At 65.4% G+C, this 55,890-nt stretch carries 56 protein-coding genes (1 of these 56 only partly in view); 24 read left to right on the forward strand and 32 right to left on the reverse strand.

The features are described 5' to 3' along the window. The 3 genes from IP86_RS11800 to IP86_RS11810 all read left to right on the forward strand — a co-directional run. The coding region (locus IP86_RS11800) for a TonB-dependent siderophore receptor (RefSeq protein ID WP_054162723.1) at nt 1-2,178 on the forward strand (2,178 nt) is incomplete at its 5' end. Continuing rightward, complete coding sequence (locus IP86_RS11805; RefSeq protein WP_054162724.1) at nt 2,175-3,320, forward strand: PepSY-associated TM helix domain-containing protein; 1,146 nt, start codon at nt 2,175-2,177, stop codon at nt 3,318-3,320. The genes IP86_RS11800 and IP86_RS11805, both read left to right, overlap by 4 nt. Continuing rightward, nucleotides 3,317-3,523, forward strand: coding sequence for a hypothetical protein (locus IP86_RS11810; RefSeq protein ID WP_054162725.1), 207 nt, complete (start codon nt 3,317-3,319; stop codon nt 3,521-3,523). Before IP86_RS11805 ends, IP86_RS11810 begins: the two co-directional genes overlap by 4 nt. Before the next feature lie 146 nt (nt 3,524-3,669). On the opposite strand, the gene IP86_RS11815 is transcribed toward IP86_RS11810, so the two are convergent. The 3 genes from IP86_RS11815 to IP86_RS11825 all read right to left on the reverse strand — a co-directional run bounded on the left by IP86_RS11815 (nt 3,670) and on the right by IP86_RS11825 (nt 6,702). Next, the gene (locus IP86_RS11815; RefSeq protein WP_054162726.1) at nt 3,670-4,884 is read right to left on the reverse strand and encodes an ABC transporter substrate-binding protein; all 1,215 of its coding nucleotides are present in this window, start codon (nt 4,882-4,884) and stop codon (nt 3,670-3,672) included. Nucleotides 4,885-4,962: 78 nt separating this feature from the next. Beyond that, complete coding sequence (locus IP86_RS11820; RefSeq protein WP_054162727.1) at nt 4,963-5,283, reverse strand: 2Fe-2S iron-sulfur cluster-binding protein; 321 nt, start codon at nt 5,281-5,283, stop codon at nt 4,963-4,965. Between the two features lie 183 nt (nt 5,284-5,466). Continuing rightward, entirely contained in the window at nt 5,467-6,702 is a 1,236-nt protein-coding gene (locus tag IP86_RS11825) for a cytochrome P450 (protein ID WP_054162728.1), read from the reverse strand. 98 nt (nt 6,703-6,800) lie between these two features. On the opposite strand from IP86_RS11825, the gene IP86_RS11830 reads away from it, so the two are divergent. Further along, a complete protein-coding gene (locus IP86_RS11830) occupies nt 6,801-7,301 on the forward strand; it encodes a MarR family winged helix-turn-helix transcriptional regulator (RefSeq protein WP_054162729.1) in 501 nt (166 codons plus the stop codon). 364 nt (nt 7,302-7,665) lie between these two features. Here the strand turns inward: IP86_RS11830 and IP86_RS11835 are convergent, their stop codons facing one another. From IP86_RS11835 to IP86_RS11860, 7 genes are all read right to left on the reverse strand, one after another. Then, nucleotides 7,666-9,189 carry an amidase gene (locus tag IP86_RS11835; protein ID WP_054162730.1) on the reverse strand — a complete coding sequence of 508 codons (1,524 nt, stop codon included), beginning with the start codon at nt 9,187-9,189 and terminating at the stop codon, nt 7,666-7,668. Nucleotides 9,190-9,279: 90 nt separating this feature from the next. Continuing rightward, nucleotides 9,280-10,266: a CobW family GTP-binding protein gene (locus IP86_RS11840; protein ID WP_054162731.1), complete on the reverse strand. Its 987-nt coding sequence runs from the start codon at nt 10,264-10,266 to the stop codon at nt 9,280-9,282. 11 nt (nt 10,267-10,277) lie between these two features. Beyond that, on the reverse strand, nt 10,278-10,634 hold the full coding sequence (locus IP86_RS11845; RefSeq protein WP_054162732.1) for a nitrile hydratase accessory protein: 357 nt from the start codon (nt 10,632-10,634) through the stop codon (nt 10,278-10,280). Beyond that, nucleotides 10,634-10,981, reverse strand: a complete 348-nt coding sequence (locus IP86_RS29600; protein ID WP_210168171.1) for an SH3-like domain-containing protein — start codon at nt 10,979-10,981, stop codon at nt 10,634-10,636. Before IP86_RS29600 ends, IP86_RS11845 begins: the two co-directional genes overlap by 1 nt. Next, nucleotides 10,981-11,295, reverse strand: coding sequence for an SH3-like domain-containing protein (locus tag IP86_RS29605; RefSeq protein WP_197279771.1), 315 nt, complete (start codon nt 11,293-11,295; stop codon nt 10,981-10,983). Before IP86_RS29605 ends, IP86_RS29600 begins: the two co-directional genes overlap by 1 nt. A 15-nt stretch (nt 11,296-11,310) precedes the next feature. After that, complete coding sequence (gene nthA / locus IP86_RS11855; protein ID WP_156332474.1) at nt 11,311-11,916, reverse strand: nitrile hydratase subunit alpha; 606 nt, start codon at nt 11,914-11,916, stop codon at nt 11,311-11,313. Between the two features lie 255 nt (nt 11,917-12,171). Then, nucleotides 12,172-13,221, reverse strand: a complete 1,050-nt coding sequence (locus tag IP86_RS11860; protein ID WP_054162799.1) for a HoxN/HupN/NixA family nickel/cobalt transporter — start codon at nt 13,219-13,221, stop codon at nt 12,172-12,174. Nucleotides 13,222-13,474: 253 nt separating this feature from the next. Between IP86_RS11860 and IP86_RS11865 the strand changes: the two genes are divergently transcribed. Then, on the forward strand, nt 13,475-13,900 hold the full coding sequence (locus tag IP86_RS11865) for a MarR family winged helix-turn-helix transcriptional regulator (RefSeq protein WP_245290598.1): 426 nt from the start codon (nt 13,475-13,477) through the stop codon (nt 13,898-13,900). A 287-nt stretch (nt 13,901-14,187) separates the two neighbouring features. On the opposite strand, the gene IP86_RS11870 is transcribed toward IP86_RS11865, so the two are convergent. The 3 genes from IP86_RS11870 to IP86_RS11880 all read right to left on the reverse strand — a co-directional run bounded on the left by IP86_RS11870 (nt 14,188) and on the right by IP86_RS11880 (nt 16,796). Continuing rightward, nucleotides 14,188-15,246, reverse strand: a complete 1,059-nt coding sequence (locus IP86_RS11870; protein WP_283804778.1) for a substrate-binding domain-containing protein — start codon at nt 15,244-15,246, stop codon at nt 14,188-14,190. Between the two features lie 245 nt (nt 15,247-15,491). Next, nucleotides 15,492-16,235 (reverse strand): sulfite exporter TauE/SafE family protein, encoded by a 744-nt coding sequence (locus IP86_RS11875; RefSeq protein WP_054162735.1) that lies wholly within the window; start codon nt 16,233-16,235, stop codon nt 15,492-15,494. A 48-nt stretch (nt 16,236-16,283) separates the two neighbouring features. Next, entirely contained in the window at nt 16,284-16,796 is a 513-nt protein-coding gene (locus tag IP86_RS11880; RefSeq protein WP_054162736.1) for a YcgN family cysteine cluster protein, read from the reverse strand. 273 nt (nt 16,797-17,069) lie between these two features. Here IP86_RS11880 and IP86_RS11885 point away from each other — a divergent pair, with 273 nt between their 5' ends. From IP86_RS11885 to IP86_RS11895, 3 genes are read left to right on the forward strand one after another with little or no spacing between them, the layout of a single operon-like run. After that, on the forward strand, nt 17,070-19,319 hold the full coding sequence (locus IP86_RS11885; protein ID WP_054162737.1) for a transglycosylase domain-containing protein: 2,250 nt from the start codon (nt 17,070-17,072) through the stop codon (nt 19,317-19,319). A 30-nt stretch (nt 19,320-19,349) separates the two neighbouring features. Beyond that, nucleotides 19,350-19,928 carry a DUF1214 domain-containing protein gene (locus IP86_RS11890; protein WP_054162738.1) on the forward strand — a complete coding sequence of 193 codons (579 nt, stop codon included), beginning with the start codon at nt 19,350-19,352 and terminating at the stop codon, nt 19,926-19,928. Further along, nucleotides 19,925-20,488, forward strand: a complete 564-nt coding sequence (locus IP86_RS11895; RefSeq protein ID WP_054162739.1) for a DUF1254 domain-containing protein — start codon at nt 19,925-19,927, stop codon at nt 20,486-20,488. Before IP86_RS11890 ends, IP86_RS11895 begins: the two co-directional genes overlap by 4 nt. Before the next feature lie 111 nt (nt 20,489-20,599). Here IP86_RS11895 and IP86_RS11900 read toward each other — a convergent pair whose 3' ends face one another. Together IP86_RS11900 and IP86_RS11905 are read right to left on the reverse strand one after the other, a co-directional pair. Next, the gene (locus tag IP86_RS11900) at nt 20,600-21,229 is read right to left on the reverse strand and encodes an autotransporter outer membrane beta-barrel domain-containing protein (RefSeq protein WP_245290606.1); all 630 of its coding nucleotides are present in this window, start codon (nt 21,227-21,229) and stop codon (nt 20,600-20,602) included. Beyond that, nucleotides 21,166-23,580, reverse strand: coding sequence for an autotransporter outer membrane beta-barrel domain-containing protein (locus IP86_RS11905; RefSeq protein ID WP_054162741.1), 2,415 nt, complete (start codon nt 23,578-23,580; stop codon nt 21,166-21,168). Before IP86_RS11905 ends, IP86_RS11900 begins: the two co-directional genes overlap by 64 nt. Before the next feature lie 312 nt (nt 23,581-23,892). Here IP86_RS11905 and IP86_RS11910 point away from each other — a divergent pair, with 312 nt between their 5' ends. Continuing rightward, on the forward strand, nt 23,893-24,891 hold the full coding sequence (locus tag IP86_RS11910) for a helix-turn-helix domain-containing protein (RefSeq protein WP_054162742.1): 999 nt from the start codon (nt 23,893-23,895) through the stop codon (nt 24,889-24,891). 84 nt (nt 24,892-24,975) lie between these two features. On the opposite strand, the gene IP86_RS11915 is transcribed toward IP86_RS11910, so the two are convergent. Further along, a complete protein-coding gene (locus IP86_RS11915) occupies nt 24,976-25,755 on the reverse strand; it encodes a hypothetical protein (RefSeq protein ID WP_054162743.1) in 780 nt (259 codons plus the stop codon). A 14-nt stretch (nt 25,756-25,769) separates the two neighbouring features. After that, a complete protein-coding gene (locus IP86_RS11920; protein ID WP_054162744.1) occupies nt 25,770-25,970 on the reverse strand; it encodes a hypothetical protein in 201 nt (66 codons plus the stop codon). Nucleotides 25,971-26,142: 172 nt separating this feature from the next. On the opposite strand from IP86_RS11920, the gene IP86_RS11925 reads away from it, so the two are divergent. The 3 genes from IP86_RS11925 to IP86_RS11935 all read left to right on the forward strand — a co-directional run bounded on the left by IP86_RS11925 (nt 26,143) and on the right by IP86_RS11935 (nt 28,885). Further along, nucleotides 26,143-26,655 (forward strand): hypothetical protein, encoded by a 513-nt coding sequence (locus IP86_RS11925; RefSeq protein ID WP_054162745.1) that lies wholly within the window; start codon nt 26,143-26,145, stop codon nt 26,653-26,655. A gap of 80 nt (nt 26,656-26,735) precedes the next feature. Continuing rightward, the gene (locus IP86_RS11930; protein WP_054162746.1) at nt 26,736-27,776 is read left to right on the forward strand and encodes a polysaccharide deacetylase family protein; all 1,041 of its coding nucleotides are present in this window, start codon (nt 26,736-26,738) and stop codon (nt 27,774-27,776) included. Between the two features lie 140 nt (nt 27,777-27,916). Further along, nucleotides 27,917-28,885, forward strand: coding sequence for a DUF2336 domain-containing protein (locus IP86_RS11935; protein WP_054162747.1), 969 nt, complete (start codon nt 27,917-27,919; stop codon nt 28,883-28,885). 48 nt (nt 28,886-28,933) lie between these two features. On the opposite strand, the gene IP86_RS11940 is transcribed toward IP86_RS11935, so the two are convergent. The 3 genes from IP86_RS11940 to IP86_RS11950 form a co-directional block, all read right to left on the reverse strand. Continuing rightward, on the reverse strand, nt 28,934-29,281 hold the full coding sequence (locus tag IP86_RS11940; RefSeq protein WP_054162748.1) for a DUF1491 family protein: 348 nt from the start codon (nt 29,279-29,281) through the stop codon (nt 28,934-28,936). Between the two features lie 64 nt (nt 29,282-29,345). Beyond that, entirely contained in the window at nt 29,346-30,059 is a 714-nt protein-coding gene (locus IP86_RS11945; protein ID WP_082363967.1) for a peptidoglycan-binding domain-containing protein, read from the reverse strand. A gap of 82 nt (nt 30,060-30,141) precedes the next feature. Then, nucleotides 30,142-31,959 (reverse strand): sensor histidine kinase, encoded by a 1,818-nt coding sequence (locus tag IP86_RS11950; protein ID WP_054162750.1) that lies wholly within the window; start codon nt 31,957-31,959, stop codon nt 30,142-30,144. A 400-nt stretch (nt 31,960-32,359) separates the two neighbouring features. Between IP86_RS11950 and IP86_RS11955 the strand changes: the two genes are divergently transcribed. Together IP86_RS11955 and IP86_RS11960 are read left to right on the forward strand one after the other, a co-directional pair. Beyond that, complete coding sequence (locus tag IP86_RS11955; protein ID WP_054162751.1) at nt 32,360-32,764, forward strand: DUF5330 domain-containing protein; 405 nt, start codon at nt 32,360-32,362, stop codon at nt 32,762-32,764. Between the two features lie 116 nt (nt 32,765-32,880). After that, nucleotides 32,881-33,309 (forward strand): SufE family protein, encoded by a 429-nt coding sequence (locus IP86_RS11960; protein WP_054162801.1) that lies wholly within the window; start codon nt 32,881-32,883, stop codon nt 33,307-33,309. 4 nt (nt 33,310-33,313) lie between these two features. On the opposite strand, the gene IP86_RS11965 is transcribed toward IP86_RS11960, so the two are convergent. After that, the gene (locus tag IP86_RS11965) at nt 33,314-33,916 is read right to left on the reverse strand and encodes a DUF6456 domain-containing protein (RefSeq protein WP_054162752.1); all 603 of its coding nucleotides are present in this window, start codon (nt 33,914-33,916) and stop codon (nt 33,314-33,316) included. 163 nt (nt 33,917-34,079) lie between these two features. Next, on the reverse strand, nt 34,080-34,811 hold the full coding sequence (locus tag IP86_RS11970) for a TetR/AcrR family transcriptional regulator (protein ID WP_082363969.1): 732 nt from the start codon (nt 34,809-34,811) through the stop codon (nt 34,080-34,082). Between the two features lie 82 nt (nt 34,812-34,893). On the opposite strand from IP86_RS11970, the gene IP86_RS11975 reads away from it, so the two are divergent. After that, complete coding sequence (locus IP86_RS11975; protein ID WP_054162802.1) at nt 34,894-35,634, forward strand: SDR family NAD(P)-dependent oxidoreductase; 741 nt, start codon at nt 34,894-34,896, stop codon at nt 35,632-35,634. A gap of 24 nt (nt 35,635-35,658) precedes the next feature. On the opposite strand, the gene IP86_RS11980 is transcribed toward IP86_RS11975, so the two are convergent. Continuing rightward, on the reverse strand, nt 35,659-36,078 hold the full coding sequence (locus IP86_RS11980; RefSeq protein WP_054162753.1) for a Ros/MucR family transcriptional regulator: 420 nt from the start codon (nt 36,076-36,078) through the stop codon (nt 35,659-35,661). A gap of 163 nt (nt 36,079-36,241) precedes the next feature. Beyond that, nucleotides 36,242-37,126: a hypothetical protein gene (locus IP86_RS11985; protein WP_054162803.1), complete on the reverse strand. Its 885-nt coding sequence runs from the start codon at nt 37,124-37,126 to the stop codon at nt 36,242-36,244. A gap of 267 nt (nt 37,127-37,393) precedes the next feature. On the opposite strand from IP86_RS11985, the gene IP86_RS11990 reads away from it, so the two are divergent. Together IP86_RS11990 and IP86_RS11995 are read left to right on the forward strand one after the other, a co-directional pair. Further along, nucleotides 37,394-38,173: a class II aldolase/adducin family protein gene (locus IP86_RS11990; RefSeq protein WP_054162754.1), complete on the forward strand. Its 780-nt coding sequence runs from the start codon at nt 37,394-37,396 to the stop codon at nt 38,171-38,173. 479 nt (nt 38,174-38,652) lie between these two features. Then, on the forward strand, nt 38,653-40,650 hold the full coding sequence (locus tag IP86_RS11995; RefSeq protein WP_054162804.1) for a methyl-accepting chemotaxis protein: 1,998 nt from the start codon (nt 38,653-38,655) through the stop codon (nt 40,648-40,650). Nucleotides 40,651-40,743: 93 nt separating this feature from the next. On the opposite strand, the gene IP86_RS12000 is transcribed toward IP86_RS11995, so the two are convergent. From IP86_RS12000 to IP86_RS12030, 7 genes are all read right to left on the reverse strand, one after another. Then, nucleotides 40,744-41,037, reverse strand: coding sequence for a DUF3325 family protein (locus IP86_RS12000; RefSeq protein WP_054162755.1), 294 nt, complete (start codon nt 41,035-41,037; stop codon nt 40,744-40,746). Further along, nucleotides 41,034-42,656: a PepSY-associated TM helix domain-containing protein gene (locus IP86_RS12005; protein ID WP_054162756.1), complete on the reverse strand. Its 1,623-nt coding sequence runs from the start codon at nt 42,654-42,656 to the stop codon at nt 41,034-41,036. The genes IP86_RS12000 and IP86_RS12005 overlap by 4 nt, the downstream gene beginning before the upstream one ends. Nucleotides 42,657-42,669: 13 nt before the next feature. Next, the gene (locus IP86_RS12010; protein WP_054162805.1) at nt 42,670-42,930 is read right to left on the reverse strand and encodes a DUF3649 domain-containing protein; all 261 of its coding nucleotides are present in this window, start codon (nt 42,928-42,930) and stop codon (nt 42,670-42,672) included. 17 nt (nt 42,931-42,947) lie between these two features. Beyond that, nucleotides 42,948-43,670, reverse strand: coding sequence for a DUF4198 domain-containing protein (locus IP86_RS12015; RefSeq protein WP_054162757.1), 723 nt, complete (start codon nt 43,668-43,670; stop codon nt 42,948-42,950). Nucleotides 43,671-43,693: 23 nt separating this feature from the next. Further along, the gene (locus IP86_RS12020) at nt 43,694-45,991 is read right to left on the reverse strand and encodes a TonB-dependent receptor (RefSeq protein ID WP_054162806.1); all 2,298 of its coding nucleotides are present in this window, start codon (nt 45,989-45,991) and stop codon (nt 43,694-43,696) included. A 341-nt stretch (nt 45,992-46,332) separates the two neighbouring features. Further along, nucleotides 46,333-47,739 (reverse strand): M20/M25/M40 family metallo-hydrolase, encoded by a 1,407-nt coding sequence (locus IP86_RS12025; protein WP_054162758.1) that lies wholly within the window; start codon nt 47,737-47,739, stop codon nt 46,333-46,335. Between the two features lie 217 nt (nt 47,740-47,956). Further along, the gene (locus IP86_RS12030) at nt 47,957-49,561 is read right to left on the reverse strand and encodes a helicase HerA-like domain-containing protein (protein WP_054162759.1); all 1,605 of its coding nucleotides are present in this window, start codon (nt 49,559-49,561) and stop codon (nt 47,957-47,959) included. A gap of 314 nt (nt 49,562-49,875) precedes the next feature. Between IP86_RS12030 and IP86_RS12035 the strand changes: the two genes are divergently transcribed. Together IP86_RS12035 and IP86_RS12040 are read left to right on the forward strand one after the other, a co-directional pair. Beyond that, a complete protein-coding gene (locus IP86_RS12035; RefSeq protein ID WP_054162760.1) occupies nt 49,876-50,244 on the forward strand; it encodes a hypothetical protein in 369 nt (122 codons plus the stop codon). Nucleotides 50,245-50,264: 20 nt separating this feature from the next. Next, complete coding sequence (locus tag IP86_RS12040; protein WP_054162761.1) at nt 50,265-50,672, forward strand: DUF4332 domain-containing protein; 408 nt, start codon at nt 50,265-50,267, stop codon at nt 50,670-50,672. A gap of 151 nt (nt 50,673-50,823) precedes the next feature. Here the strand turns inward: IP86_RS12040 and IP86_RS12045 are convergent, their stop codons facing one another. After that, nucleotides 50,824-51,249, reverse strand: a complete 426-nt coding sequence (locus tag IP86_RS12045) for an OB-fold protein (protein ID WP_054162762.1) — start codon at nt 51,247-51,249, stop codon at nt 50,824-50,826. A 768-nt stretch (nt 51,250-52,017) separates the two neighbouring features. Here IP86_RS12045 and folP point away from each other — a divergent pair. The 5 genes from folP to IP86_RS12075 form a co-directional block, all read left to right on the forward strand. Beyond that, on the forward strand, nt 52,018-52,884 hold the full coding sequence (gene folP / locus IP86_RS12055) for a dihydropteroate synthase (protein ID WP_054162764.1): 867 nt from the start codon (nt 52,018-52,020) through the stop codon (nt 52,882-52,884). Beyond that, nucleotides 52,881-53,258 (forward strand): dihydroneopterin aldolase, encoded by a 378-nt coding sequence (gene folB / locus IP86_RS12060; protein WP_054162765.1) that lies wholly within the window; start codon nt 52,881-52,883, stop codon nt 53,256-53,258. Before folP ends, folB begins: the two co-directional genes overlap by 4 nt. Beyond that, on the forward strand, nt 53,251-53,754 hold the full coding sequence (gene folK, locus IP86_RS12065; RefSeq protein ID WP_054162766.1) for a 2-amino-4-hydroxy-6-hydroxymethyldihydropteridine diphosphokinase: 504 nt from the start codon (nt 53,251-53,253) through the stop codon (nt 53,752-53,754). Before folB ends, folK begins: the two co-directional genes overlap by 8 nt. A 108-nt stretch (nt 53,755-53,862) precedes the next feature. Then, nucleotides 53,863-55,734 carry a methylmalonyl-CoA mutase subunit beta gene (locus IP86_RS12070; RefSeq protein WP_054162767.1) on the forward strand — a complete coding sequence of 624 codons (1,872 nt, stop codon included), beginning with the start codon at nt 53,863-53,865 and terminating at the stop codon, nt 55,732-55,734. Next, a protein-coding gene (locus IP86_RS12075) for a GFA family protein (RefSeq protein ID WP_054162768.1) crosses the window boundary here: on the forward strand, nt 55,731-55,890 show its 5' portion. 305 nt of this gene lie beyond the right edge of the window; only the first 160 of its 465 coding nucleotides appear in the window; its start codon is at nt 55,731-55,733; the stop codon falls past the right edge of the window. Before IP86_RS12070 ends, IP86_RS12075 begins: the two co-directional genes overlap by 4 nt.

Here is a 55,890-nt window from a genome sequence, read left to right on the forward strand (position 1 = left end):
GAACTTCCCGCCGTCGAGATCACCGCGCCGCAGCCGAGCCGGCGCCAGGCCCAGGCCCCGCGTGCCGCCAATCGCGCTGCCACGGGGCCCTCGCGCCGCTCCACGCAACGCGCCGCACGGGCGCCGCAGCCGGCGCAGCCGACGCAGCGCGCGGTGTTCGAGCGCGGCACCGATCCGGTGCCCGGCTTCGTGCCGAGCGTCAGCGCCAGCGGCACCAAGACCGACACCAAGCTGATCGAGACGCCGCAGTCGATCTCCGTCGTCAGCCGCGACAATCTCGATGCGCGCGGCGTCGACACCGTCGCGCAGGCGCTGCAATACACCGCGGGAGTCGCGGTGCAGACCGGCGGCGCCGATCCGCGCTACGATCAGGCCAAGATCCGCGGCTTCGAGACCAACGGCTTCTCGAATTTCCGCGACGGCCTACGCGACACCGCGAACGGCTCGGCGTATTTCTCGGTGTTTCGCAACGAGCCCTACGGCGTGCAGCGGATCGACGTCGTCAAAGGCCCGAGCTCCGTCATGTACGGCCAGAGCCCGCCCGGCGGCCTGATCGACCTGATCAGCAAGCGCCCGACCGAGCAGGCGTTCGGCGAAGTGGTCGGCCTCGTCGGCACCGCCGACCGGCTGCAGGGCGCGTTCGACGTCGGCGGTCCGCTCGACAAGGACAAGACCCTGCTCTATCGGCTGACCGGCGTGCTGCGCGATTCCGACGCGCAGGTCGCCAAGTTCTCCGACAAGGTCAAGGACAACCGGGCCTATATCGCGCCGGCCGTGACCTGGCGCCCCAACAACGATACCTCGCTGACGATCCTCAGCGACTATCAGCACGACGTGTTCGGCAACGCCTTTCCAGTATCGGTCGGCACGGTGCGCGGCGGCAAGATCGTCGACGTCAAGCCGCTGCCGCTGTTTCTCGGCGAGCCGAGCTACAACACCTTCGACCAGAAACAATATCGGATCGGCTATCAGTTCGAGCATCGCTTCAGCGACGATCTGATCGTGCGCTCGCGCGCGCGTTACGGCCATGTCGACCTGGAATATCGCTACGTCACCTTCGCCGGCACGCCGCTCGACACCCAGACGGTGTTTCCCCGGATCTCGCGCCGCGTGCTCGAGAGCACCGACACCTTCAACATCGACAACCACGTCATCGCCAAGACCTGGACCGGGCCGTTGCAGCACACCGTGCTGGTCGGCACCGACTATCAGGCGTTCCAACTCGGCGGCCAGCAGTTCGGCGGCACCGCGCCGTCGCTGAGCCGGATCAACCCGGTCTATGGCGTGCCGATCGCGATGCCCACGACGCTGCTGCAGAGCTACAAGCAGAATCTGAACCAGGCCGGCATCTATCTGCAGGATCAGATCAAGCTGCAGAACTGGATTCTGACCCTCGGGGGCCGCTACGACGCGGCTCAGCAAACCACGCTCGACCGCATCAGCGGCGTGCCGCAGACCAACGACGACACTGCTTTCACCAAGCGGGTCGGCCTGACCTATCTGTTCGACAGCGGAGTGGCGCCCTACGTCAGCTATTCCGAATCGTTCCTGCCGACCGCCGGCGTCGATTTCAGCTCCAAGGCTTTCAAGCCGACCACCGGCAAGCAATATGAAGGCGGCGTCAAGTTCCAGCCCAACCGGGATTTTCTGTTCACCGCCGCGGTGTTCGACCTGACCCAGAACAACGTGCTGACCGCCGATCCGAACCATCTCAACTACAATATCCAGACCGGCCAGGTGAATTCGCAAGGCCTCGAGCTGGAGATGCTGGCCAAGCCGATGCCGGGGCTGAACCTGCTGGCGACCTACACGCTGCAGAACCTCAAGAACACCCAGAGCAACAACGGCGACGTCGGCAAGGTGCCGGTGCTGACGCCGCGCAACATGGCGTCGGCCTTCGCCGACTATACGCTGCAGAGCGGCCCGCTGGCCGGCTGGGGCTTCGGCGCCGGCGTCCGCTATGTCGGCGAATCCTACATGGACATCCTCAACACCCTCACCAACCAGGCCTATACGGTGTTCGACGCCGGGCTGCATTATCGCCAGCCGAAGGGCATCAACCTGGCGCTCAACGTCAAGAACATCGGCAACAACGACCGAGCGCTCTGCACCGTGACCGGCGGCTGCCAGTACATCACCCCGCGGGTGATCACCGCGACCGCGAGCTACCGCTGGTGACCGGGACGCGCGGCCTCAGGATCTGGAGCAAGGTCCACACCTGGACCTCGCTGATCTCTATGCTGTTCCTGCTGATGCTGTGCATCACCGGCCTGCCGCTGATCTTCCATGAGGAGATCGAGGACCTGACCGAGCAGCAATTCGCCGCGCCGCAATTGCCGAGCGGCACGCCTGCCGCACCGGTGGACGACGTCCTCCGCGCCGCGCAGCAGGCCCGGCCCGGCGATCACGTGCTGTTCGTCACCTGGCGCGACGAGCAGCCGTCGGTCGTCGTGATCACCATGTCGCCGACGCCGAAGCCGATGCGCGGCCAGTTCTATCGGCTGGTGATGGACGCCCGCACCAAGGCGGTGCTCGGCGAGGAGCGGCCGCAGCGCGGCGTGATGGACATCATCCTGCTGCTGCACAAGAACATGCTGCTGGAACTGCCCGGCGAATTGTTCCTCGGCGCGATGGGCCTGCTGCTGGTGGTGTCGATCGTCTCCGGCGTCGTGGTCTATGCGCCGTTCATGCGCCGGCTCGCCTTCGGCACCGTGCGCCAGCGCTCGCGGCGGCTGAAATGGCTCGACCTGCATAATCTGTTCGGCATCGTCACCACGGTCTGGCTGTTCGTCGTCGGTGGCACGGGGGTGATCAACACGCTGGCGATGCCGATGTACGACTACTGGCGCGGCCAGGTGCTGCCGCCGCTGCTGGCGCCGTATCGCGGCGCCCCGGTGGCGCAGCCGTCGTCGCTGGATCAGGCGATCGCCCGGGTGCGTACCGCGCTGCCCGAGGGCCGCCTGACCTCGATCACGATGCCGACCGCCGAGAACTTCGGCAGCCCGCGGCATCTCGTGGTCTGGATGAAGGGCAACTCCGCCCTGACGGCGCTGCTGGCGACGCCGACACTGGTCGATGTCGACCAGAGCGTGCCGGTGCTGGTGCCGCAGATGCCGTGGTACTTGACCCTGCTGCAGATGTCGCGGCCGCTGCATTTCGGCGACTATGGCGGCCTGCCGCTCAAGATCGTCTGGGCGCTGCTCGACCTCGTCTGCATCGTCGTGCTGATCACCGGCCTGTATCTGTGGATCGCGAAGCAGCGCTTCGGCGGCAGCGCCCGCAGCCGGACCGCGGTGCGATCCGATGCGAGGCCGGCATGACCGCGCCCCGCAGAGCCTCGCACACCACCGCGCAGATCTTCGCCGCCCCGCTCGCGATCGGCGTCATCACCGCCCTCGGCCTGACCACCGCCCTGCTGGGTGACGGCCTGTGGGATTGGATGTCCTGGATCGCGCTGTCGCTGCCGGTCGCGGTGGCAGTGGGTTATTGGCACTTAGGTGGCAAGCGGGCCGCCTCCCGATAAGGTGCACGCCGCTAACTCCATCGTCATTGCGAGCGAAGCGAAGCAATCCAGCGCCACATACGCGGCGTGGATTGCTTCGTCGCTTCGCTCCTCGCAATGACGGCGGTGCGGGACATCGGCTTCCCGTGCGTCCGGCCAAAGCCCCGCTACTTCACCAGCTCGCACCCGCCCTCCGCCATCGGCCGGAACGCCTTGTCGGCCGGGATGGTCGAGACCAGGCGATAGTAGTCGTAGGGATATTTCGACTCCTCCGGCTTCTTCACCTCGAACAGATACATCGGGTGCACGACGCGGCCGTCCTGGCGGATGGTGACATCGCCGAACAGTTTGTCCTTGCCGCTGAAGGTTTTCATCTGCGGCACGACCTGCTTGGCGTCGTCGCTGCCGGTGGCGGCGACGGCGTTGAGATAGGCCAGAGTCGAGGCATAGACGCCGGCCTGGTTGCCGCTCGGCATCTTGCCGTTCATGCCGGGGCGCTGCGCGAAGCGCTTGGCGAACGACCGCGTGTCCTCGTTCATGTCCCAGTAAAACGCCTCCATCAGCTGCAGGCCCTGCGCGACCTTGATGCCCATGCCGTGGATATCGTTGATGAACAGCAGGAACGCGACCAGCTTCTGGCCGCTTTGCTGGATGCCGAATTCGGCCGCCTGCTTGACGGTGTTGATGGTGTCGCCGCCGGCATTGGCGAGGCCGATCACGCCGGCCTTCGAGGTCTGCGCCTGAAGCAGGAACGAGGCGAAGTCGGACGTTCCGAGCGGATGCTTGCTCGAGCCGATCACCTTGCCGCCGTGCGCCTCGATGTATTTGCTGGCTTCTGCCTCGATCCCTTTGCCGAGTGCGTAGTCCACCGTGATGAAGTACCAGTCCTTACCGCCGCGCTCCATCATCGCCGCCGCGGTGGTGTTGCCGGTCGCCCAGGTGTCGTTGACCCACTGGATGGTGTTGGGGGAGCAAGCCTTGCCGGTGAGATCGGAGCTCGCGGTCGACGACGCCAGGAACGTCATCTTGGTGCCGCGCAGCAGTGTGTTGATCGAGAGTCCCACCGATGAATTCGGCACATCGACGATGGCGTCGACGCCCTCGTTGTCCAGCCAGCGGCGCGCGATGGCATTGCCGACGTCGGCCTTGTTCTGGTGGTCGGCATAGACGATCTCGACCTTGATATCCTTGCCACCGCCGGCGAAGTCCTCGGCCGCCATCCGGGCGGCCTCGACCGAGCCCATGCCGTTGGTGTCCTGGAAGATGCCGGAAATGTCGTTGAGCACGCCGACCCGCACGACGTTGCCGGAAATCTCGGCGCTGGCCGTGGTCGTCAGCAGACAGGCGGTCGCAAGGCCTAACAGGCCCTCGGTGATTGTCATGGTTCTCTCCCTGAGGTGATCTTGTTGGTTGGTGACGCCGCCGGTCGTTGCCGGCGGCGGATCGTTCAAACTGAAGGCCTAGAATTGCCGCTCCGGAATCCGCACCACCAGCCCGTCGAGATCGTCTGTGAGCTTGATCTGGCAGGACAGCCGGCTCGACGGCAGTCGCTCCGCGGCCGTGCCGTCGAGCAGATCGTCTTCATTGCCGTCGACCGGCGGCAGCTTGCTGAGGCCCTCTTCGACATAGACGTGGCAAGTGGCGCAGACGGCGTTGCCGCCGCATTCGGCGACAATGCCGTCGAGCCCCAGGCTCAGCGCCGCATACATCGCGGTGTCGCCGACGGCCGCATCGGCGACTTCGCTGCGGCCATCGGGCAGAATGAAAGTAATCGTCGGCATTGCTTCTCCTCGGAGCCTGAACGGAAACTCAGCAACTCAAATCACGCCTCTCCACGTCATTGCGAGCAAAGCGAAGCAATCCAGCGGCTCCGAGCGCGGAGCTCCTGGATTGCTTCGTCGCTTCGCTCCTCGCAATGACGAAGGGAGGATCGGTTTTGAAAGGCGCATCGTCGGTCAGGCTCCTCAGGCCGGCTTCAGCTGCAGCGGCAGACTCTCAAGCCCGCGCAGCGTGTTGTTGAAGCGGCGCTTGACCGGCCCGGCGATCTCGATCGCGTTCACCTTGCGGGCCAGCGCAGCGAGCACGACCTCGCCTTCCAACCGCGCCACCAACTGGCCGACGCACATGTGGATGCCCGAGCCGAAGCCGACATGGCCGGAGGTCTTGCGGGTGATGTCGTAGCGGTCCGGCTCGTCCCAGCGTCGCGGATCGCGATTGGCGGAGCCGAGGAACATCAGCACCTTCTCGCCCTCGCCGATCGTTGCGCCACCGAGTTCGACCTCGCGCGTCGTGGTGCGGAAGAAGGTTTGCACCGGGCTTTCGAACCGCACCGCTTCCTCGAAGGCGTTGCGCGCCAGCGCCGGATCGGCGCGCAGCCGCGCCAGTTCCTCGGGAAACCGCGCCAGGCAATACATCGCAGCGCCGATGCCGTTCACAGTGGTGTCCAGCCCGGCGGACAAAAGCGAGCGGACTAACAACGGCGCTTCGTCCGGGGTGATTTCGCCGGTGTCGCTGAAGGCGTGGATGCAGGCGCCGAAGCCGCCCGGCGCGAGGCTCGGCCGCTGGCACTGCTCGTTGACATAGGCCTGATGCGGCGCCGAGCGCTCGATCGCCGATTGGCGCAATTCGTTCGGCGGTCCGAACGCGTTGAACACCAGGCCGGCATAAGGCAGCAGGTTCTCGCGGCCCTCCTGCTTCAGCCCCATCGCGTCGGGAAACACCGACAGCGGATAGGCTTCGGCGAGATCCGCGATCGCATCGACGGCGCCGCCGCGCGCCAGCAGTTCGTCGATCTTGGCGTCAGCAGCAGCAGCGAAGTTGTCGCGCAGCCGCTTCATCGTCGCGGGCGACAGCACCTTGCTCAGCACCGCGCGGGTCCGCGTGTGCGCGGGCGGATCCGCCTCGAGGATCAGGCTCGGCGGCCGCCACGGCTTCTCCTTCTTGAAATCGCTGAGGCCGACCCCGCGGCTGGAGCAGAAGGTCAGCGGATCATTGAGCACGGCATAGACTTCGGCATAGCGCGCGACGCCATAGACGTTCCATTTGTCGAGATACACCACCGGGCCGGCGTCCCGCATCGCCTGCTGGTCCGGATAGGGATCGGCGAAGAACTCCATCGAGAACGGGTCGATCGCCAGATGCGGAATCGCCGCGCTTGTCGCAGGCGGCGCGGCCTGTGATGCAGCCTGGGTCGCACTCATCTCGTCCTCCCTTTCGTCCGATCCTTGCATTCGGCACTTGTGAACCGTGCCCGCGTATCTTTATGTCTGCTCACCCGCCGCCAGCTCTCGAAAGCGCCATGACCGGTTCGCCTCCACGAAAATCACGACGCAGTTCGGCGCCAACCAGCGCGCAGACGCTCGACCTCGAGCGCTACGTCCCGGCCTTCATCACCTTCATCGCCAACAAGCTGTCGAACAGCGCAACGGCGTTCTATCAGCGGGAGTTCGGCGTCAACGTCACCGAATGGCGGATCATGTCGCTGCTGGCGATCGAGCCGGGCATCGCGGCGGCGCGGATTTGCCAAGTGATCGGCTTCAACAAGGGGCCAGTCAGCCGCACGCTGACCGACATGCAGCAGCGCGGGCTGATCGCGATCCGCACCGATCCGAACGACGGCCGCAGCCATTCGATCTCGCTGACCGCGAAGGGCCGCGCGACGCATGATAAGGTCATCGTCGCCGCGCTCGACCGCGAGCGGCGTCTGATGTCGTGCCTCGACAAAGGCGAACAGGAAGTGCTGATCGAGATGCTGCGCCGCCTGCACAACAACCTCGGCGCGGTCACCGGCGAGACGTGAGACGTGCCGCCGCGCGCGACGAGCGCGCACGCGTCGTTGGCCTGCCGCCTTGTCGCGCGCTTTGGGCACGACGCGGCCTTTGCCGGCTCGACTGCCGAACATCATTCCTCCCGAACCCGGCGACTGGATCGCTCTTGTTCGGAACAAGTCTCATAGATCAGTTGCCTTGGCAACAAATATGTTTTGCAGATGATACTGCGCTGCAGCGTTTGCAATTGCTGCTGCAACGCCCGATTCATCAACCTGCCTCACAGCGCCGGACACCGCAAACAGCAGCGAGCCCGGTTCTGACCGTGTCAGAACCGGGCTCGCGATGAAGATCACGTCGTGTCAGACGTCGCCGCAGGCGTGCGGTGTCCCGGCCTCAGGCCGGCTTGAGAGACGTCCAGTCTTCCGATTGCTCGAACGCATGCGCCGCCTGGTAGATCGAGGCTTCGGCGCAGTGCTTGCCGACCAGCATCATCCCCACCGGCAAGCCATCGCTCATGCCGCACGGCACCGACATCGCCGGATGACCGGTCACGTCGAACGCCGCCGTATTCCCCAGCATCTCGAAGGCGCGCGTCAGAATTTCCCCGAGCGGCGCGGAAGGCTCCGGCAGCTTGGTCGCCTTCATCGGCACCGTCGGCAGCAGCAGCAGATCGTAATCGGCCAGCACGGCGTCGTAGGCTGCGCGCAGCCGGCGGGCCAGATTCTGCGCCTTCGCATAGTACACGCCGCGGTGTTTCTGCAGCATGTACTGCCCCAGCATGATGGTCACCTTCAGGGTATCCGACAGACCATCGGCGCGCGTGCGCCAAGCGTCATGGGCCTGCATCAGGCTGGTGACGTAGAGCCCCTTCCAGTTGAAGCCGAAGCCATTGCCGTGCATCATCTGGACCGTGGCGCCCTCGTGGGCGATCGCCGACCAGATCGCGCCGCTGACCGCATGCATCGGCACCGAGACATCGGCGACCTCCGCGCCCAGCGCCCGGAACCGATCCGCAGCCTTCCTCACCAGCGCATCGACATCCGTCTCGGAATTGGCATGACCGAAGCCTTCCGTGAGCACGCCGATGCGCAGTCCCTTGAGCGGCTTGCCGAGTGCCGCCGTGTAGGCCTCGGTCGAAATATCGATCTGCCGGGGATCGAGACCGTCGGGCCCAGCCAGGACCTCGAGCAGCAGCGCGTTGTCGGCGACATTCGCGGTGATCGGCCCGGTGTGATCGAGCGTCGACTCGATCGGCATCACTCCGGTGTAAGGCACGAGCCCATGCGTGGGCTTCATCCCGTAGGTCCCGCAATACGCGGACGGAATGCGGATTGATCCGCCTTGGTCGCCGCCGATCGCCATATCGACTTCTTTCGCCGCCACCAGCGTAGCACTACCCGACGACGATCCGCCGGCCGAATAGCCGGCCTTTCGCGGATTGATCACTGGCCCGAGAGCGCTGGTGTGACTGCCGCCGGAGAAGCAGAAATACTCGCAATGGGCCTTGCCGACGATCGTCGCTCCCGCATCCAGCATCCGCGTCACGATGGTGGCATCGACGTCCGGCACATAGCCTTGCAGGCTGGAGGCGCCGTTCATCATCGGAACGCCGGCGAGCAGGACGTTGTCCTTGAGCACGACCGTCTTGCCGTGCAGCTTGCCCGACGCCGCTCCCTTGACCTCGGCCTTCCGGTACCAGGCGTTGTAGACATTCTCATCGCCGGTCGGTTGATATCCCGGCGTCCGCGGATACTTCACCAAAGGCACGTCGTCCGGCAACGTGTCGAGCACATTGTAGGCGGCCACGGCTCCGCCCATCTGCGCGATGAACCCGTCGATCTCCGCGACCGGCATGCTCATGCCGAGCGCCTCACAGACCTCTGACATTTCCTCGGTGGTCGGCAGCTTCACAGTCATCGTCTGTCTCCTCGTGGCGGGTTACAACGGGTCCTGCACTGCGCGGCGTGCCGGCAGAGGGACGATTTCAGTCGTGGATGAGAGGCGCGGCTACGCGACCAGGCAGGCTGCCAGATCGGCTTTGATCTGCGCTTCGGGAAGCTTGCGGCCGATGAAGACGAGCCGGGACGCGCGCGCTTCGTCCGGCTTCCAGGGCGGCCCGAGATCGGAATTCATCAGCATGTGAATGCCCTGAAAGATCACCCGGCAATCGAGGCCGTCGAACGCCACGATGCCCTTGTACCTCATCAGATCCCGGCCGACCTCAGAGACGGCCTTGCGGAAGAATTCCTCCAGCCGGTCCTGGTCGAAAGGCTTCGAACTCGAGAACACGAAAGACTGCACCGAATCGTCGTGCTCGTGATCGTCCTCGCCGAGAAAACCGGGCTCGATCCGAAGGATCTCGTCGAGCGAGAAGCCGCGAATGTCGAGCAGCTCCGCGATCGGCGCATCGCCGAAATGCGCCGCCTTGATCGGCGCCCGCGGGTTCATCCGCACCAGCCGGTCGGAGAGCTTCGCGAGCTCTTCCTCACCGACGAGATCGGCCTTGCTCAGCAGAATCCGGTCGGCGAATCCGACCTGCTCCTGCGCCTCGTGGAAATCATCCAGCTGAGCATGCGCGTGCTTGGCGTCCACCACGGTGACGATCGCATCGAGCAGATAGTAGGACGCTACATCGTCCTCGACGAAAAAGGTCTGAGCCACCGGCGCCGGGTCCGCGAGGCCGGTGGTTTCGATCACGACACGATCGAACGCCTCCGGATCGAGCTCGCGACGCTTCCTCAAGTCACCGAGGATCCGAACCAGGTCGCCGCGGACGGTGCAGCAGATGCAGCCATTGTTCATCTCGATGATCTGCTCCTGCTGCTCGACCACCAGCAGTTCATTGTCGACGCCGGCCTCACCGAACTCGTTCTCGATCACGGCAATCCGCTCGCCGTGCCGCTCCCGCAGAATCCGGTTCAGCAGCGTGGTCTTCCCCGCGCCAAGAAAACCCGTCAGGATCGTCACCGGAACTTTCCGACTCTCGGCCGACATCTGAGGCCCCGTCACTTCATTACGTTGGTTGGACCGACCGAGCCGGCAGCGAAACGGCGAGCGCGCAACTGCGCCTCATTGGTGACGCCCTTGGCGATCATCAGCTTCTCGGCCGCATCCAGCCACTGTTCGTAGTAGCTTCGCGGAACGCCGCCGGCGGCCTCGATCGCCGTATCGGCAGCCACTTCACCGGAGAAGCACTCCACCCATTCGGACCACTCGAAGTGCCCGTCCTGTGCAAGCCGAACGATGATCGCGAACGCCCTCGCTTCCCAGGGCTCGTCGAACTTCGTCTCACTGTCCGGCCCGACCGGGATCGTCTTGCAAAGCAGAGGTGACGCTGCCTCGCTCCGTGCCGACCCGACCATCAAGCGAGGTCCATATAATCGTCGAACACGTCGACCCTGAGCGTGTCGCGCTCGGAGGCCGTGCCGCCCCACAACTCGCGCGCGGTGAAGCGCACGCTGTAGCAGTGTTGCGGCTTCTCACCGAGGCCGTGAGCGTGCGTATCGGGAAACGCGAAGACGCCGTAGTCGGCTTCGATGATGCCGAGCTTTCCGCGGAGATAGCCGGGCAGCCTGGTGTGCGTTTCCGGATTGTGATTTCGCACGCGAATTCTGTCACCGACGCGGAAGCGGGGCGCCACGGGTTCGGCGACACGAGCCGAGGCTCCGGTGGACGCAACGGCGGGAGCGATATCTGGCGTCAGCAACATCACACTTCCTCGGCTTTCGCGAGCTTCGCAATGCGATCGTCATATTCCTCGCGGGTGATGAATCCCCGCTTGATCAGAATATCCTCGAACGCATGCAGCCAATGCTCGTAGTACGACGATTCCAGATAGTGCGCCGGATCGAGTTTCTCGATGGCATGACGAAACTCGTCGACCGAGTATCCGGCGAACACGAACGTGCCCGCGAACATTCCGAAGACACGGCGTTCCCACTCCTCGTGGAACACCGGCTCGTTTTCCTCGCGGATGATCGGCCCGATGCCGTGCTTGCCGCCGAGATCATGAATTCCGTTCATGGGACGACTCCGTCTTCAATGGCTGGGAGCGGCGGGAGCGGACGAGCCGAGCGTGGTGACGCCGATCATCGAGTCGCGGGTCACCAGGTCGACCAGTTGCTCTTCACTGAGATCTTCGGTGCCGGCCGGACGCTCGGGCAGCACGAGGTATCGCAGTTCGGCCGTGGTGTCCCACACCCGAACCTCGACGTTTTCGCTGAGTTCGGTGCCGAATTCCTTCAGGACACCGCGCGGGTCGCTGACCGCGCGCGCCCGGTACGGCGCGGACTTGTACCAGATCGGCGGCAGGCCGAGGGTCGGCCACGGATAGCAGGAACACAGCGTGCAGACGACGAGGTTGTGCACCTCGGGCGTATTCTCGACCACCACCATGTCCTCTCCCTGCAAGCCGGAGAAGCCCATTTCCTTGATCGCCGTGGTCGCATCGGAAAGCAGCCGCTGCTTGTAGTCCGGATCGGTCCATGCACGCGCGACGACCTTCGCGCCGTTACGCGGACCGACCTTGTGTTCGTAGAGCTCGACCAGGACGTCGAGCGCCTTGGGGTCGAGAAGTCCCTTCTCCACCAGAATGGATTCGAGTGCTCGCGTCCGAACCGCCGGATCTGCGCTTTGTTTCGACATATCGATCCCTCCTGTTGCAAACACGGCCAGACACATCAACGACCCGCTCGGTCATCGCGAGCCTATTATTCGTAATTACGAGTATTACATTGCAAGTTCCTGCTGTCAAACGTCGTTCGGCGACAGACACGCACTCACTTCAGTTGCACTACACGCACAGCGGCCCGTCTCGCACGGAACATGATCGCGTTCCGAATGCCGCCGACACCCGATATCCGATCCACACCAAGCAGTCGGCATCTCGCGTACTCCGCGTCACACGGTTTCGCCGATCCGGTCGCGTCGCCGCACATAGAACAGCGCGACCGACGCGGCCCAACTGACCGCGAACAGCGCAACGATCCCGCAGCCGAGCACGCCGAAACTGGCATTGAGGCCGGCGACCGAATCCCAAAAGCCATTGCCCAGATGCAGACGCTGACCGATCAGGCCGAGAACCTCGATCCCGCCGACGACGAAGGCCACCAGAACCGAGAGCGACGTCACGGTGAGGTTGTAGACGAGCTTGCGTTCGGGTCCACGATACGCCCAGCCATAGGCTCCGAGCATCAATATGCCGTCCACGGTATCGAGCAGCGTCATGCCCGCCGTGAACAGCAACGGGAAGATCATGATCGTCCAGCCCGACACATCCGACGACGCTCCCGCCGCCAAACCGAACAGACTAACTTCACTGGCGGTTTCGAAACCGAGCGCGAACAGAAATCCGACCGGAAAGAGGTGCCAGCTTTTCGACACCAGACGGAACACCGGCGCCAGCAACCGAACCATAAACCCGCGCCCCATCAGGATCGCATCGATATCTTCGTCACGGAGAACGTGTCCGCGCTGGCTTTGCCGGAGGGCTCGTACCACCGCCACCAGCACACCGAGATTGGCGACCGCTATGACGAGCAGAAACAACGCGGACATCGACGTGCCGAGCACCCCGCCGATCTCGCGATAGGGCGCAAATTGCTCGGCAAAGGACCGCGCTGTAAAAGCCACCGCCATCGAGGCGATCAGCACGACGGCGGAATGGCCGAGCGCAAAGAACAGACCGACGGCGATCGGCCTCTTGCCGTCCTGCATCTGCTTGCGCGTGACGTTGTCGATCGCTGCGATGTGGTCCGCATCGAGCGCGTGGCGCAGGCCGAGGGTGAAAGCAAGAACCGCCATCCCCATGAGAACGGGGCGCGCGGCGAACGCCGCCGCGGCCCACGCCCACATCAGGAGGTTGGCCAGAACCAGTACCCCGACCAAGCCGAGCAGCCTGGCGCGAAAGCCATCCTGCGCGGGACGATCGAACACGCGGCTGATGGCCATCAGGTCCTCCACGATCGCACCAAGCCGGCCAAGCCGTCGCTTCGGCGAAGCCGAGCAGTGCGTTTCGACAAGCGTGCTCAGCTTCACAACTAATGTCAATTACAATATTCGTATCTGCTAGTATCTGCTATGGTCCGCGCGAGCCCGAAAGCGCTCAATAATTCGGCAAGGGGCTCGAAAAACTTGCAGTTCACAGCCGCTTGATCCATTGTGAGTCTGCGTTGCAGACGACGTAGCTTGACTGGAATCTCTCGTGGCCGACCTCCCGACTATGCAAGATCAGATCGCCTATTTGATCGCCTCCGTTAATCGTCAGCTCGAAGAGGAGCTGTCCGACTCGCTTCGCCCCGAAGGCATTCCGATCGAGCAGTTTAGAATTTTGAATGCGCTTGCCGAGACCGACGGCCTTTCGATGGGGGAACTCGCGGCTGCAGTTCTCGTCGATGCTGGCTCGTTGACGAAGATCGTCGACCGAATGGTTGCCGATGCCCTCGTGTATCGCGGCGTGGCGCCCAGTGACCGGCGCCGGATCCGAATTTTCCTCGCGTCCAAGGGCAAGGCGACCAACAAGCGGTTGAAGGGGATCTCGAACAAACAACAGCGCGGCCTGATCGAGCGTCTGGATCCCGCGAAAGCCAAAGAGCTCACGCGTCTACTGCGAGGACTGATCCGCGAGTGACTACGCTGCTCCCGGCGGCCCATCGGGATCGTGAAATAGGGAACGCCGCCCCTCGCCGCCTAGAGAGGTTCTGGCTCTTACGGAATCTGACCAAGCGCTTTGCAGCATTCAAAGCGGGCACATCCTCATGGTGAGGAGGCGCGAAGCGCCGTCTCGAACCATGGGCCACACAAACGCCGCGGCCTCATCCTTCGAGACGCCCGGCTGCGCCGGGCTCCTCAGGATGAGGACTCAGTGCCGCCGGTCAGTGCATCGTAACGATGAAACGCTCTAAGCGGACGATCGGATTAACGAGAGGCGATCACCCGGAAATCGTGCCCGTCCGCGACTGCCAGGTGAATTGGATGCGTCGCCCCCGCGACGATGCCGCCTTTGAAACCGCGCGCGGTCCGCTGTTGCGCGGCCCGCCCGACTTTTCGTCGAAGATCGGTCGGTTGCAGGCTCTCTGCCGCTTCGACCAGTCCTGCGACGCAATGAACGCCTTCGTAGAGCGACTCGCCGAACGCATTCATGGGCGGCGGCGTTTCGCCGAACAAGTCGTGATAGCGCTCCAGGAACACGGAATTATTGTGGGAACGAAGACAGGAGAAGTACCCCGACGCCACGTAGAGATTAGCGGTGCAGGATTCACCGATCGCATAGAGGATCGTCTCGTCGATCGACGTGCTGAACCGCAAGATGCGCGACGACATCCCCGCCTCGGCGAAGGCCCTATTGAACACGACGGCCTCGTTCCCCAGCAGCCATGACACGATCACATGCGGCCGAGCCTCGGAAATCCGACGGAGCAACGCCTCGTGATCTTCGACCCCGAACGGCACGACCGCGTTGCCGACCACGGTGCCGCCGATATCCCGAATGATCCGCTTCGCCCGGCCCATCGACTGCAGTGGCCAGACATAGTCATTGCCGATCAGGAAAAACCGCGACGCCTGCTTCTCCGTCGCAAGCCAGGATAGTCCCGGTTTCAGCAGATCGTCGGCCGTCTCCCCCACCGTCATCACATCGGGATCCAGCACCCCGCCTTCGAACTGCGGCGTGTAGACGAATGGGACACGCCGCTTTTTCAGCTCGGCGGCGACCAGGGTCCTGGCTGAACTGGTCACCATCGCAACGACCACGTCGACGTCGGACATCGTCGCCAGCGCCGCCGCGGCTTCTCTGGCGCTGGCATCGGTGGCGCCGGCATTGGCGACGATCAGATCAAGCTCGCGTCCGAGAACGCCGCCGTGATGATTGAGCTCCGCGACCGCAAGAACGGCGCTCGCCTCGCAGGACGGCGCCCAAATCCCGCATGGCCCCTCTTGAGGCACCAAGAGCCCAATCTTCAGATGTGCTCGACTCACCGCTCAAGTCCCGATGCAACACGCATGGTAATCGCGAAGTTCGAATGGAGGCGCAGTCCAGAGCCCGAGCTTTGCAGCTCAAACATCCTGCAGCATTGAATACCATTTGGAAGGCGCCGGCAAATCCATTCATCCGCCGGAGGGCCGGCCAGGTGCACGCATGGGATGAGCACCAGCCGCGAGTCGCGTGGATGGTTCGGAAGCACGCCCAGCGGCGGCGCGAACGAATGACGCGGCGAAAGCGGTTAGAACTGCCGCCAGAACAGCCCGATCGTCAGCGCGATGCCGAGCACGACGACGCCGACCCGCAGCGCCTTTTCATTGACGCGGCGCAGCACCCAGACGCCGGCGAGATAACCGACCGTCGACGACGCGGCGAGCACGCCGGCCTCGATCCACTTCACTTCCGGCGACAGCGCGAACATCGCCACTGCCGAGGCGTTCATCGCCGCGGCGAGTGCGTTCTTGGTGGCGCCGGCGTTGCGCGCGTGCATGCCGGCGACCGACAGCGCCGCCATCATCATAAAGCCGATGCCGCCGCCGAAGTAACCGCCATAGATCGCGATCACGAACTGAATGACCCCGAGTACGCCGACATTGATCTTGGCCGGCTCGGCCCGCGCCGTGCGCACGAAGCTGCCCCAGGCGAACACTGCGGTGGCGAACAGCACCAGCCACGGCATCATCCGGGCGAAGATCGTCGGCGGCGTGATCAGCAGCAGCACGGCGCCGACGATGCCGCCGACCAGGCTGATGCCGATCAGCCACCAGAACGACAGCCGCCCGACGCCGAGCACCATCGAGCGTCCCGCGAAACCGGACGCGAGCTGCCCCGGAAACAGCGCGACCGTCGAGGTGATGTTGGCAGACAGCGGCGACAGCCCGGCGAGCAGCAACGCCGGTAGCGTGACGAACGAGCCGCCGCCCGCCAGCGTGTTCTGCATCCCGGCCCACAGGCCGGCGACGGCGAGAATGATCAAGGCAGTCATCACGGTCCTTCTAGGCGCGCCGGCAGGACGATGCCGCGAAGGCCGCGCTCACGTCGGCCGCTTCTTCAGCTTCGCCCGCTTCGGCAGCAAGGCCGGCCAGGACACGATGTGGTCTTCGAGTTCCTCGACCGAGATCTCGGTCTCGGTCGCCTCGACCCGGCCGCGCACCGAGACGCCGGCGTCGTGCACGCTGTTCGGATCGCCGGAGATCAGCGGATGCCACCAGTACAGGTCCCGCCCCTCGGCCACCAGCTTGTAGCCGCAGCTCGGCGGCAGCCAGGTCAGCTCGCGGACGTTCTGCGGCGTCAGCCGCACGCAGTCCGGCACCCGCTCCGACCTGTTCGCGTAGTCGTGACACGCACACGCCTGCCCATCGAGCAGCCGGCAGCCGACATGCGTGAAGTAGATCCGCCCGGAATCCTCATCCTCGAGCTTCTCCAGGCAGCAGCGCGCGCAGCCGTCGCACAGGCTCTCCCATTCGGCCTCCGACATCTCTTCCAAGGTTTTGGTTTTCCAGAAGAAACCGTCCTGGTCGGAGATCTTCTTGCGAGCTGCGGTCATGCCGGGGCGGTTGCTTCCGTGCTGTCAAAGCGTGGTTCTAGGGGGAGTTACGCCGACGGCGCAAGCGGTTAGCCTCGTTCCGGTGCGAGGAAGCTGTGGCGCGGCCGCCGCTTCGCTGAAAAATCCCTGCGCGGCCATTGGTTTATGGCCATGGCTCGGCTACAAGAACGAGGATTCTCCAGAACGGCTTCAAGCGCCTTCGGTTTGCCGCAACCCTGCCGCAAGACAGATTGAGGCGCCCGCCCGGCGTCACACGCGATTGGTCGAAACCCGGTGCCGAAGATTCTGCCAGACAACTTCATGCAGCGCATCCGGAACTGGTTTCTGGACCTCGACGCCCGGCTCGACTCGACGCTGTTCTCCTCCGCGGCCGGCATCCGCGAATTGTGGGAACGCTTCGCGACCTTCATGGACCGCTTCTATGTCGGTCACTGGAAGCGCTGGGTATTCATCGAGCCGCTGTCCGAAGCCGCGACGCTCGGCGCCGGCGGCCTCTTGGTGCTGCTGGCGCTGGCGCAGCCGGCGTTCCGCGAGACCACCGACGAGGACTGGCTGAAGAAGTCCGACCTCGCCGTCACCTTCCTCGACCGCTACGGCAACCCGATCGGCAGCCGCGGCATCAAGCACAACGACTCGATCCCGCTCGAGGACTTCCCCGACAATCTGATCAAGGCGACGCTCGCGACCGAGGACCGCCGCTTCTACGATCATTTCGGCATCGACGTCGCCGGCACCGCCCGCGCGCTGGTGACCAACGCGCAGGCCGGCGGCGTGCGCCAGGGCGGCTCGTCGATCACCCAGCAGCTCGCCAAGAACCTGTTCCTGTCGAACGAGCGCACGCTCGAACGCAAGGTCAACGAGGCGTTTCTGGCGATCTGGCTCGAGACCCGGCTGACCAAGAACGAGATCCTGAAGCTGTATCTCGACCGCGCCTATATGGGCGGCGGCACGTTCGGCGCCGATGGCGCGGCGCATTTCTACTTCAACAAATCGGTGCGCGACGTGAACCTCGCCGAGGCCGCGATGCTGGCCGGCCTGTTCAAGGCGCCCACCAAATTCGCCCCGCACATCAACCTGCCCGCCGCCCGCGCCCGCGCCAACGTCGTGCTCGACAATCTCGTCGATGCCGGCTTCATGACCGAGGGCCAGGTGTTCGGCGCGCGGCGTAATCCCGCCTCGGTGGTCGACCGCCGCGACGAGAACTCGCCGAACTACTATCTCGACTGGGCGTTCGACGAAGTCCGCAAAGTGGTCGACACCTTCCCGAAATCCTACACCGAGCGCGTCTTCGTGGTGCGCACCGCGATCGACATGAACGTGCAGCGCGCCGCCGAAGGCGCGATCGAAAATCAGCTCCGCCAGTTCGGCCGCGATTATCACGCGACCCAGGCGGCCACGGTGGTGTCGGATCTCGACGGCGGCGTCCGCGCCATGGTCGGCGGCCGCGACTACGGCTCCAGCCAGTTCAACCGCGCGGTCGACGCCTATCGTCAGCCCGGTTCGTCGTTCAAACCGTATGTGTACACGACCGCGCTGCTCAACGGCTTCAAGCCGACCTCGATCGTGGTCGACGGCCCGGTGTGTATCGGCAATTGGTGCCCGCAGAACTACGGCCATTCCTATTCCGGCTCGGTGACGCTGACCCAGGCGATCACCCGGTCGATCAACGTCGTGCCGGTGAAGCTGTCGATCACGCTCGGCGGCAAGGGCGGCCCGAAGGCGGGCCGCGCCAAGATCGTCGAAGTCGCGCGCCGCTTCGGCCTGACCGCGCCGCTGCCCGACACGCCGTCGCTGCCGATCGGCGCCGACGAAGTCACCGTGCTCGAACACGCCGTCGCCTACGTGACCTTCCCCAACAAGGGCAAGGCGGTGAAGCCGCACGCCGTGCTGGAGATCCGCACCGGCGCCGGCGATCTGGTGTGGCGCTACGACCGCGACGGGCCGAAGCCGCGGCAGGCGATCCCCGCCTCGGTCGCGGCCGACATGGCCGGCATGATGAGCCACGTGGTCAGCGAGGGCACGGCGCGACGCGCCGCGCTCGACGGCATTCCGACCGCGGGCAAGACCGGCACCACCAATAACTATCGCGACGCCTGGTTCGTCGGCTACACCGGCAACTTCTCCTGCGCGGTGTGGTACGGCAACGACGACTACTCGCCGACCAACCGCATGACCGGCGGCTCGCTGCCGGCGCAGACCTGGCACGACATCATGGTGGCGGCGCATCAGGGCGTCGAGGTCAAGGAACTGGCCGGTGTCGGCATGGGCACCAAGCTGCCGGTCTCGCCCGCGCAGGCCAATGCCCGTGCCACCGACGACGACGCCAAGCCAGCACCGCCGCCGGTGCTGACGCGTCGCGGCGCCGACATCCTGGTCCGCGTCGAGAAGATGCTCGACGATGCCGCCAAGGCGATGGACGCCGCCGAATCCGGCAAGCCGGTGTCGTCGACCAACATCGGCGCGACCGAGAGCCTGGCGTCGGCGTCGCCGACGACGGCGCCCTCGTCGCCGCGCAAGAACTGACGCGGCAGGACATTCAGGGACGGTTGCAACGTGCGCCTGATCTTCTTCACTTTGCTGGCGTTGATCATCGCCGCGGGCGTCGGCGTCGGCGCGACCTGGATGACGGCGACGCGCGGCACCGAAATGGGCACGCTGACGATCGGCGCCTGGACGGCACGGCCGCGCGCCGGGACCGTGGAGATCGATCCCTACGCCCGGGCCGCGATCGCGCGCAGCGGCGAGCTGCCGGTCGGCGCCGGCGACGGCATCGCTTTCATCGCCACCGCCGATGACGCCAAGCGCCCGCTGGACGGCCGCTGCGACATCGAGGTCAGCGGCGTCACCCCGCCGGCTCGGTTCTGGACGCTGACGCTGTACGATCCGCGCGGCTACCTGATCGCCAACGGCCTGGAGCGATACGGCTTCACCAGCCAGGAAATCATCCGCTCGGCCGACGGCGAGTTCAAGATCAGGATCGCCGCACGGTCGCGCTCGGGCAACTGGCTGCCCACCGGCGGCGTCGATCGCTATCTGCTGATGCTGCGGCTGTACGACACCCCGGTCGGCGTCGCGACGCGAACCCAGCGCGACGCGCCGATGCCGGCAATCACCACGGTCGGCTGCCCATGATCCGCTTCATTGCCACCATCATCGCCGGCCTCGTCCTCGGCGGCATCGTGCATCTGGTCAGCGTGCTGGCGCTGCCGCGGATCGCCAGCCAGGACGCCTATGCGCGGCTGACGCCGCTCACCAAGGTCAACGAGGTCTCGCAGCTACCGCAAGTCTCGCCCGACAACGCACCGCTGCCGTTCCTCGACCCGGCTTTCGCGGTCGCGGTCTGCCGATATGATCTATCCAGCGGGCCGTTGAAGCTCACCGTTCCGGTCAGCCAGGCCTACACCGCGGTGTCGTTCTACACCCGCAGCGAAATCGCCTACTACGCGATCAACGACCGCTCCGCCGGCCGCAAGGTCATCGAGCTCGATCTGATGACCAGCGAGCAGCACGGCAACCTGCCGGAAGACGAAGACGTCACCGCGGCCGACCGGCTGATCATCGACTCGCCGACAACCACCGGCCTGATCGTGATGAAGGCGCTGGCTTCCGAGCCCGGCATGATGAGCCAGGCCCGCGCGGCGCTAAACTCGGCAAGCTGCAAGGTGCAGCCGGAGCCGCAGGCGAAGTCGTAACAGGTTGCTCAGCGATCGAGCCGCCCATGATCGCTCATGAGCGGCTCGATCCGGTTCATCCATCGGTCCCGGAATTGACGATCCGAGGCCTCACTCGGTGAGCGGCGCTTGTCACCATTGATACCTGGCCACGCCCTTGCCGGCGTAGCTGGTGGTGACGTCGGAGAATTCGCCCTCGAAGATCGCCGCCACCGAGAAACCGCTCCGCCACTTCAATTCGGCAGAGGCTGTGGTGAGCGCCGCGTCGCTGGCCTGTCTGGCCCCATTGACGACGAAGGACGCGCCGGGCACCGACTGGAACGTGGCGGCGACACTGCGGTCCGGGTTGAACTCGTGCGCCCAGGCGAACCGACTGCGCAGCGTCAGGATCGAATCCGTCAGCGCATAGGATTTGTCGGTGCGGAGGCCGAGTTCGCTGCGGGTCGAGGTCACATCCATGGCTGCGTAGTTCAGCGCGAAGATACCGGCGCCGGACTGTACCTGCTCGCGATAGGACGGCAAATCATAGGCCGTCAGCTGCACGGCGGCATAGGGCGTCGCGCCGACGCCCATCCACGGCGTGACGTACCGACTGCCGCCTTCGAGACGGCCCGAGAAGGCGTTGACGTTGAAGCGCGCTCGCAACTGATCGGTGCCGGCGACATTGCGATTGGTCGTCACGTCCTGCCACGCATAGCTTAGCGCGGCGGTGAGATAAGCACTGCCGATGCTCTGGCGTGCGAAAGCGCCGACCTGGAACAGATCGGAGCTGCCCGAGCCCCCTTGGCCACCGAGAACGTCGTGCCGCCGCCGGACATCGCGAAGCCCGCGATGGTGTTCGGCGCAATCCGGTAGTCCGCGCCGACTGCCACACCGTAGATGCGGCTGGTGGACGTGTTCGAGCCCGTCGCGCTGTTGCCATCGGTGGTCTGCGAACCGCCGAATCCGGTCGCCCAGACGTTCCAGCTTGATGCGAGCGGATCGGCCTTCACCGGCATCGCCTTGGTAAACATTGCGTAGGCGTCGCGCGGCCCACGCTCCTCAGCATAAGACGACATCCCGCCCGCCGAGGGCGAGACCTGATCGTTCCGGCCCGCCACAAAAGGATCGAGCATCGCGCCCATGAACAGGTTCACCGCATCGAAGGTCGTCTGCTGCGATCCGGTCGACGTCTCGCCTGCCGCCTGAGAGAGGCCGGCCGGCGTGAGCGCACCGAACGCGACCGGCATTTTGCCGCCTGCGTTGAAGACGCCGGACAGCGCGTTGGCGACGTTGCTCTGGTTGGTGTTCACCGGCTTGTAGCTCAGCGACAGATCGAGATAGGCGTTGTTGGCGTCGTAGCTCAGGCTGGATGCGAAGTTGGTCGGCAGGTTGGTGCTGACCAGCGAGGAGAAGCTGCCGACGCGGCCGCCGGTGGCGTTGAGGATGGTATAGCGCTTCGCCACATAGCTGCCGGCTGCAAAGGTGGCGTTGACGGCGGCGCCGCCCAGCGTAGCCGTGCCGGTGACGTTGACCCGGTCGGATGCCGACGGTGTCACTTCGATCATGTAGGTCGAAGCCGCCGTGAAGCTCAGATTGCCGCTGACAGTGAGCGTTTGGCCGGGATTGCCGAGAGCCAGCGTACCTCCGTTCATCACTGTGTCGCCGACAGTTCCTGTGCCGGACAGGACGGCTCCACTGTTGACCGTCAGGAGCCCGTTCGCGATCGAGCCGTCGACGATCAGCCTGCCGCCGGAGACGGTGGTGCCGCCCGTATAGGTGTTGCTGCCGGACAGCGTGGTGACGCCATTTTCGACCAGCACCTGCCCACTGCCGGAAATGTTCGCCGCCACCAGATAGTTATCATCGGTGTGATTGAGTACGAGTGCGCCCGTGCCGGCTCCGAAGATGATCTGGTTGGCCGAGATCGTGCCGGCGGCGGCCGGAGCCTGTCCGGCGGCGGCACCGATGTTCAATGTGCCGCTCGACCCGACTGAATAAGCGATCTTGATCGCCTTCGCGCTGACCAGCGCGCCATCCGAGACGGTCAGCGTCCCGTTGCCATCGGCACCTACAAACAGATTGTTGGTCATGCTGATATACGAGCCGGCGCCGCTGAGCGTCACGGTTCCGGTCGAAGTACTGTTGTTGCCGATATAGAACTGATAGCCTGAGACGCCGCCGCCGTTCTGGACGGTGAGCTTGCCGTCGCCGTCCAATCCGACATTCATGTAGCCGGTATAGGCGATCGCCGGGTTCACGAAGGCGGACCAGACCGATCCGCTGCCGGTGACAAGCATCGTGCCTGACGCCCCCGCTAGGTCACCAAGCGTGCCCTGGACGGCCGAGATCACGCCGCCGTTGCTGATGACGATGTCGGCCGTCGTGCCGCTTTGATAGCCGGCGACGAAGGCACCCGACAGCGACCAATTGGCACCGGGACCGCTGACGGTGACGCTCGAATGCGAGCCGGTCAGCGTACCGACATAGCCGTCGACGCTGGTCACGGTGCCACCGGCATTGACCGTGAGTGTGCCGTTGCCGGCATTGCCGACGTAAAGATTGCCCGTGTTCGTCCAATTGCTGTCGGAGACCGTCACGGCACCCGATCCACCGACGTTTCCACCGATGATGCCTCCGGGTCCAGAGACCGTCGCGCCATTGCGCAGGGTCAGCGAACCCGAACCGTAGTCGCCGACGATGATACGCCCGTTGCCGATCGTCCAATTGGCATCGTCGACGATCACCGAGCCGGAGCCGCCGCTGACCGCTCCGAGATTGGCCGAGTAAGACGACGCAATCGCGCTGTTGGTCAGGTTGACGGCGCCGGTGCCGGCGTTGCCGATATAGAGATTTCCGGAATTGGTCCACGACCCGCCGGAAACGGACAGCGTGCCGGAGGCCGCTGAGTTGTAGCCAAGGGTCACCGTCCCGGAATTCAGGGTGCCGGCGACCGACAGATCGGCGGCATTGCTGATGCTGACGAACAGGGTATCGACCGCGCCGGTCGTGCCCGCCGCGATCAGCGGCCCGGCCGAATCGATCCGCGCGGTGTCCGACGCGCCGGGCGTGTGATTATCCCAGACCCAATTGCTGTCGTTGGCCCAGTCACCGTTTGCCGCCCCATTCCACATGACGGAATCCGCACGAGCCGGTAGCGCAAATGCACCTGCGAAAACGAGCGCCAGAACGCTGACAGATCCGAGTGCTCTCCCGCGCCAGGCAGCTCCGCCTGCCGTCGCGCGTGCGTTGCATGTCAAGCTCATATGTCGCACTCATACCCCCGACTGATTCTTGTGTCGGCCGGGAAGATGGCATCCTGCCATGCGCATGGTCCTTTGAGAGATGCAGCAGGAGTTTTGATCTTCGCAGTCTGTGGGGTGGCTGATAGTGTGGCTGCGCGCGTGAGCCTATGGGCGCGTGGCCGGAAATCGGCAGGAGTATGCGTGACGCCTTTCGAATGGGGAAAGTTTTCTCAGCTGGTCGATGCGAACATCTTCGACGACAGCGGCTTACGACTGGATCAGAGCGGCAAATCTGAATTCGCTGCGAAGACCTTATCCTCCGAAGAGGGAGGCGGCACTTTCGACTACCTTCACACACCGGACTTCAGCGTCGTTGTCGGCAATTTCGCTTTCAACCGCGACAGAGAATTCAGCACCATCGACGACGGCCGCGTTCGATTTCACGTCTGCTTCGATCTCACCACGCAGGTGTCGATGCGGGGTGTGTCGCTGCCCGGCATCGTCGAGAACGCGGCCGGCCTGTTGGTTGCGGGTTCGAACGAACCGATGGTCGAAAGGATGCCGGCTTACAAGCAGCAGACGTTCGTTTCGATTGCCTGCCGGCCGCAGTGGCTCGACGACTCCTTCGGGTTTCGACTTGCGGAGCATCTGACGTCGAAGGCCCGTGGTCCTGAATTCGCCCGCGACTATTCGATCAATTTCTCCGCTCAGCTCAGCAGCGCCGCCATGGAGTTGAACAGATTCCGCCCTCCGGGCCGGTTGCGTGCCGCTTTCGTCGCCGCCAAGGCCCAGGAGATCGTCGTCCGGGCTTTGGGCGAGTTGAGGACGATGCCACCCGAGCAGACATCAGTCCTCACCGAGCAAGATGTAATCGCACTGCAACGCGCGCACGAGATTCTGGAGACCTCACTCGCCGCGCCGCCGAGCATCGATGCGCTGAGCCGGCGGATCGGGATCAACCGAACGAAGCTGTTCTACGGCTTCAAGACCCTGTACGGGACATCGGTCGCGCGGTTCATCGAAGCGCGCCGCATGGCGTGGGCTTCACGCCTTCTGATCAAGACCGATATGTCGGTGGCGGCGATCGCGTTCGAAGTCGGCTATGAGCATGCCGGCAATTTCTCGACCCGCTTCAAGGTGCATTTCGGTTGCTCGCCCAAAGCGTTCAGAATCCGGCTGACGAAGCAGCATCTGTCGTAGTCGCGCTGCGGTTGCCCGGCGCCTCATTCATCGGGAATCGAAGGGCATGCGACGCAAGGCTCCCGCACAGAGTTTGCTCAGCCCTCACCCCTTCGACACCAACACGTGTCCCTTTGCGGGCCCGGCCGGGATCGCCAGATTGGCTGCCTGCACTTCCAGCTCCGCGATCAGCCGGTCGGCATCGGCCGCCACGGTGTCGGGCGCCATGATCACCAGGCGCTCCAGCGCCCAGCGATAGGACGAGGCGCGGCGGTGAAGGCACTGCTGCACCCACTGGATGATCAGCGCGTTCTCCTCCATCCGGCCGATCGCGTCGGCGCGCTCGCGCGTCGACAGATCGGAGATGTATTTCAGCGCCGCCGCGCGCTTGCGGTCCATCTCGACGACCCGCATGGCGGTGAACTTGAACGGCTCGAACCGGGTCAGATCGTTGCGGATGTCTTCGTTCAGCGCGGCGTAGCGCGAGGCGTGTGAGCGATGCGGCTCGTCGACCAGCATCTTGCCGTAAGCGGTGCGGTCGAACGGCGGCGACTGCCGCCAGGGCGCGGCGATCGGCTGATAATCGCCGAACACGGTCTTCCACGCCTGCCGCGACCGCGGCGGCTCGATCAGCGGATAGGCCATGTCGCGCAACGAGCGCTCGTCGTCGGTGAGCTGGAAGTCGGACGCCCGCGCGCCGACGCTGCCGGTCGCCTCGATGCCGATCCAGCGATGCATGTCGTCGTTGACGAAGTCGCCGCGGGTGCGGCCGAAATCGCCGCCCGCACAACCGCCCAGACTGACGCCGAGCAGCAACGCAAACAGGATCGCCTTGGAACGGACGCGATCACCCCGCACCGGGGCCGGATGACGGATCGCGCCCATCGCGGTGATTACGATCAGGACCGGACGCGGCGGCGGCGCCGACGGCGCGGCGCGTCCCCCTGCTCCGGGCCGCCATCATCCTGCGTCTGGGCGTGCCGTTCGATGCGGATCGCCGGCAGGATCACGACCTGGGCGCGGTGGCCCGGCGACGGGACCATGGTTGAGCCCGACCGCCGCATGCCCGCGTCCGCCGGAAATTCAAGGATGGTGCCCATTTCGACCTCTCACAGCCCTTCCTGATTTGGTGTGATGCCGGGCCATTAAGTCGCGTTATGGTTAATGCGCTGTTAATGGCGGCGCCCGGGCCGGTTGCAACCCCCGCTGGTGAAATGCTATTTCATCGCGGTGGGGCGGGAACTTCACACGGACGCGAGGCTTGTGACGTCCATGACCGAGATTCCACCGTCAGACTTCCGGTCGCGCGCCATGGCGACGATTGGAGCTCAGCCGATCGCGATCTCCGCGGCAGCGCTGGTGCTGATTGTCTCCGGCATTGGTGCGATCCTGTTGTGGCGCATGGCGACCGGCCTGACGCCGGAAGCCGAACGCGCCGCCAGCGGCCGGCAGATGCAGGTCCGGGTCGCCCAGACCTCCGAGCAGATCATGGAAAAGGCCAAGGGCCTCGAAATGTCGCAGCAGGAGTCGATCGATCAGTTGCAGACGGTGCAGGATCAGCTCCACACGTTGCAGCAACTCATCACCGCGCAGCGCGCCGAGACCAAGAAGCTGTCCGATCAGGTCGGCGAAATCGGCAGCAGTCTCGACAGCTTGCGGCAGTCCTATGCGGCCGCGCAGCCCGGCGACACCGCCGAACGCGCCACGGCAAAGAAGCCGGTCGCCCGCCAGGCCAGGGGCAAGGCTCACAAGTCGCTGCGCAAACGCACGAAAGCACGTCGCTGATCGGCGTTAAAAACCCGGGCTTAACCATTTCGCGAGCAAGTTGACCGCTGGTCAGCGGTAATCATGTTCGGGAGTTGGGTATGCGTAGAGTTGCAGTGTTGACGGCTGGCTGCAGCGTGCTGGCCGTTCTGGTCGGCCTTGGCGCGGGACGCGCCTATTTTTCGGCTCCGACCGCACAGAGCGCGGCCGCCTCCTCCGAACTCACCACTGGCGCGATCGCCTCACGCTGGCCGACTCCGGCGTCCGAAGCGCCCAAGTCGCCCGCGCCGATGGTTCAGCCAGTGGTCGCCAAGGAGCCCGCAGCGATCCCGGCCCCGGCACCGGCGCCTCAGCAGCAGGCCTGCACCAATCCGAATGCGCTCGGCATCTCGCGCACTGTCGAGATCGACACCACCGGCGGACCGGGCCTCGGCCTGTCGCAGTACCGCGACTACGACTTCCTCGAGCCCGGCGAAGTCGCGCTGACGTTCGACGACGGCCCGTGGCCGGTGAATACGCCGGCGGTGCTCGCGGCGCTGGCGGCCGAATGCGTCAAGGCGGTGTTCTTTCCGATCGGCAAGCATGCGAGCTGGCATCCGGCAATCCTCAAGCAGGTCGTGGCCGCCGGTCACACTGTCGGTTCTCATACCTGGTCGCACGTCAACCTGGCGAGCAAGCCGTTCGCCGAGGCCAAGGCCGAGATCGAGAAGGGTATCAGCGGCACCGTGCTCGCCGCCGGTCAGCCGACCTCGCCGTTCTTCCGCTTCCCGCAGCTTCGCCAGACGTCCGAACTGAAGACCTATCTGGGCGAGCGCAACATCGCGACGTTCTCGATCGACATCGACTCCGAGGATTTCCGCATCCACAAGCCGGAGCAGCTGATCACCGGCGTGATGACCAAGCTGAAGAAGACCGGCAAGGGCATCATCCTGATGCACGACTTCCAGAAGTCGACCGCGCAGGCGCTGCCCGAGTTGCTCTCCCAGCTCAAGGCCGGCGGCTACAAGGTGGTATTCATCACCGCCAAGGACCGGGTGACGACGCTGCCCGAATATGACGCCCAGGTGCAGCCGGCCCAGCCGACGGTGAGTAACGCGCGGCCGATCAACAGCGTGATCCGTACCGTCAGCGGCACCAAGTAATCGGCGCTCGCGCACGCTGGCGCAGTGGGTCTCCTACTGCGCCCGATCACCGGACGATGCTGATTAACAAAGCGTTTTACTTAACGCGGCATTAAACCCGGCGCGCTAGAATTCGCGCAGTTGCCCTGCTTTGCGACGCCATGACCCAGTCAGCACCATTCCCAGGATTCGACGGACTGATGTCGCTCTCGCGTCGCGAGGGCATCGACATCCGTCCGACGCTGCTGCGCGTGCTGACGGATCTGTATGTGCAGGGCGGCGTGCACACCCGCGAGGAAGAGCAGCAATTCGTCGAGCTGACGTCGCGACTGATCGATGAAGTCGACGACGCGACCCGCGCCGCGGTCCGTGCGCGGTTGTCGGTCTACCCCTACACGCCCGAACCGATCGCGCGGCGGCTGGCGCTGCGCAGCTCCGACGATCAGCGCATGCCGCAAGCGGCCGCGATCAGCACTCCGGCGCCCGCAGCGCCTGCCCGTCCGCAGCGCCCGCCGACCGAAGCCGAGCAGCGCGCGGCGAGCCTGCTGATCCAGCCCGACGATGCCGCGCAGATCAACGAGATGTTCTTTGCCGCGGCGACGCGCGAACGCGCGCTGATCCTGCACAACCTCGCCGAAGCGCCGCTGCGGCCGGCGACGCGGATCCCGCCACAACGGGCGCAGCGCGCCATCGAAACGTTGCACATGGCGGCGTTCGCCGCCGACGTGGAGAACTTCACCCACGAACTCGGCGACGCGCTGATTCTTGCGACCGGCACCGCCGAGCGCGTCGTGCGCGACGTCGGTGGCGAGCCGCTCGCCTGCGCGCTGAAGGCGCTGGGCATGAAGCTCGCGGCGTTCGAACAGGTGCTGATGTTCCTCGATCCGGAGCTCGGGGCTTCGGTCGACCGGGTGTATCGGCTGTCGCGGCTGTACGACCGGCTCGACGAGCGCACCGCGCTGATCATGGTCGCGACCTGGCGCGGCGCCACCGTGGCAACCGCACGGGCGAAGTACCGCTCGGTGCTGCACGACGACGAGCGCCATCGCGCGCGCGCCGCAACGCCCGCCAGCCGGCCGGCCGTTCAGCCCGGCACACCGCTGCCGTCGCGCACCGGCACCAGCCGCTGACTCGGCGGCGCGCCGCGGCAGCCCTGACCTCGCCGATCAGCGCCGCGCTCAGCCCTGCTTGATCAGATCGAGGAAGTGCCGTCCCGAGCGGTCCTCGGTCTCGATGATCCAGATATCAGGATCGAAACGGATTTCCTTGGCGAGCCGCTCGTCGACCAGCGCTTCCGGCTGTGGCTGCGGCGAGATCGGCGCGAATACGCGCTCGAACGGTCGGGTGTCGTCATAGGCGGTCTGCGGCGCCGGCGCGTAGAGCATCGCGGTGCGATCGGGTAGCACGACCTTCACGAACACCGCACCGGCATCCTCGGCACCGCGACGGCTCACGGCGCCGAACACGCCTTCGGTCTGACAGCGGCGCAGATAGGCGGACACCCAGATTGAACTTTTCAGTCGCATCGGCAACGTCTAAGCCGCCGGGCGCCGCAAAGCCATAGGCTTTACACGCGCCCCCGACCGCGCGTCAGTCGATCGAATGCCCGATCACCAGACTGAGTTCGCGCACCAGCCGGTCGGACACCTGCCCGGTGACCGGCATCCGGCGCGCGCGCTCGAAGCGCTGGATCGCCGCCTGGGTATCCGGTCCGGCCGTCCCGGTCGGCTTGAGCTGTCCGTAGCCGTACTCAGTTAGCGCGCGCTGCACCGAGGCGACGCGGCGCGACGACGTGATCATGTCGCCGACCGGATCGCGCGATGCTGCGGCCGGAATGGCGGCCGGCGGACGCGGCACGCTCGGCGAGTTGACGGCGGCCGTTGGGGCGGTGCTGCGCGGCTGCGCCGTGCTGCGAACCAGATTGCCGAGCGGGTCGCTGGGATCGGCGTCAGCGGTGCGAGCGTTGCGCCGGTTATCCGGCTTAGCGTCAACATGCTTCGGCTCGACCGCTCGGGTCTCGACCGGCTTCGCCTCGGCTGCCTTGGGCTCGGCGGGCTTCAGCTCCGTCGCGCTCGGCTCGAGCAGCGCCGGATCCAGCGCCTTGGTTTCGGGGCGCGGCTCGACCGGACGCGGACGCGGCAGCGTCACCACCGACACCGAGGGCGCGGCTCCGCTGCGGCCGAACATCGGCGACGGGTGTTGGCCCGCCTGCATGAAGATCGCGTTGGTGATGATGGCGATCACCGCCGCCGACGCGAACATGCCGGCAATGACGTCGCGCGGACTGTGCGTCAGCAGACGCATCGCGAACCTTCGCTCGTCGCTGTCCACGACGGCTGCCGCAGCCGCGCCGCGACGGCGCGGCGCATCATCGTCCTTCCGGCTCTTACGCACTCTTCTTCACCTGATAGTCTTGCAGTTTCGGCTCGGACGGCTGGGCCGGTGCGAGCGTCGTCACGTTGCTGGGCATCGGCTGCGCCAATGGAAGCGATACCGTGACCGTCGTGCCGCGATCAACCTCGCTCTTCACCTCGATGTCGCCGCCGTGCAGACCGACGAGGCTCTTGACGATCGACAGGCCGAGACCCGTGCCTTCATGTCGGCGCTGATAGGTTTTGCCGGCCTGGAAGAACGGATCGCCGATCCGCTTCAGATCTTCGGCCGCGATGCCGACGCCGGTGTCGCTGACACGCAGCACCAGGCGAACGCCCTCGACCACGGCCTCGACCGACACCGCACCGCCGCGCTCGGTGAACTTGATCGCGTTCGACACCAGGTTGAGCAGGATCTGCTTGAACGCGCGCGGATCGCCGACGATCTCGGGCAGATTTTCCGGGGCGCGCGTCACCAGATCGATGCCGTTCTCGCGCGCCTTCAGGGCCAGCAGGTTGCAGCAGTTCAGCAAGGCCGGACGCGGCGCGAACGGTTCCGGCACGATTTCGAAATTGCCGGATTCCATCTTCGACATGTCGAGGATGCCGTTGACCACCGACAGCAGATGCTGCCCGGAATCATTGATGAGCTGCGCATATTCCTTGCGCCGCTCGGGGGCCAGCATCAGATCGTCCTCGTGCAGGATCATGTCGGAGAAACCGATCACGGCATTCAGAGGAGTGCGTAGTTCGTGGCTCATGGTGGCGAGGAAGCGCGCCTTGGCGGCGTCGGCGCGGCTCGCCTCGGCCCGCGCGTCTTCGAGCGCTTGTTCCTGCAGCTTGCGATCGGTGACGTCGCGCATTACCGCGACCACCTCGTGATCGCCGGCGGCTCCGGCTACGCCCGGCTCGAACGGCCGGCAGCGCATCTCGAGCCAGATGAACTCGCATGCCGTCGGCCGGCCGCGGTCGTCGCGCGGCACCTCGCGGCGGACGCGAAATTCGACGCTGCCGGCTTCGCCCCGGCCGGCATCCGACAGCGCCTTGAGAAACGCGGGCCGATCGGCCACGTGCACGCGGTCAAACAGTCCCTGCCCGAGCAGCCGCTGCGCCGGCTGGCCGATCAGGGCCTCCACCGCCGGCGAGATGAAACGTACATCGCCGTTGCGCGCATGGCGCGAGATCACGTCGCTCATATGCAGGGCGAGCAGCCGATAGCGTTCTTCCTCGACGCTCAGCAGCGTGTCGCTGGTCCGCGTCAGCGATTCGGAGCCGAAGGCGAGCCCGGCCGCGTACAGCGTAGCCGCCGCAACGCTCAGCGCCATCGCGGCACCGTGCGACAGTTCACCGGAGGAAGGTGCCGGAAGCCAGCCGAGTTGGCCGGCGACGATCAGCACGGCGGCGCAGCCGAGCGCCAGCCCCGCCGCGAAGGCGACGACGCGGCGCGACGCCGACAGCGCGGCCTCCAGCGGCACCAGCACCAGCCAGATCGCCGCGAAGGATTCGATGCCGCCGGTCAGGGCGGCGATCACCATGATCAGGCTGGCCAGCGACAACGACGACAGCACATGCGCGCTCTCGTAGCGGCCGGTACGCGACAAGAACCACGACAGCAGGATCGGCGCGATCAGCCAGACGAACGCCAGCGTCTCCAGCGCGCTCGGCGCGCCGCGCAGCACGAGATAGACCGGGAACGCGGCCAGCGCCGCGAGACTGCCCAGGAGGCGCGGCGCGATGAACGCACGATGCCGCGCGCTCGCCAGCGCATCGAACCGCGCCGACGGGTGCAGCAGTGCATCGAGACACTCGCTGATGATCCTGGATATTGCCACGCGGTCCGCGCTCGCTGTCGCCTCGTGACGAGGGACGGAGCCCCCGTTTCTGGTTGGCCCACCGTGTCAGAGCCACCTTAAACGAACGCTAAGGCGTTCGATCACCTGGCGGCCCGGCCGATTTTGTGACGACATCAGCACCGCATTCGGCACGGATGGTGAACGCATGGTTTCAAAATCCGCCGCGATATGGTTTCGAATTGGTAGCGACCGCGCAGACGCGATCCCGAATGTCCTTCCCCATCAATCGAATGTTTACGTCGAATCGTTTCGACGCTTTGTTTCGGGTGATTTAGCTCGAATTGTAAGTAACCGAAACACTCCGAATTCATTGAAGCCAACTAGGAAGGGTTCGATTGCGAGACCAATCGCAACGCGGATTGGACGACGGGGTCGCGAGATGTTTTTCCTGCTTCGATTGACGTTCTGGCTCGGGCTGGTGCTGGTGCTACTTCCCCAGGACAAGACCCCGGAATCCGAAAAGCTGCCGCAGGTCGGCGCGTCCGAAGCCGTCTCCGCCGCGACCGCCGCGGTGTCGGATTTCAGCCAGTTCTGCAAGCGCCAGCCGGCGGCCTGCGAAGTCGGCGAGCACGCCGCCACGGTGATCGGACATCGCGCGCAGGAAGGCGCCCGCAAGGTCTACAAGATGATCATCGACAAGAAATCGAACGACCAGACCGGTTCGATCAACGGCGTGGATTTCGCGGACGATCCCAAGGTCGGCGCCGCCCCGCGCGATACGCTGGTTTCTGCCGATCTCGCCATCGAATGGCGCCTGCCCGATTCGGCGCCGCCCACGAACTGAGCAGGCGGTCCGACTTTCAGACGGACCGGGCGATATCGCTTTCGAGCGCCGGCGATCCCATATATTTGTACGACAAGGTTCCGCTGGCGGGCCGCGACGAGCAGATACGGGTGGTCATGACGATCGACGAAATCAGGGACAATTTCGCGCTGCTGGACGATTGGGACGATCGCTATCGCTACGTGATCGAACTCGGCCGCACCCTCGATCCGATGCCCGAGGAAGAACATTCCTCCACCAACAAGGTCAATGGCTGCGCCAGCCAAGTCTGGCTGTCGCGCCGGGTGTCGCGGAACGCGGCGGGCGAACCTGTGCTCAGCTATCTCGGCGACAGCGACGCGCACATCGTGCGCGGGCTGATCGCGATCCTGCTGACACTGGTTTCCGGGCGGACGCCGAAGGAGATCCTGGCGGCCGAGCCGATCGCCGTGTTCGACGAACTCGGCTTCCGCGAGCATCTGACGCCGCAGCGGTCCAATGGCCTGCGTTCGATGATCGAGCGCATCAAGGCCGACGCACACGAGGCGCTTGAGGCGTCGGCCTGACGCCTCAACCGACGACGAACTCCGCGCCCTCGGCGAGCCAGCTCCGCAGCTTCGGATTGGCCGCGCCGGTGGTCGGCGCGAGTCCGTAGTGCCGCGCCAGCCTATCCAGCGCGAGTTGCAACACCACCTTGGCCGAGCGCGTCGGCCAGCCGCGTTCGCGCTCGACGTCCTCCAGGCCGCGCAGGAAGCAGCAGACGTCGAGCAGGATGCCGGAGAACTCCGGCCCGCAGGCCGCGATCGCGTTCTGCACCCGCTGCCGCGACGCCACCACCAGGTCCGTCATCTCCCCGGCCCCGCCGCCCCCGGAGCGGCCGGTCGGCGCGCCCCAGCTCGAGGTGACCCGCGGCGTGAGATTGCCGCGGGTGAAGTCGGCGCGCAGCCGCTCGCCGGCGACGAACTGATGCGCGCTGATCAGGCTGCGCCCATCACGCCCCTTGCGACGTGCCAGCCAGGCGAGCGGACTTTCGCTGTCGTCGACGGTGACGCGGGCGAGGCCGTCCTCCGTCATGATCTGACGTTCCGCCAGCGACAGGTGTTGGGCACGGAAATCGCCGATTTCGGCAGCATCCTGCGCGGCCGATTTGGATCCCGACCTGCGGCGCTTCATCGGCCGCCTCCTGCCGCCCGCGAGCCGAAACCGGCACTGGCGAGCGTTTGAACGGCTGTTTCAGGAAAACGAGCGGCGGTCCGCCGCGGTACTAACATCGACATCGGGGCAACCTCATCTGAGACCCATACAAGGAATATATTCTCAGATGAATGCCAGGAGATCAATCCCCGACACCCCCGATATTCGGATTTTTTTCCTCGGAACGCAAGCCCGTTCGGCCGCCGGACGGGGCCTCCGGCACGCCCCTCTCGTGGTGGGACGCATCCAAGGTCCGCAACGCGGCCCGCGCGACCGACTCCAGTTCGGCGCGGCTGGCGCCATCGCGGGCGAGGATCGACATCCCGGCCTGTACGGACTGCAGCAACCTTGCAAGCCCGGCGACATCCAGATCGTCAGGCCACTCGTTGTCCGCAACGCCCTGGCTGAGGCGCGTCTTCAGGCGATCGAACGTCACGGCCCGGGCGGCCTGGACCAGCTTGCCGAGTTCGCAATGGCCCTCGCTGCCGACCGACGACAAAGTCACCATGCAGCCGAGCGGATGGTCGGCCAGCGAGCCCGTCAGCGCGGCCGCCGAGTCCATCAGGAAGGCGGTGATCGCCTCTCGGGCCGTCCTGGCGGCATGAAAGCCGCCCCAGACCTGATGTTCATAGGTTTCGCCATAGTAGCTCAGCGCCTCGGCATACAGCGCGTCTTTCGAGCCGAACGCGGCGTACAGGCTCGGCGCACCGATCCCGATCGCCTGCGTCAGATCTGCAATCGATGTCGCCTCATAGCCTTTGAGCCAGAACAGGCGGGTGGCCTGCGCCAGCGCGGCCCTGCGGTCGAACGCACGCGGGCGACCGCGTGGCTTGGCGGGTTTGTCGAGGTTCGGGCCTGATCCTGAATTCTGCATTGGTCGTTATATAATTCTATTGACCTGCTCCGCCAATCCTCCTAGTTATTTCTATATCGATCACTATAAAAATAGGTGGATGATGAGTGAACTGGCAGGGAAGCGGGCATTGGTGACGGGCGCCTCGCGTGGGATCGGGGCAGGCATCGCCCGGGCGCTGGCAGACAAGGGAGCCGACGTCGCGATCACCTATGAGCGTTCGGCCGATCAAGCCGCGCAGGTGGTCCGCGCGATCGAGAGCCAGGGCCGGCGCGCCATCGCAATCCAGGCCGACAGCGGCGATCCGGCGGCAGTGAAGCGCGCCGTCGACGAAGCAGCGGCATGGCTCGGCGGCCTCGATATCCTTGTCAACAATGCCGGCATCGCCCGCGCTGGTGCCGTCGCCGAGATCAGCCTCGCTGACATCGACGCGCTGCTGAACGTCAATGTCCGCGGCGTCGTGCTCGCCACACAGGCGGCGATCCCGCATCTTCCGGCGGGCGGTCGCATCATTTCGATCGGCTCGACCCTGGCCGAGCGCGTGCCGTTCGGCGGCTCGACGATCTATGCGATGACGAAGTCCGCGCTGCTCGCCTTCACGCGCGGCCTCGCCCACGAAGTCGGGCCGCGTGGCATCACGGTGAATCTGGTTCAGCCCGGCTCGATCGACACCGACATGAATCCGGCGGCTGGAGATCAGGCCGAAGGCCTTCGTGCCCTCACTGCGCTCGGCCGCTACGGCACAACCGACGAAATCGGCGCAGCGGTGGCGTTCCTAGCGAGCCCGGCGGCCGGCCTGATGACCGGTTCGATGGTGACGGTGGACGCGGGTTTTAGCGCCTGACGGAAACAGACCGCCGGCCGCGGCTCACTTGCCGCGGCGGCGACGCTGTTGGCCGAGGCCCATCTTCTTGGCGAGCTGCGAGCGTTCGACCGCGTAGTTCGGCGCCACCATCGGATAGTCCGGCGGCAGGCCCCACTTCTCGCGATACTGCTCGGGCGTCATCTTGTACTGCGTGCGCAGGTGGCGCTTCAGCGACTTGAAGCGTTTGCCGTCCTCAAGACAGATCAGATATTCCGGCGTCATCGACTTCTTCAGCGGCACAGCGGGCTTCGCCGGCTCGGCTGTCGCAGTGTCAGCACGCCCGGTCGACAGCTTCTGCAGCGCGGCGTGGACCTGCCCGATCAGATTGGGAAGATCGGCAGCGGGCGTCGGGTTGTTGCCCACATAGGCGGAGACGATGGTCGCGGTCAGTTCGATGAAGCTCTTGGCCGCAGGGTCACTCATATCGATTCCAATCGCTTCGGACCGGCAGCGGATTCCCGCACCAGTCGAATCTTGTCTGCTGCTCGCACGATGATCGGCAGGTCGCGCGCTGAACGCAACACAGACCTTGCCTCGACACGACTGTATTTCGCGCGGTTCAGTCGAAGCAAGGTAGACCAACAGATTAACCGCGCTGGTCGAGATGCTCCCGCAACGCGTCGATCGACTCGAACCGCATCATGCCTTCCGGCATCTGCGCCTCGATCGAACCGTCGGAGTAGAGCGAGTACGCCATGCCGTCGACGACGCCGGACTTCAGCACGGTCACTTCGGTCATCTCTTCGCTGCGCGGCGCTGGCGTCGGCTCCGGCAGACGCGGCCGCTCCGGCTCGGGAGCCGCGGGCTCGTTGGCCTCGTCGCCTCCGCCGAGCAACGAGCGGCGGCGCCGCGGCGCGGCATCGTTGCGCGGGCGGTCGCCGTCGGGCCAGGCCTCTTCGAAGCTCCGGGTAAATCCCTGGGACAGCACGCTGCCCGATTCCGTTGCGTCGCCCGCGTCGCCGTCGTTCCCGCGCGCCGCCCGCTCGCGATCGCGGCGCGAGGTCGAGAACAAGAGGTTGCGCTTCTTCGGTCCCGACTCGGCTGGCGGCGGCACCGGCGGCTCGGCCGGCCGCGCCCGCAGGCGGTCGCGGGGCGCGGGCTCGTCCTGCCACGGCGCCTGGGTCACGGCTGACGGCGCATCCGCGGGCGCGACCTCGCGCTCCGGGCGGTCGCCGGGGAACAGTAAACCGTCCTGACTTTCGGCCTCGGCGCCGGCAGGCGGAAACACGGACCGGGATTTGGCGGCTGGTTTCTGCGCCGCGGCGCCCGCGGCCGCGGTGGCCACGGCCAAAGCGCGGATCTCCCGGGCGACAAACGACAGCCCGACCAGCATCGCCCCGGTGCAGCCGCCGACCACGCCCGACAGGATCAAGGTATTGCCGAAGCTGAATTCCTTGACCGGAACGCCGAACAGGATCGACGCCGCTCCGGCCAACAGGAAGACAATCCCGGCCACCAGCAGAAAAATCATCCCAAACTCCAGTCCGCCGCAGCAAGCGCGGCGGTCGCCGAGCCACGATAACGTCATATGATCGCGATCGGCAATCGTCGTTCCCGTTTGCAAACAACTTGTTGGCGAGTTTGCGGGCACGCGGGACACGCCCGTTGCACCCGACCCGGCGGGCCCGATCGGGCGGATCGGCAAATCATGACTGCCGCGCGCGCAGCAGCTTGCTGCGAAACAGTCGCAGGGCTACCGTGCCGGCAATCACCATCCGAACAACCGGGAGAGAAACGCATGTCGCCAGCCGAAGCCCGCCTGAAGGAAGTCCCGTCGCAGATGACCGAGGCCGAGTGGGAGCAGCGGGTCAATCTCGCCGCCTGCTATCGCCTCGTTGCTTATTACGGCTGGGACGATCTGGTCGACACCCACATCTCGGCCCGCGTGCCCGGCCCGGAGCATCACTTCCTGATCAACCCCTACGGCCTGATGTTCGACGAAATCACCGCGTCGAGCCTGGTCAAGGTCGACCTCGACGGCAATCAGCTCAGCGACAGCCCGTACAAGATCAATCCGGCCGGCTTCACCATCCATTCGGCGATCCACGAGGTGCGCGAGGACGCCGGCTGCGTCCTGCATCTGCACACGCCGGATGGCACCGCGGTGGCGAGCTGCATGGAAGGCCTGCTGCCGCTGAACCAGACGGCGCATTTCGTCACCGGCGACCTCGCCTATCACGACTACGAAGGCGTCGCGCTCGACCATGACGAGCGTCCGCGGCTGCAGCGCGATCTCGGCGACAAGAACCACATGCTGCTGCGCAATCACGGCACGCTGACGGTCGGTCGCAGCGTCGCCTCGGCATTCGAGCGGATGTATCATCTCGAGCGCGCTTGCACGATGCAGGTCCGCACCCGCATGCTCGGCCCGACCGCTTATCCGATCGAAGACCTCGCGGTCGACAAGAACCACGAACTGATGACCAACCGCGACGCCATGGAGCTTCGCTCGACCAAGCTGGTCTGGCCTCCGCTGCTGCGCAAGCTCGACCGCATCGACCCGAGCTATCGCACCTGAGCCGCGCCTCCTGATCGTTGCGAGCGCAGCGAAGCAATCCAGAAGATCAGCGCACCGAGCTGGATTGCTTCGTCGGCTTCGCCTCCTCGCAACGATGCCGTGATTGGCGGAGGTTGAAATCAGCCGCGGTCATGCTATCTTCTCCGCATCACCCTCTACGCTATTCGAATCCAAACGCCGCCCAATTCCGGGCGGCGTTTTTGCGTCGGGTATGCGACCCCACCTGTCAGCCGCCTCGATTTGTGACGTTATTATTTCAGCGCGCTAGCTATCACCACGGCCCCCATCACGCCGATTGAACGACACGGCACGCGCGGGCGATCGACCGACCATTGGACGGTCTCGTTTCGACAAATCTTCCTCGTAGATTTACCTGATGTTGTTTTCTGCGGTCCATGGGTGGCGCCGTCGCCAACTACCAAGTCGGCGATGCACGACTGCACAACATTCGCAAAACCGTCACGAAATCCGGCCACCTCATGCGTCAGTTGTACTCCGCTTCGAAGCACATCCTGAAGTCGCTCCTCAATCGCATCAAGATCGGCCTCCGCATTCAGATCGCACTGCTTGGACTGACCGGCGTCGCGCTGGTCGGCTCCGCATGCCTCGTCGGACTGCGCTCGGCGGCCGACGCGGAGCGCAGATCAGAAGCCAGCGTGGCGCTGCGCTTCGACGTCGTGCAATTGTCAGCCGACTATCTGCAGGCCGGACTGATCGCGCATGAATTTCTGCGCACGTCGGACCAGAAACTGATCGCGAAGCACGAGGCCGCGGCGGCGGCGGCGAAGCGCAGGCTGCAGGACATCGAGCAACGTCTCGGCCAGACCGATGGCGACGAAGCAGCCAAGCAATCGGCCGCGCTGCTCGCCGGCTTGAACCTCTATCTCACGCGCTTCCAGAATTTGCTGTCGGCCAAGCGCGTGCTCGGCCTCACCGATCAGGACGGCCTGCAAGGCAAGCTGCGCGATGCGACCAGGAGGCTCGAAGCCAGACTTGCCGAAATCGACGATCCTCGCCTGTCGGTGCTGATGCTGACGATGCGACGACTGGAAAAAGAGTTCATCCAGAACGGCCGCGAGAAGGATGGCGACGAGCTGATCGAGCGCGCCTCAGATTTCGCCGCTGCCCTCACCAAGAGCGATCTTGCCGCCGACGACAAGAAGGACATCGCCGCGCTGATCGGCGGCTACAAGTCGAGCTTCCTCGCCTTCATGGTCAGTCAGCAGAGTCTCAACGAAGAGATCGACGACTTCGCGTCGGTGTTCGCCCGCAACCGGCCGACGCTGGATGCGCTGGTGGCCAGCGCGGAGACGCGCTATCGGGCGGCGCAGGCGAGCGCGGCCGAGGTCAGAGACCTGCTCGATTGGATCATCGGCGGCGTCACCTTGGCGATGGCGGCGCTGGCTTTGCTGGTGGGGCAGCGCATCGCCGGCTCGGTGGCGCGGACCACGGCGGCGATGCAGCGGCTCGCCGCCGGCGATTTCGAGGCGGTGTTGCCCGGGCTGGAGCGCAGCGACGAAATCGGCGAGATGGCCCGCGCGGTCGAAACCTTCAAGGCCGCTTCTCAGCAGGCGGCGCGCGAAGAGGCCGACGCCAAGATCGCGCAGCAGCGGATCGAGTCCGAGCGGCGCAAAGCCGACATGCACACCCTCGCCGACGGCTTCGAGGTCGCGGTCGGCAAGGTGATAGAGACGGTCTTCCAGGCCTCGTCCTCGCTCGAATCCTCGGCCGGTTCGCTGACGCGGACCGCTGAGACCTCGCGCCAGCTCACGATCGCGACCGCTTCCGTTTCGTCCAACGTGAGCGCCTGCGTCGGGACGGTGGCGGCTTCGGCAGAACATTTGCTCGCGGCGGTCGACGACATCGGCCGGCGAATTCTCCAATCGACGACGATGACGGCCGCGGCGGTGCTGCAGACCCGGCAGACCAGCGAGCACGTGCTTCAACTCGCGCGCGCCGGCGACCGCATCGGCGACATCGTCGGGATGATTCAGACGATCGCCCGGCAGACCAATTTGCTGGCGCTGAATGCCACGATCGAGGCCGCGCGGGCCGGCGACGCGGGCCGCGGTTTTGCCGTGGTCGCCTTCGAGGTCAAAGCCCTCGCCGAGCAGACCGCAAAGGCGACCCGGGACATCCAGCAGCAAGTATCGGACATCCAGCAAGCGACCCGCTCGTCGGCCGGTTCGATCGACCAGATCGTCGACCTGATCGAACGCGTGTCCGAAACCATCACCGCCATCGCGGCGGCGATCGAGCAGCAGGGCCGCGAAACACGGGCGATGTCCGACAGTGTCACCAAGGCCGCCGCCGAAACGGTTCACGTCGGCACCAGCATCGAACGGGTGCAACGCGGCGCCGAACAGGTCGAGACCGCGTCGCGCGACGTGTTCGCCGCGGCGAAGTCACTGGCCGACGACAGCAATGTGCTGCGGCGGGAGGTCGCCCACTTCCTCGGCTCGGTTCGTTCGGCTTAGCGCGCCGACGAACACGAACCGGACGGCATTTTCATGCCGGCGATGTCTCGCCGAAGCCGCGCCCACGGGGGACGGCGCGGGCAGATCGTGTCGTCAGGATCGCAGCCTCGGCGCAGACCTGCGGCCGTAGCCGATCAGCGCACCGTACACCAGCGCGGCCGCCAGCGTGGTGTGGCCGCTGAACTTGACCAGGCCGAAGCCCCATCCGGAAACCGCGACGAGGATGGCGAGCGCGGCCAAAAGCGCGCAGGTGCCAATGGCGCGCAGCGCGAGCACGACCGGCCTGCGCAGCGAGCGGCGCAGGATGTCGTGCTGCGGGCGGCGCAGGCCGAACGCCAGGGCGACGAAGCCCGCCAAGCAGAAAAGCTGCGCCAGCGCATGACTCATGTGGCCCCGCCCGAGATCACCGCCGCCCCGTCCCGCTCTTCCAGACGACGCGGCGGACACACCCGCGCGCCATGCCGCGCGGTGCGGACCGCCAGCACGGCGTGCAGCAGCGCCAGCGCGCAGCACATCAGATCGACGCCGGCGAACACCCAGTCGCCGACGGCGAGGCTGTGCCACAGCGGCCGCTGGGTCGTCGCGGCGTTGAGCACCGGGACCAGCGCCAGCAGCGCAGCAGCGGCCCAGAGCTGCTCGACCCAGGCGGCATTCGCTGGCCGGAGCAGCGCATGCAGCAGCGTCAGCCCCCAGACGATGAAGAACACGTGGATTTCCCACAACGCCCGCTCCGCCGTGGCGAGCGGCAGCAGACGGTTGGCCCACAGCAACGCCGTCATCGCAATCGACAGCCCCGCAATGCTGGCGATGTTCAACCGCTCGACGAGGCGGAATCCGAAATACGGACGCTCCGGATCGGGCAGCTTCTGGCGCCGCTTCACCGTCCACATCACCAGCCCGGTGCCGACCATCGCGGTCCCCATCAGACTGACGATGAAGTACAGCCACCGCGTCTCCAGGTCGCTGAACCGGCCGAGATGCAGCGCGTACAGCACGCCGCGCGTCTCCGCCGCCGCGCCGACGCGGTCGTGCGCGGCAAGGAGCTTGCCGCTGACGCCGTCGAACTCCAGATAGTCCGGACTCATCGACACGCGTCCCTCGTCGCCGCGGGTCACCGCGATGCGGGCCGTGGCGTCCCCGGGATTGGCCGAATTGACCCGCCCGATATTGGTCTGCCCCCACCGCTCCTGCGCCTGCTTCACCATCGCCGCGATCGATGCAAGCGGCACCTTGTCGCCGCTCGGCTTGCCCGGCTGGATGAAGGCGCTGAGTTCGGCGGCGAGTTGCTGGCGCTCGGCCGGCGTCTTGATGGCGGCGCGCTCGCCCCACGGCATGTACAGCGCCATCAGCGTCACCAGGCCGGTGTAGGTGATCATCACGTGGAACGGCAGGCCGAACACCGACAGCGCGTTGTGTGCATCGAGCCAGGAGCGCGGGCCCTTGCCCCAGCGGAAGGTGAAGAAGTCGGTGAAGATCTTCTTGTGGGTGATCACGCCGGCGACGATCGCCACCAGCATCGACATCGCCGCGAGGCCGGCGAGCAGCCGTCCCCAGAACGGCGACATGTAGTAGAACTGGAAATGGAAGCGATAGAAGAAATCGCCGCCGAGCGTGCCGCGCCCCTCGACGCGATGCCCGCTCACCGGGTCGAAATGTCCTTCGCCGAAACCTCCCCGCGCGCCCTGCCCGCCGGGTAGCCGCCAGAATGCATAGACGCTGTTGCTGCGCGCGTCCGGCAGCTTGAGGCTCCATTGCGTCGCCCCCGGCGCGACCCGCGCGAGTTCATCTGCGACGCGCTGCGCCACGCCCGCCGGATCGAGCGGCTGCGCCAGACGCGGCAGCTCTGGCCGCATCCACTGCGACAATTCTTCCTTGAAGTACGACACGGTGCCGGTGAGAAACATCGCGTACAGCACCCAGCCGAGCAGCAGCCCGGTCCAGGTGTGCAGGCCCGACATGCTCTGCCGGATGCCGCGGCCGGCGCCGCGCTGATTGCTGTCCGCCATCGAGCGCCCCTCGTTAGGACACCGACCACGCCAACGGCACCAGCGCCGCGGCCACGATCAGCAGGCCGATCCACGCCGGCCAGGCGCGCCGCGCCGCGAACACCCAGATCACCACGCCGGCATAGATCGCGAAGCTCGCGAGTTGTCCCGTCAGCACCGCCTGCGGCTTGCTGATCGGCAGCGCCAGCACCGCGAGCGCAAACAACGTTGCAATGCCGTAACCGCCGAGCAGCGCCGCGACGATGCGCGAGACCAGCGGCCCCGTCCGCCGCATGCGCTGCGCCAGCGCCGTCACTTCGGCGCGGCCGGCTTCGCCGCCGGGCCGGCGGGGATCGGCGGCAGGCCGTCGGCCTGCACGAAAGTCACCGTGGTGGCGTAGCTGACCGCATCATATTTCTCGCCGGCACGCTCACCGGGCGCGCGATCGGTGACGCTGACTTCCGCCACGTACATGCCCTTCCACGGCATTTCGAAGCTCACCAGTCCCTGCGCGTCGGTCTGGGCCTCCTTGGCCCAGCCCGACTGCGTGGTCAGCGTCACCTTCGTCTTCGGCTTCGGCTGATCCTTGAACACCAGCTTGAACTGGCCGGGCTGGCCGGTCGGCACCAGATCGAGCACCAGCTTGGGCTGCTGCGCCGCAGAGCCGGTGACGAAGCGCGCCGCCGGATAGAACCAGCTCCGGACGTCCTTGTCCTGCTGTTTCCAGGTGTACAGCGGGTAGTTGGCATCCTCGGCAACGATCGTGTCGCCGGCCGAGGCGGAGAACGGCAGCGTGAAACCGTCCGATGTCTTGGCCGCATCGACCTTCTGCTCGCCTTTGGCCGAGATCAGCGTCGCGCTGACCTTTCCGAATTTGTCGAGCAGGCCCGGCGAGGCTTCGCGCAAATTCTCGCCGAATTCGCCGAACCGCACCACTGCGGTCTGTCCGTCGGCCTGTTCGATCCAGATCTGATGCGCCTGCGCCGGGACGAATGTGCTGAGCAAAGCGACGATCGTGAGGGACAGTTTGTTCATCTCAACACCTGTGGTTTACGCGATCAGAAATCGAACGCCGCGGAAAGGATGTAGGTGCGCGGCGCGCCAACGGTCACGTAGGTGCCGGTAGTGAGCCAGTAGTTCTCGCCGGTGACGTTCTCGATGTTGAAGCGGAAGGTGACGGGCTTGCCGGTGAGCTGCGTCGTGGTGTAGCGCGCGCCGAGGTCGAGCCGGGTCCAGTCCGGGAATTTCACCGTGTTCGCGGTGGTGAGATAGGAGCTGCCGGTGTAGATCACCCGGCCGTTGAGCGAGAGGCCCTGCACCCACGGCGTATCCCAGTCGAGACCGCCCGAGAACGTCTTGTCCGGCACGCCGGCAGCGTCGTTGCCGCGCTGGGTCGGATCGCTCGGGTTGGTCAGTTCGGGCTTGATGAAGGTCGCACTGACCATGCCACGCAGGTTCGGCAGGATCAGGCCGTAGGCATTGAGCTCGACGCCGCGATTGCGCTGCTCGCCGTCGTACGCCAGTGAACCCAGAACGCCGCCCGCGGTGCGGATCTGGCTCGGTCGCGCGATCTGGAACACCGCCGCGGTGGTGGTGATCAGCCCCCAATCGACCTTGACGCCGGCCTCCTGCTGCTTCGACTTGTACGGCGCGAGCACGTCGCCGACGTTGTCGTAGCCGGCCCCGACGATGGTGCCGCGAGTCAGGCCTTCGGCGTAGTTCGCGTACAGCGACACGTTGTGCCACGGCTTGACGACGATGCCGGCGAGCGGCGTCGTCGCGCTGGCGTCATAACCGCTGGTGAACGCGCCGGTGATCGTGCTGAAGCTGTCCACCTTCACGTTCTGGCGGCGGACGCCGAGTGTCAGCAGCACGGATTCGTTCAGGACCGACATGGTGTCGACGATCGCTACGCTGGTCAGCGTCGATTCGGACGCGAGCCGGGGCTCTGTCCGTGGCAGCGTGATGCTCGGTAGCGGCGACGGATTGTAGATGTTCGACGCCGCCCTGTTGCCTTGAATGTAGGCGTTGCCGGCCTCCTGATAGAAGCCGGTATAGGCGACGTTCACCTTGTGGTTGATGAAGCCGGTGTCGAACTGCGACCGGAAGCCCGCATTGCCGCTGACGGTCTTGGTGTAGGAGTCGTAGTAGTTGTTCTGCACCGTGAAGTTGCCGAGCGCATTGACGGCGACAGCCGACGACGGGAAGGTCTGATCGTTGGTGCCGTCGCGATAGCCGACGCCCGCATAGGCGGTGAGCCAGTCGGTCAGGTCATATTCGGCCGCGGTGGCGATGGTGTTGTCCCTCTGCCGCAGCTTCGTTCCGGGATACCAGTTGCTGCGCGCATCGGGCGCCGCCGGAATCGACGTCAGGGTCGACAGCAGGCTGATCTGCGGCCTGAAATTGTCGGTGTCGTCGTTCTGCGAGATCGCATCGAGCGTCCAGCGGAACCGGTCGCCGCGATAGTCGATCGCCAGCGCGCCGAGGCCGCTGCGGAAATTGCCGTCGTCGATCGAGGCCTCGCCGTTGCGGCCGACGCCGTTGAAGCGGACGCCCCATTCCTTGTTGTCGCCGAAGCGGCGGCTGGTTTCGAGATGCAGGCCGTAGTTCGCCGAACTCATGAAGAACGGCGTCAGCCGCGAGAAATCCTGCTCGGTGGCGCGCTTGGTGACGATGTTGATGCCGCCGCCGACGGCGCCGCTCGGCGCGATGCCGTTGATCAGCGCACCGGGGCCCTTGAGCAGTTCGATCCGCTCGATGATCTGCGCCGGAATGCGCTGCGACGACGACAGCCCGTACAGGCCGTTGAGGCCGACGTCGGTGGCATTCACGGGGAAGCCGCGAATGACGAAGGTGTCGTCGAAACCGTTGCTGCCGGTGCTGGTCCGCACCGACGCGTCGTTGATCAGCGTGTCGGCCGCGGTGCGCGCCTGCTGGTTCTCGATCAATTGTGACGTGTAGTTCACCACCGAGAACGGCGTATTCATGACGCTAGTCGAACCCAGCAGGCCGAGCGTGCCGCCGCGCGCCACCTGGCCGCCCGCATAGGCCGGCGCGGGCGCGCCGATGGTGCGCGTCGAGCCCATCGTGGTCGGCGGCACCACCGGTGCGGGCGGCCGCTCGGTCGTTTGCCGTGGCACCACGCGCGCTGCGCGCTGCGGAGCGCTCCGGGTACGCGCGGCCGGCGCGACGCGCGCGCGCTGCTGCGGCGCATCGACCGACACAGGCGGCAACACCCGCGTTTCTGCGCTTTGTGCAAGGCTCTCCGACACGCCCACGCCAGTCAGGCACATCGACACCACGCCCGTCGCGACGCCGAAGTACCAACGATTCTTGTTGTTGTTGAATTCACTCACCGGATGCCCCCAGTTCACTTCAAGCGTCGTGACTAGGAGATGCGTGCAGGCGAAACAACGCGGCGAGTTTAGAATGCATTTACGTTCGAGACGCGATTGGCCGTCGCATCATCGAAGCAGATTAGAACCGCTCTAGCGAAACCGTCGGACGAGCGCCGAGCGATCTCGGCGCATAGACCGCCGCGCGACCCGGAATCTGAAATTGTGACAGCGCGTTGCGGCGTCGAACTACGCGAATGGAACCGCGGGGCGTTAGCGCCGTCCGCCGCGATCGTCTCGATCCGCGTCTCGCGTCTCAAGCGAGACGCGACGATTGTCGTGTGACGTTCTGCCGCGCTGCGTCAGCGCGGCGCGTCCGCGAGGGCGCCGAGAATGCGCACCCAGGAGCGGATGCCCTTGCGGAAGCTGTTGAGATCATATTTCTCGTTCGGCGAATGGATGTTGTCGTCGTCGAGACCGAAGCCGATCAGCACGCTGTCGAGTCCCAGCGTGCGCTTGAAATCGGCGACGATCGGAATCGAAGCGCCCGAGCCGATCAGCACCGCATCCTTGCCCCACTCCTCGGTCAGCGCACCGCGTGCCGCCGCCAGCGGCTTCATGTTCCAGTCGAGCGCGATCGCCGCGCCATTGGAGTGATCGAGAAACTCGGCGCGGCAGTCGCCCGGCAGCCGCGCGGTGACGAAGGCACGGAACGCGTCGCGGATTTTCTGCGGGTCCTGGCCCTCGACGATGCGGAACGACACTTTCGCCGACGCTTCCGCGGGGATCACGGTCTTCGAGCCCTCGCCGGTGTAGCCGCCAACGATGCCGTTGATGTCGCAGGTCGGCCGCGAGATCAGTTGCTCGATCAGCAGACGATCGTCCTCGCCCGCGGGAATCGACAGCCCGATCGGGCCAAGGAAACTCTCGGCGGTGAGGTTGAGGCCCTTCCACTGCGCCAGGATGTCCGGCGGCAGATCCTTCACGCCGTCGTAGAAGCCCGGAATGGTGATGCGGCCGTGCTCGTCGTGCAGGCCGCCGAGAATACGCGTCAGCACGCGGATCGGGTTCTGCGCGCCGCCGCCATAGACGCCGGAATGCAGATCGCGGTTCGCCGCCTTGATCTTCACCTCTTCATAGACGAGCCCGCGCAGCGACGTCGTGATCGCCGGCGTCTGCGGGTCCCACATCCCGGTGTCGCAGACCAGCGCGAAGTCGGCGGCGAGATCGGCCTTGTTGGCTTCCAGGAACGGCACGAAGTTCTTCGAGCCGACCTCCTCCTCGCCTTCGATCACGATGGTGAGGTCGAGCGGCAGTTCGCCCGTCACCTGTTTCCAGGCGCGGCAGGCTTCGACGAAGGTCGAGAGCTGGCCCTTGTCGTCCTGCGCGCCGCGCGCAACGATGATCTTGCGGCCGTCCGCATGGTCGGCGACCACCGGCTCGAACGGCGGGCGATGCCACAGTTCGAGCGGATCGACCGGCTGCACGTCGTAGTGGCCGTAGAACAGCGCGTGCGGCCGGTTGCCGGTGTTGCCTTTGGACTTGGCGACGATCGCCGGATGCCCCGCCGTCTCACGCACCTCGGCGTCGAAGCCGAGCGAGGCGATATCCGCGCACAGATGCAGCGCGGCCTTGCTGCAGTCGGCCGCGTAGGCCGGATCGGCCGAGATCGATTTGATCCGCAGCAACGCGAACAGCCGCTCCAGCGCGGCATCGAAATCGGCATCGGCGTGGGCGAGCACGGACTGGACTTGCGAGAGGGCGGACATGGCTGTGTGTTCCTTGTTATGACTTGTGGTGCCGAGCGGCACGACTGTCGCGCGTTTGCTCCGTCATTGCGGGGAGCACCCAGATCGGCGCTTGGCGCCGTCCGAGTACAGGCTCCGCGACGAAGCAATCCAGCGCGGTGCCCGGAGCTGGATTGCTTCGCTTCGCTCGCAATGACGTTGAAAGTTCGTCATGCGATGGCGCAACGCGCATCGTCGCTCACTTCCGCAACATCCCGCCCAGCGTGCCACGCACGATCGAACGACCGACCGAACTGCCGAGCGAGCCGCCGACCTTCTTGCCGAGTTCGGCGGCGAGACCGCCGACGACCGTGGTGGCGACGGTGCGGGCGACGCTGCGCGCGACGGTCTGCCCGGTCGTGAGCTTGCCACGCGGCGTATTGGTGCCGAACACGGTGGAGACGATGCTGCCGATCTGGCCGAGCAATCCACCTTCGGCCGGCGCGGCGTCCGTGGCCTTGCCTTCGATTCGGGCGCGCAGTTTCTCGTAGGCGGATTCGGAATCGATGGCGGTGTCGTATTTGCCCTTCACCGGGCTCGCGGCGATGATCGCCTTGCGCTCCTCCGGCGTGATCGGCCCGATCCGCGCCGACGGCGGCCGGATCATCACCCGCTCGACCATCGCCGGCGTGCCGTTGCCTTCGAGGAACGACACCAGCGCCTCGCCCTTGCCGAGTTCGGTGATCGCCTTGGCGGTGTCGAGTTTGGGATTGGGTCGGAACGTATCGGCGGCGGCCGCGACCGCCTTCTGGTCGCGCGGCGTGAAGGCGCGCAGCGCGTGCTGCACGCGGTTGCCGAGCTGCGCCAGCACGCGGTCCGGCACGTCGATCGGATTTTGCGTCACGAAGTACACGCCGACGCCCTTGGAGCGGATCAGCCGGACCACCTGCTCGATCTTGTCCATCAGCGCCTTCGGCGCGTCGTTAAACAGCAGATGCGCCTCGTCGAAGAAGAACACCAGCTTCGGCTTGTCGGGATCACCAACCTCAGGGAGTTCCTCGAACAGCTCCGACAGCATCCACAGCAGGAACGTCGCGTACAACCGCGGATTGCTCATCAGCTTGTCGGCAACGAGGATGTTGACGAGGCCGCGGCCCTGATTGTCGGTCCGGATGAAATCTTTCAGCTGCAGCGCCGGCTCGCCGAAGAAGCTTTCTCCGCCCTGGTTTTCCAGCACGAGCAATTGCCGCTGAATGGTCCCCACCGTCTGCTTGGTGACGTTGCCGAGCGCCTGCGCGGCCTGGCGGATGTCGGCATTGACGTCGCCGTTCTCGGCGACCTTGGCGGCGATCGGCGCGATCGCGTCGAGCATCGCGCGCAGATCCTTCATGTCCATCAGCGGCAGGCCCATGTCGTCGGCGACACGGAACGCGACGTTGAGCACGCCCTCCTGCACGTCGTTGAGATCGAGCATCCGCGACAGCAGCAGCGGCCCCATCTCCGACACGGTGGCGCGCACGGGATGGCCCTGCTCGCCGAACACGTCCCAGAACACGGTGCTGAACTGATCGGGCTGGAACGTCAGTCCCATGTCCTTGGCACGCTTGAGGATGAAGTCCTTGGCCTCGCCGGCCTCGGCGATGCCTGACAGATCGCCCTTGATGTCGGCGGCGAACACCGGCACGCCGGCACGCGCGAAACCTTCGGCCATCACTTGCAGCGTCACCGTCTTGCCGGTGCCGGTCGCGCCGGTGACGAGGCCGTGGCGATTGGCAAGGCCAAGCGTCAGCCAGGCAGGCTGCTCGCCTTTGCCGATGAAGATCTGTCCATCGGTATCGCCGTTACCGGTTTCGCGCGCCGTCATCGTGCCGTTTCCTCGGATGCGAGATGCGGAGCCATCGCAAGGCTCCGTGCTCCGCATATCCTGCATAATGATGAGAACTTCTCAACGCTCATTCATCGCAGACCAAATGCCGCGGCGAAGGCGTCGCAAATCGTCCAGCTTTAATCTGTTGGTAGAGAGCTTTGGGCAAGAACGCTCTTGCAATGTTGCAACACTTGATTCGAATCCCCGCCGCCCGGCGGCTTCTCTCGCGCGCGTTGCTTGTGTTTCGAAGCGTGGGAGATCAGGATGATCGGACAAGTACAATCCGGCAGAAAACCGGCGGCGGGGGCGTAATGGATGAGTTGATTGACCGGCTGGCCGAGAAGGCCGGCCTGGAGAAAGCTGTTGCCGGCAAGAGCGTCGGCATCATTCTCAACTTTCTCCGCAATGAAGGCCCGCAAGTCCACGTCCAGGCTCTGATCGACACCATCCCCGGCGCCGAAGAGGCGATCGCGTCCGCAGACGGTTCGCGCAGTACGCTTGGACGTCTGATGGGCGGCGGCATCATGGCGGTCGGTACCAAGCTGATGGGCCTCGGCCTCGGCATGGGCGACATCCAGAAGCTTGCGCGCGAGCTGTTCCATTTTGGTCGTGAAAAGATCGGCGCCGAGCGGATGAGCGAAATCATCTCCGGCACGCCCGGCCTCCGCCAGTTCACCTGACCAATCAGTTCCCGAGCGTCATGACATATCCAATTTCCCAGATTGACGGCATCTCGGCAGCAGCCGCCGCCAAACTGAAATCGATCGGCATCCGAACCACCGAAGCCCTGCTCGAAGCCGCCAAGACGACCCGGGGCCGCAAGGCACTCGCCGCCAAGACCGGCCTCAGCGAGCAGCAATTGCTGGAATGGGCCAACATCGCCGACTGCATGCGCATCCCCGGCATGGGCAAGGCCAAAGCCGAACTGCTCCGCGCCGCCGGCGTCAACACCCTGCGCGAATTCACCCACCGCAACCCGGCGCGGCTGGCGCAGAACATGAAAGAAGCCAACCTGCAGCGCAAGCTGGTGCGCGCCCTGCCGTCCGAAAAGGAAGTCGGGCAGCTGATCGAGCAGGCACGGAAACTGCCGCTGAAGATCAGCTACTAAAAAAGAGCCGCATAGCCGGATTTTATTAACTATTACCCTTCAAGCGAGCACGACCTTCATCACTCAGGTCGAGCAGGAACGCTCTCACTGTGTTTCCATAACTGCAAATACACCGCGCGCATCCAACGACACGGGGCAATCAGCGTACCGATCACTGCATCGAGCACTTCTTAAGCAGCACGTTTCCCATTTTGCCGCTCACCTCACCTTTAACGGAAACGCGCTGGCCTTTCGCGAGTCGGGCAACTGCCGATTCTTCTGCCTTCGTGAACATACACTGCGCGCCATCGAGAAAGCCCTTCCCGCCAACGACTATGAATGCGGAATCAAGAATGTCCTTGCCAATGCTTTGAATCACCCCGGAGATTACCACCACTTTGCCCTTATATTTTGCGTCAGCGGCGACCTCGTTTGCGTTATATTCGTAGTACAGTTGATCGGCTGAAAGTGTGTAGCTCGGCGACTGCGACTGGATTTGCCTTGTGTCTGTGTCGGTATCCAGACTCCCTGCCGCCAGAATCGCGAATGCGGCGAGTGCGAACAACGAAAAAAGATGGCGAAGAGCGGTATTATTCATGACGCCCTACTCTGTTTAACGTCGATAATTCGATCGAAGGCCAATGCAGCTGCGATCGCGAAAGCTATCGTTATCATGTCGATAATATCAAACGTGCCTGGTACCAGACGCAAAGATTGACCGATCTCTGAAGCTAAAGCGACGACGGGCACCGTCCAAAGCCAAATTACAGCTGAAAGAGACCTCAACTCAAACCAAATCACTCGAACGAACAACATGTATGAGAATGTCCAAAGGGCGAATGGCATCGAATAGACGACCCATGCCGGAATGATCGACCCGATTCCCAAAGAGTACATTCGTAGCGAATGGATAGTCGGGAATACACCGATTGCACTTGCCCACCGAAACAGCAGAAGCGAATCGGTACGGAAGAGAACATAAATTACCGAGCCAAGGAGTAGTGAAGCCGCGGCTAAATAGAAACAAATGAGCTTAACTGCCGCAACAGTTGCGAGGGAATTGCGCATGGAACAAGCCAAACAAAATCGTCAGTCGACAAGCGAATAAGCGATGCAACTATACGTTTCTACTTGTCCTGTCCACTCCTGCCTCCAAGAGCCAACAGCTGACTCAGGTCAACATCCAGGCGGGCCTTCACGACGGTTCGAAGTAGTGGTGCGTTCGGCAGATTCGGAACGTCAGCCCGATCTTCAGTCCTGATCAAACCTCTATCGGACACAGGAACGGTTTAGTAAACGGTCTTGAGCACCGCCATCCCTATGCCCCCGCTTGACAGCCTAACTCGGACCGCGCAAAGCGCTGCGTATGAGCGCATCACCGCAAAAGCTAGCCATACCCGCCGCCACCGGCCCCGACCGGCTGCGGGCGCTGCTGGCGCGGCCCCTCCCTCTGGTGATGGGCATTCTCAATATCACCCCGGACTCTTTCTCCGACGGCGGCGATTTCATCGCGCCGGAGCGGGCGCGCGAGCACGCCGCGCGGATGATCGCCGAGGGCGCCGACATCATCGACATCGGCGCGGAATCCACCCGGCCCTACGGCTCGCAGCCGGTCTCGGCCGAGCAGGAATTGCAGCGGCTGGCGCCGGTGCTCGCCGCGGTCGCGGCGCTCGGCGTGCCGGTGTCGATCGACAGCATGAAGGCCGAGGTGGTCGATTGGGCGCTGAACAACGGCGCGGCGATCGCCAACGACGTCTGGGGCCTGCAGCGCGATCCGGAGATGGCCCGCGTCGTCGCCGCGCATGGTGCGCCCGTGGTGGTGATGCACAATCGCGACGCGGTCGATGAGACGATCGACATCGTTGCGGATATCGACGCGTTCTTCGCGCGTTCGCTGGCGATCGCCGCACGCGCCGGCATTGCCGATACCAACATCGTACTCGATCCCGGCATCGGCTTCGGCAAGACGCCTCGGCAGAGCATGATCGCGCTGGCGCGGCTCGCCGAGTTCAAGCATTTCGGCCTGCCGATCCTGGTCGGCGCGTCGCGCAAACGTTTTATCAGCACGGTGGTGGCGTCGGAGCCGAAGGATCGCCTCGGCGGCTCGCTCGCCGCGCATCTGATCGCCGTGCAGAACGGCGCACAGATCATCCGCGCGCACGACGTCGCCGCCACCGCGCAGGCGCTGAAGGTTGCGCACGCGATCACCACCAGCATCGAGGACAGCCGATGAGCGACACCATCTTCATCACCGGCCTGGTGCTACACGCGCGCCACGGCGTGATGGACCACGAGACCGAAGTCGGCCAGCGCTTCGTGATCGACCTCGAACTCGCGGTCGATCTGTCGGAATCCTCGCGCACCGACCGGCTGTCCGACACGGTCTCCTATTCCAACGTCGTCGCCTGCGCGACCGCGGCGTTCAAAGACGCCAACTACAAACTGCTCGAACGCGCCGCCGGCGCGGTGGCCGAAGCGATCCTGTCGACTTTTCCGAAAATCGGCGCGGTCAAGATCACGGTCCACAAACCACACGCGCCGATCGCGGCGATCTTCGACGACGTCGGCGTGATCATCACCCGCACCCGCCAGAGCACGCATGGCTGAGGCGCTGATCGCGCTCGGCGGCAATGTCGGCGACGTCCGTGCGACGTTCGACAAGGCGATCGCCAATATCTGCGGCATGACGCAGGCCGACCTGCTGGCGCGTTCCTCGGACTACACGACGCCGCCATGGGGCGACGAACAGCAGGACGCTTTCGTCAACGCCTGCATCGCGATCGACACCCGGCTCGATCCGCTGTCGCTTCTGCAAACGCTCCACAAGATCGAGAAGCGCTTCGGCCGCGACCGCGCCAACGAGCGGCGCTGGGGTCCGCGCACGCTCGATCTCGACCTGCTGGCTTATGCCGATGCCGAAATCGATCGTCCCGATTTGACGCTGCCGCACCCGCGGCTGTTCGAGCGCGCCTTCGTGCTGGTGCCGCTGGTCGAGATTCGGCCTGACGGGAGCATCGGCGGACGGTCCTTCAGGGACGCGCTGGCGGCGCTCCCCACCGACGGAATCGAGCGTTTGCCGCCCCGCGGGCAATGCAGCACATAATTCTGCGTCCTGCGCCTTTTGGCCCGAAACAACCGTTTGGCATGCCGCGCCGCGCGTGGCATTTTCCGGCCCAATCAAGTTTTCGTATCTGGGAGTCCGATTTCCAACATGTCTTCCGCAACCAACGAGCTGTCGCTCGCCGACGATTTCCCGCCGGCCGACCAGGACCAATGGCGCAAGCTGGTCGACGGCGTGCTGAAGGGCGCCCCGTTCGAAAAACTGGTCAGCAAGACGCATGACGGCGTGACCATCCAGCCGATCTATCCGCGCGCCAAGGGCGCCGCGCCGGTCGCCGGCCGCGCCCCCGCCGCGCCATGGGCCATCACGCAGCGGATCGATCATCCGGATGCGCGCGAAGCCAACAAGCAGGCGCTGCACGATCTCGAAAACGGCGCGACTGGATTGACGCTGGTCTTCGCCGGCAGCGTCGGCGCGCGCGGCTTCGGCCTGCCGCCGACCAAGGACGCGCTCGAGACGGTGCTGGATGGCGTTCACCTCGACGCCGGCATCGCGATCGAATTGCAATTCGCGCCGCAGTCCTGCGATCTGGTTAGCCACCTGGCCGATCTGATCAAGAGCCGCGGCACCGATCCGGCCGCCTGCCAGCTCCGCTTCGGCATCGATCCGCTCGGCGCCCGCGCCGTGCAGGGATCGAGCGCGTCCGACTGGGCCGAGATCGCCAGCGGCGTCGCCCAGGTCGCCACCGGGCTCGCGGCGCTCGGCTTCAAGGCCAACCTGCTCGCCGCCGATGGCCGCGTCATCCACGACGCCGGCGGTTCGGAAGCCCAGGAGCTGGCCTTTGTGCTCGCCTCCGCCACGGCCTATCTGCGCGCGCTGGACGCTGCCGGCGTGCCGCTCGACCAGGCGCGGAGCATGATCTACGCGCGACTGTCGTCGGACGCCGATCAGTTCCTGACGCTGGCGAAGTTCCGTGCGCTGCGGCTGCTGTGGGCGCGCGTCGAGGAGAGCTGCGGACTGGCGCCGAAGCCGCTGTTCGTCGCCGCCGAAACCGCGTGGCGGATGCTGACGCAGCGCGACCCGTCGGTGAACATGCTGCGCGCCACCGTGGCGACCTTCTCGGCCGCGCTCGGCGGTGCCAATTCGCTGGTGGTGCTGCCGCACACGCTGGCGCTCGGCCTGCCCGACGCCTTCGCGCGCCGCGTTGCCCGCAATACGCAGCTGATCCTGCTCGAAGAGTCCAACCTCGACAAGGTCGCCGACCCGGCGGCCGGCGCCGGCGGCATCGAGGCGCTGACGCAGGAACTCTGCGCCTCCGCCTGGGCGCAGTTCCAGGAGATCGAGAAAGCCGGCGGCGCCTTCTCCGCGCTGGCTGCTGGCCTGATCCAGCCGAAGGTCGCGGCGACCCGCGCGGCGCGCGACAAGGCGATCGGCAAGCGCCGCGACGTGCTCACCGGGGCCAGCGAATTCCCGAACCTGCACGAGGCTCCGGCGACGGTGTTGAAGCTGACGCCGGCCGCGGTGCCGCCGTCCGGCGAAGCAAAGATCAGCTTCGAACCGCTGACGCCGGTCCGGCTCGCGACGCCGTTCGAAACGCTACGCGACAAGTCCGACGCAGTGCTCGCCGCCAAGGCAGCGCGGCCGAAGGTGTTCCTCGCCAATCTCGGCACGCCGGCCGATTTCACCGCGCGCGCGACCTTTGCGAAGAGCTTCTTCGAGACCGGTGGCATCGAAGCGATCGACAGCGAAGGCTTCACCGATCCCGCCGCCCTCGCCGCCGCCTTCAAGGCTTCCGGCGCGGCATTCGCGTGCCTGTGCTCCTCGGACAAGGCCTATCCGGCGCACGCCGCTCCGGCCGCTGAGGCGCTGCACCAGGCCGGCTGCAAGCGGATCTATCTCGCGGGCCGTCCGGGCGAGCTGGAGGCTAGCCTGCGTGAAGCCGGAGTACAGGAGTTCATCTTCGCCGGAGGCGATGCCCTCGCGCTCCTGACCAATGCCTGGACCGAGATCGAGGCGGCATGACTGCGGCCGGCAAACCAGTACTCACCGGCGGCTGCCAGTGCGGGGCGATCCGCTTCGCGCTGTCGGCCGCGCCGCTGCGGGTGACGCTGTGCCATTGCCGGATGTGCCAGAAGGCGACGGGCGGTCCGTTCGCCGCGATGGCCGAGATCGCCCGCG

Origin of the sequence: Rhodopseudomonas sp. AAP120, from assembly GCF_001295845.1 — a bacterium.
Classification (GTDB): domain Bacteria; phylum Pseudomonadota; class Alphaproteobacteria; order Rhizobiales; family Xanthobacteraceae; genus Rhodopseudomonas.

What these genes read in the sequence shown, in the direction of transcription:
- IP86_RS11810 (WP_054162725.1), top strand. Translation starts at nt 3,317, where the DNA reads ATGACCGCGCCCCGCAGAGCCTCGCACACCACCGCGCAGATCTTCGCC.
- IP86_RS11815 (WP_054162726.1), bottom strand. Translation starts at nt 4,884, where the DNA reads ATGACAATCACCGAGGGCCTGTTAGGCCTTGCGACCGCCTGTCTGCTG.
- IP86_RS11820 (WP_054162727.1), bottom strand. Translation starts at nt 5,283, where the DNA reads ATGCCGACGATTACTTTCATTCTGCCCGATGGCCGCAGCGAAGTCGCC.
- IP86_RS11825 (WP_054162728.1), bottom strand. Translation starts at nt 6,702, where the DNA reads ATGAGTGCGACCCAGGCTGCATCACAGGCCGCGCCGCCTGCGACAAGC.
- IP86_RS11830 (WP_054162729.1), top strand. Translation starts at nt 6,801, where the DNA reads ATGACCGGTTCGCCTCCACGAAAATCACGACGCAGTTCGGCGCCAACC.
- IP86_RS11835 (WP_054162730.1), bottom strand. Translation starts at nt 9,189, where the DNA reads ATGACTGTGAAGCTGCCGACCACCGAGGAAATGTCAGAGGTCTGTGAG.
- IP86_RS11840 (WP_054162731.1), bottom strand. Translation starts at nt 10,266, where the DNA reads ATGTCGGCCGAGAGTCGGAAAGTTCCGGTGACGATCCTGACGGGTTTT.
- IP86_RS11845 (WP_054162732.1), bottom strand. Translation starts at nt 10,634, where the DNA reads ATGGTCGGGTCGGCACGGAGCGAGGCAGCGTCACCTCTGCTTTGCAAG.
- IP86_RS29600 (WP_210168171.1), bottom strand. Translation starts at nt 10,981, where the DNA reads ATGTTGCTGACGCCAGATATCGCTCCCGCCGTTGCGTCCACCGGAGCC.
- IP86_RS29605 (WP_197279771.1), bottom strand. Translation starts at nt 11,295, where the DNA reads ATGAACGGAATTCATGATCTCGGCGGCAAGCACGGCATCGGGCCGATC.
- nthA (WP_156332474.1), bottom strand. Translation starts at nt 11,916, where the DNA reads ATGTCGAAACAAAGCGCAGATCCGGCGGTTCGGACGCGAGCACTCGAA.
- IP86_RS11860 (WP_054162799.1), bottom strand. Translation starts at nt 13,221, where the DNA reads ATGGCCATCAGCCGCGTGTTCGATCGTCCCGCGCAGGATGGCTTTCGC.
- IP86_RS11875 (WP_054162735.1), bottom strand. Translation starts at nt 16,235, where the DNA reads ATGACTGCCTTGATCATTCTCGCCGTCGCCGGCCTGTGGGCCGGGATG.
- IP86_RS11880 (WP_054162736.1), bottom strand. Translation starts at nt 16,796, where the DNA reads ATGACCGCAGCTCGCAAGAAGATCTCCGACCAGGACGGTTTCTTCTGG.
- IP86_RS11895 (WP_054162739.1), top strand. Translation starts at nt 19,925, where the DNA reads ATGATCCGCTTCATTGCCACCATCATCGCCGGCCTCGTCCTCGGCGGC.
- IP86_RS11905 (WP_054162741.1), bottom strand. Translation starts at nt 23,580, where the DNA reads ATGTGGAATGGGGCGGCAAACGGTGACTGGGCCAACGACAGCAATTGG.
- IP86_RS11915 (WP_054162743.1), bottom strand. Translation starts at nt 25,755, where the DNA reads ATGGGCGCGATCCGTCATCCGGCCCCGGTGCGGGGTGATCGCGTCCGT.
- IP86_RS11920 (WP_054162744.1), bottom strand. Translation starts at nt 25,970, where the DNA reads ATGGGCACCATCCTTGAATTTCCGGCGGACGCGGGCATGCGGCGGTCG.
- IP86_RS11925 (WP_054162745.1), top strand. Translation starts at nt 26,143, where the DNA reads ATGACCGAGATTCCACCGTCAGACTTCCGGTCGCGCGCCATGGCGACG.
- IP86_RS11930 (WP_054162746.1), top strand. Translation starts at nt 26,736, where the DNA reads ATGCGTAGAGTTGCAGTGTTGACGGCTGGCTGCAGCGTGCTGGCCGTT.
- IP86_RS11935 (WP_054162747.1), top strand. Translation starts at nt 27,917, where the DNA reads ATGACCCAGTCAGCACCATTCCCAGGATTCGACGGACTGATGTCGCTC.
- IP86_RS11940 (WP_054162748.1), bottom strand. Translation starts at nt 29,281, where the DNA reads ATGCGACTGAAAAGTTCAATCTGGGTGTCCGCCTATCTGCGCCGCTGT.
- IP86_RS11945 (WP_082363967.1), bottom strand. Translation starts at nt 30,059, where the DNA reads ATGCGTCTGCTGACGCACAGTCCGCGCGACGTCATTGCCGGCATGTTC.
- IP86_RS11955 (WP_054162751.1), top strand. Translation starts at nt 32,360, where the DNA reads ATGTTTTTCCTGCTTCGATTGACGTTCTGGCTCGGGCTGGTGCTGGTG.
- IP86_RS11960 (WP_054162801.1), top strand. Translation starts at nt 32,881, where the DNA reads ATGACGATCGACGAAATCAGGGACAATTTCGCGCTGCTGGACGATTGG.
- IP86_RS11965 (WP_054162752.1), bottom strand. Translation starts at nt 33,916, where the DNA reads ATGAAGCGCCGCAGGTCGGGATCCAAATCGGCCGCGCAGGATGCTGCC.
- IP86_RS11970 (WP_082363969.1), bottom strand. Translation starts at nt 34,811, where the DNA reads ATGCAGAATTCAGGATCAGGCCCGAACCTCGACAAACCCGCCAAGCCA.
- IP86_RS11975 (WP_054162802.1), top strand. Translation starts at nt 34,894, where the DNA reads ATGAGTGAACTGGCAGGGAAGCGGGCATTGGTGACGGGCGCCTCGCGT.
- IP86_RS11980 (WP_054162753.1), bottom strand. Translation starts at nt 36,078, where the DNA reads ATGAGTGACCCTGCGGCCAAGAGCTTCATCGAACTGACCGCGACCATC.
- IP86_RS11985 (WP_054162803.1), bottom strand. Translation starts at nt 37,126, where the DNA reads ATGATTTTTCTGCTGGTGGCCGGGATTGTCTTCCTGTTGGCCGGAGCG.
- IP86_RS11990 (WP_054162754.1), top strand. Translation starts at nt 37,394, where the DNA reads ATGTCGCCAGCCGAAGCCCGCCTGAAGGAAGTCCCGTCGCAGATGACC.
- IP86_RS11995 (WP_054162804.1), top strand. Translation starts at nt 38,653, where the DNA reads ATGCGTCAGTTGTACTCCGCTTCGAAGCACATCCTGAAGTCGCTCCTC.
- IP86_RS12000 (WP_054162755.1), bottom strand. Translation starts at nt 41,037, where the DNA reads ATGAGTCATGCGCTGGCGCAGCTTTTCTGCTTGGCGGGCTTCGTCGCC.
- IP86_RS12005 (WP_054162756.1), bottom strand. Translation starts at nt 42,656, where the DNA reads ATGGCGGACAGCAATCAGCGCGGCGCCGGCCGCGGCATCCGGCAGAGC.
- IP86_RS12010 (WP_054162805.1), bottom strand. Translation starts at nt 42,930, where the DNA reads ATGCGGCGGACGGGGCCGCTGGTCTCGCGCATCGTCGCGGCGCTGCTC.
- IP86_RS12015 (WP_054162757.1), bottom strand. Translation starts at nt 43,670, where the DNA reads ATGAACAAACTGTCCCTCACGATCGTCGCTTTGCTCAGCACATTCGTC.
- IP86_RS12025 (WP_054162758.1), bottom strand. Translation starts at nt 47,739, where the DNA reads ATGTCCGCCCTCTCGCAAGTCCAGTCCGTGCTCGCCCACGCCGATGCC.
- IP86_RS12030 (WP_054162759.1), bottom strand. Translation starts at nt 49,561, where the DNA reads ATGACGGCGCGCGAAACCGGTAACGGCGATACCGATGGACAGATCTTC.
- IP86_RS12035 (WP_054162760.1), top strand. Translation starts at nt 49,876, where the DNA reads ATGGATGAGTTGATTGACCGGCTGGCCGAGAAGGCCGGCCTGGAGAAA.
- IP86_RS12040 (WP_054162761.1), top strand. Translation starts at nt 50,265, where the DNA reads ATGACATATCCAATTTCCCAGATTGACGGCATCTCGGCAGCAGCCGCC.
- IP86_RS12045 (WP_054162762.1), bottom strand. Translation starts at nt 51,249, where the DNA reads ATGAATAATACCGCTCTTCGCCATCTTTTTTCGTTGTTCGCACTCGCC.
- folP (WP_054162764.1), top strand. Translation starts at nt 52,018, where the DNA reads ATGAGCGCATCACCGCAAAAGCTAGCCATACCCGCCGCCACCGGCCCC.
- folB (WP_054162765.1), top strand. Translation starts at nt 52,881, where the DNA reads ATGAGCGACACCATCTTCATCACCGGCCTGGTGCTACACGCGCGCCAC.
- folK (WP_054162766.1), top strand. Translation starts at nt 53,251, where the DNA reads ATGGCTGAGGCGCTGATCGCGCTCGGCGGCAATGTCGGCGACGTCCGT.
- IP86_RS12070 (WP_054162767.1), top strand. Translation starts at nt 53,863, where the DNA reads ATGTCTTCCGCAACCAACGAGCTGTCGCTCGCCGACGATTTCCCGCCG.